Annotated in this window: 62 protein-coding genes and 1 riboswitch (1 of these 63 only partly in view); of the genes, 36 read left to right on the top strand and 26 right to left on the bottom strand. The window is 40.3% G+C overall.

All coding sequences use genetic code 11. From position 1 onward, the window contains the following. Window positions 1–359 carry the 5' end (the start) of a phospho-sugar mutase gene (locus tag ACLL8Z_RS10260; protein WP_411274686.1) on the bottom strand. 1,378 nt of this gene lie to the left of the window's left edge, so only the first 359 of its 1,737 coding nucleotides appear in the window; it begins with the start codon at window positions 357–359; its stop codon lies beyond the left edge, outside the window. Between the two features lie 162 nt (window positions 360–521). Between ACLL8Z_RS10260 and ACLL8Z_RS10255 the strand changes: the two genes are divergently transcribed. The 3 genes from ACLL8Z_RS10255 to ACLL8Z_RS10245 all read left to right on the top strand — a co-directional run bounded on the left by ACLL8Z_RS10255 (window position 522) and on the right by ACLL8Z_RS10245 (window position 3,671). Then, window positions 522–1,835 (top strand): aspartate kinase, encoded by a 1,314-nt coding sequence (locus ACLL8Z_RS10255; RefSeq protein WP_411274685.1) that lies wholly within the window; start codon window positions 522–524, stop codon window positions 1,833–1,835. Window positions 1,836–1,868: 33 nt separating this feature from the next. Next, window positions 1,869–3,026 carry a diaminopimelate decarboxylase gene (gene lysA / locus ACLL8Z_RS10250; RefSeq protein WP_411274684.1) on the top strand — a complete coding sequence of 386 codons (1,158 nt, stop codon included), beginning with the start codon at window positions 1,869–1,871 and terminating at the stop codon, window positions 3,024–3,026. 348 nt (window positions 3,027–3,374) lie between these two features. Further along, window positions 3,375–3,671 carry a hypothetical protein gene (locus ACLL8Z_RS10245; protein ID WP_411274683.1) on the top strand — a complete coding sequence of 99 codons (297 nt, stop codon included), beginning with the start codon at window positions 3,375–3,377 and terminating at the stop codon, window positions 3,669–3,671. 85 nt (window positions 3,672–3,756) lie between these two features. On the opposite strand, the gene ACLL8Z_RS10240 is transcribed toward ACLL8Z_RS10245, so the two are convergent. Continuing rightward, entirely contained in the window at window positions 3,757–4,977 is a 1,221-nt protein-coding gene (locus tag ACLL8Z_RS10240) for an acyl-CoA dehydrogenase family protein (RefSeq protein ID WP_411274700.1), read from the bottom strand. A 262-nt stretch (window positions 4,978–5,239) separates the two neighbouring features. On the opposite strand from ACLL8Z_RS10240, the gene ACLL8Z_RS10235 reads away from it, so the two are divergent. Continuing rightward, window positions 5,240–5,632: a hypothetical protein gene (locus tag ACLL8Z_RS10235; protein ID WP_411274682.1), complete on the top strand. Its 393-nt coding sequence runs from the start codon at window positions 5,240–5,242 to the stop codon at window positions 5,630–5,632. Between the two features lie 297 nt (window positions 5,633–5,929). Here ACLL8Z_RS10235 and ACLL8Z_RS10230 read toward each other — a convergent pair whose 3' ends face one another. Continuing rightward, the gene (locus ACLL8Z_RS10230; protein WP_411274681.1) at window positions 5,930–6,343 is read right to left on the bottom strand and encodes a hypothetical protein; all 414 of its coding nucleotides are present in this window, start codon (window positions 6,341–6,343) and stop codon (window positions 5,930–5,932) included. Window positions 6,344–6,529: 186 nt separating this feature from the next. On the opposite strand from ACLL8Z_RS10230, the gene ACLL8Z_RS10225 reads away from it, so the two are divergent. The 3 genes from ACLL8Z_RS10225 (at window position 6,530) to ACLL8Z_RS10215 (ending at window position 8,257) form a co-directional block, all read left to right on the top strand. After that, window positions 6,530–6,718: a DUF551 domain-containing protein gene (locus ACLL8Z_RS10225; RefSeq protein ID WP_411274680.1), complete on the top strand. Its 189-nt coding sequence runs from the start codon at window positions 6,530–6,532 to the stop codon at window positions 6,716–6,718. A gap of 139 nt (window positions 6,719–6,857) precedes the next feature. Beyond that, complete coding sequence (locus ACLL8Z_RS10220; protein ID WP_411274679.1) at window positions 6,858–7,298, top strand: DUF2147 domain-containing protein; 441 nt, start codon at window positions 6,858–6,860, stop codon at window positions 7,296–7,298. Window positions 7,299–7,345: 47 nt separating this feature from the next. Then, a complete protein-coding gene (locus tag ACLL8Z_RS10215; protein WP_411274678.1) occupies window positions 7,346–8,257 on the top strand; it encodes an SdiA-regulated domain-containing protein in 912 nt (303 codons plus the stop codon). Between the two features lie 59 nt (window positions 8,258–8,316). Here ACLL8Z_RS10215 and ACLL8Z_RS10210 read toward each other — a convergent pair whose 3' ends face one another. Further along, complete coding sequence (locus ACLL8Z_RS10210; protein WP_411274677.1) at window positions 8,317–9,600, bottom strand: sensor histidine kinase; 1,284 nt, start codon at window positions 9,598–9,600, stop codon at window positions 8,317–8,319. A 132-nt stretch (window positions 9,601–9,732) separates the two neighbouring features. Between ACLL8Z_RS10210 and ACLL8Z_RS10205 the strand changes: the two genes are divergently transcribed. Further along, entirely contained in the window at window positions 9,733–10,029 is a 297-nt protein-coding gene (locus tag ACLL8Z_RS10205; RefSeq protein ID WP_411274676.1) for a hypothetical protein, read from the top strand. 79 nt (window positions 10,030–10,108) lie between these two features. Here the strand turns inward: ACLL8Z_RS10205 and ACLL8Z_RS10200 are convergent, their stop codons facing one another. The 3 genes from ACLL8Z_RS10200 to ACLL8Z_RS10190 form a co-directional block, all read right to left on the bottom strand. Further along, a complete protein-coding gene (locus tag ACLL8Z_RS10200; protein WP_411274675.1) occupies window positions 10,109–11,560 on the bottom strand; it encodes a M48 family metalloprotease in 1,452 nt (483 codons plus the stop codon). A gap of 50 nt (window positions 11,561–11,610) precedes the next feature. After that, a complete protein-coding gene (locus ACLL8Z_RS10195; protein ID WP_411274674.1) occupies window positions 11,611–12,381 on the bottom strand; it encodes a Ku protein in 771 nt (256 codons plus the stop codon). Between the two features lie 209 nt (window positions 12,382–12,590). Next, window positions 12,591–13,355, bottom strand: coding sequence for a DUF1080 domain-containing protein (locus ACLL8Z_RS10190; RefSeq protein WP_411274673.1), 765 nt, complete (start codon window positions 13,353–13,355; stop codon window positions 12,591–12,593). Window positions 13,356–13,424: 69 nt separating this feature from the next. On the opposite strand from ACLL8Z_RS10190, the gene folB reads away from it, so the two are divergent. The 3 genes from folB to ACLL8Z_RS10175 are packed head-to-tail and all read left to right on the top strand — an operon-like array spanning window position 13,425 to window position 15,824. Further along, window positions 13,425–13,790 (top strand): dihydroneopterin aldolase, encoded by a 366-nt coding sequence (gene folB, locus ACLL8Z_RS10185; RefSeq protein ID WP_411274672.1) that lies wholly within the window; start codon window positions 13,425–13,427, stop codon window positions 13,788–13,790. A gap of 1 nt (window position 13,791) precedes the next feature. Next, window positions 13,792–15,189, top strand: a complete 1,398-nt coding sequence (locus tag ACLL8Z_RS10180; RefSeq protein ID WP_411274671.1) for an FAD-binding oxidoreductase — start codon at window positions 13,792–13,794, stop codon at window positions 15,187–15,189. Window positions 15,190–15,191: 2 nt separating this feature from the next. Then, window positions 15,192–15,824: an MgtC/SapB family protein gene (locus ACLL8Z_RS10175; protein ID WP_411274670.1), complete on the top strand. Its 633-nt coding sequence runs from the start codon at window positions 15,192–15,194 to the stop codon at window positions 15,822–15,824. Here the strand turns inward: ACLL8Z_RS10175 and ACLL8Z_RS10170 are convergent. After that, complete coding sequence (locus ACLL8Z_RS10170) at window positions 15,793–16,242, bottom strand: acyl-CoA thioesterase (protein ID WP_411274669.1); 450 nt, start codon at window positions 16,240–16,242, stop codon at window positions 15,793–15,795. The two genes, ACLL8Z_RS10175 and ACLL8Z_RS10170, sit on opposite strands and share 32 nt — an antisense overlap. A gap of 237 nt (window positions 16,243–16,479) precedes the next feature. Between ACLL8Z_RS10170 and ACLL8Z_RS10165 the strand changes: the two genes are divergently transcribed. After that, window positions 16,480–17,787, top strand: a complete 1,308-nt coding sequence (locus ACLL8Z_RS10165) for a nicotinamide mononucleotide adenylyltransferase (RefSeq protein ID WP_411274668.1) — start codon at window positions 16,480–16,482, stop codon at window positions 17,785–17,787. Between the two features lie 133 nt (window positions 17,788–17,920). On the opposite strand, the gene ACLL8Z_RS10160 is transcribed toward ACLL8Z_RS10165, so the two are convergent. Further along, entirely contained in the window at window positions 17,921–18,412 is a 492-nt protein-coding gene (locus tag ACLL8Z_RS10160) for a YajQ family cyclic di-GMP-binding protein (protein WP_411274667.1), read from the bottom strand. 85 nt (window positions 18,413–18,497) lie between these two features. On the opposite strand from ACLL8Z_RS10160, the gene ACLL8Z_RS10155 reads away from it, so the two are divergent. From ACLL8Z_RS10155 to ACLL8Z_RS10145, 3 genes are all read left to right on the top strand, one after another. After that, entirely contained in the window at window positions 18,498–19,187 is a 690-nt protein-coding gene (locus ACLL8Z_RS10155; RefSeq protein ID WP_411274666.1) for a hypothetical protein, read from the top strand. 112 nt (window positions 19,188–19,299) lie between these two features. After that, a complete protein-coding gene (gene ppk1 / locus ACLL8Z_RS10150) occupies window positions 19,300–21,354 on the top strand; it encodes a polyphosphate kinase 1 (protein ID WP_411274665.1) in 2,055 nt (684 codons plus the stop codon). Between the two features lie 4 nt (window positions 21,355–21,358). After that, complete coding sequence (locus ACLL8Z_RS10145) at window positions 21,359–22,240, top strand: exopolyphosphatase (protein ID WP_411274664.1); 882 nt, start codon at window positions 21,359–21,361, stop codon at window positions 22,238–22,240. 2 nt (window positions 22,241–22,242) lie between these two features. On the opposite strand, the gene ACLL8Z_RS10140 is transcribed toward ACLL8Z_RS10145, so the two are convergent. Together ACLL8Z_RS10140 and ACLL8Z_RS10135 are read right to left on the bottom strand one after the other, a co-directional pair. After that, window positions 22,243–22,881, bottom strand: a complete 639-nt coding sequence (locus ACLL8Z_RS10140; RefSeq protein WP_411274663.1) for a phosphatase PAP2-related protein — start codon at window positions 22,879–22,881, stop codon at window positions 22,243–22,245. A gap of 109 nt (window positions 22,882–22,990) precedes the next feature. Beyond that, window positions 22,991–24,301, bottom strand: coding sequence for a murein hydrolase activator EnvC family protein (locus ACLL8Z_RS10135; RefSeq protein ID WP_411274662.1), 1,311 nt, complete (start codon window positions 24,299–24,301; stop codon window positions 22,991–22,993). Between the two features lie 100 nt (window positions 24,302–24,401). Between ACLL8Z_RS10135 and ACLL8Z_RS10130 the strand changes: the two genes are divergently transcribed. The 4 genes from ACLL8Z_RS10130 (at window position 24,402) to ACLL8Z_RS10115 (ending at window position 27,686) form a co-directional block, all read left to right on the top strand. Next, complete coding sequence (locus ACLL8Z_RS10130; RefSeq protein ID WP_411274661.1) at window positions 24,402–25,592, top strand: MFS transporter; 1,191 nt, start codon at window positions 24,402–24,404, stop codon at window positions 25,590–25,592. Continuing rightward, complete coding sequence (locus ACLL8Z_RS10125; protein ID WP_411274660.1) at window positions 25,573–25,782, top strand: DUF3820 family protein; 210 nt, start codon at window positions 25,573–25,575, stop codon at window positions 25,780–25,782. The genes ACLL8Z_RS10130 and ACLL8Z_RS10125 overlap by 20 nt, the downstream gene beginning before the upstream one ends. Window positions 25,783–25,858: 76 nt before the next feature. Then, entirely contained in the window at window positions 25,859–27,253 is a 1,395-nt protein-coding gene (locus ACLL8Z_RS10120) for an exonuclease domain-containing protein (RefSeq protein ID WP_411274659.1), read from the top strand. Between the two features lie 124 nt (window positions 27,254–27,377). Continuing rightward, window positions 27,378–27,686 carry a hypothetical protein gene (locus ACLL8Z_RS10115; RefSeq protein ID WP_411274658.1) on the top strand — a complete coding sequence of 103 codons (309 nt, stop codon included), beginning with the start codon at window positions 27,378–27,380 and terminating at the stop codon, window positions 27,684–27,686. Window positions 27,687–27,811: 125 nt separating this feature from the next. Here the strand turns inward: ACLL8Z_RS10115 and ACLL8Z_RS10110 are convergent, their stop codons facing one another. Further along, window positions 27,812–28,513, bottom strand: coding sequence for a GAF domain-containing protein (locus tag ACLL8Z_RS10110; protein ID WP_411274657.1), 702 nt, complete (start codon window positions 28,511–28,513; stop codon window positions 27,812–27,814). 145 nt (window positions 28,514–28,658) lie between these two features. Between ACLL8Z_RS10110 and ACLL8Z_RS10105 the strand changes: the two genes are divergently transcribed. Further along, a complete protein-coding gene (locus ACLL8Z_RS10105; RefSeq protein ID WP_411274656.1) occupies window positions 28,659–28,853 on the top strand; it encodes a twin-arginine translocase TatA/TatE family subunit in 195 nt (64 codons plus the stop codon). Between the two features lie 99 nt (window positions 28,854–28,952). Then, window positions 28,953–29,975: a glycosyltransferase family protein gene (locus ACLL8Z_RS10100; protein WP_411274655.1), complete on the top strand. Its 1,023-nt coding sequence runs from the start codon at window positions 28,953–28,955 to the stop codon at window positions 29,973–29,975. Window positions 29,976–30,039: 64 nt separating this feature from the next. Here ACLL8Z_RS10100 and cysM read toward each other — a convergent pair whose 3' ends face one another. From cysM to trpS, 6 genes are all read right to left on the bottom strand, one after another. Next, window positions 30,040–30,912: a cysteine synthase CysM gene (gene cysM, locus ACLL8Z_RS10095; RefSeq protein ID WP_411274654.1), complete on the bottom strand. Its 873-nt coding sequence runs from the start codon at window positions 30,910–30,912 to the stop codon at window positions 30,040–30,042. 3 nt (window positions 30,913–30,915) lie between these two features. Next, window positions 30,916–31,731: a serine O-acetyltransferase EpsC gene (gene epsC, locus ACLL8Z_RS10090; protein ID WP_411274699.1), complete on the bottom strand. Its 816-nt coding sequence runs from the start codon at window positions 31,729–31,731 to the stop codon at window positions 30,916–30,918. 102 nt (window positions 31,732–31,833) lie between these two features. Beyond that, window positions 31,834–32,925: a serine hydrolase domain-containing protein gene (locus ACLL8Z_RS10085; protein ID WP_411274653.1), complete on the bottom strand. Its 1,092-nt coding sequence runs from the start codon at window positions 32,923–32,925 to the stop codon at window positions 31,834–31,836. A 25-nt stretch (window positions 32,926–32,950) separates the two neighbouring features. After that, entirely contained in the window at window positions 32,951–33,697 is a 747-nt protein-coding gene (gene kdsB / locus ACLL8Z_RS10080; protein ID WP_411274652.1) for a 3-deoxy-manno-octulosonate cytidylyltransferase, read from the bottom strand. A gap of 22 nt (window positions 33,698–33,719) precedes the next feature. Beyond that, the gene (locus tag ACLL8Z_RS10075; RefSeq protein ID WP_411274651.1) at window positions 33,720–34,334 is read right to left on the bottom strand and encodes a deoxynucleoside kinase; all 615 of its coding nucleotides are present in this window, start codon (window positions 34,332–34,334) and stop codon (window positions 33,720–33,722) included. Window positions 34,335–34,413: 79 nt separating this feature from the next. Further along, window positions 34,414–35,409: a tryptophan--tRNA ligase gene (trpS, locus tag ACLL8Z_RS10070; RefSeq protein ID WP_411274650.1), complete on the bottom strand. Its 996-nt coding sequence runs from the start codon at window positions 35,407–35,409 to the stop codon at window positions 34,414–34,416. Between the two features lie 221 nt (window positions 35,410–35,630). Between trpS and ACLL8Z_RS10065 the strand changes: the two genes are divergently transcribed. The 6 genes from ACLL8Z_RS10065 to ACLL8Z_RS10040 all read left to right on the top strand — a co-directional run bounded on the left by ACLL8Z_RS10065 (window position 35,631) and on the right by ACLL8Z_RS10040 (window position 38,656). Next, the gene (locus tag ACLL8Z_RS10065; protein ID WP_411274649.1) at window positions 35,631–36,260 is read left to right on the top strand and encodes a lysophospholipid acyltransferase family protein; all 630 of its coding nucleotides are present in this window, start codon (window positions 35,631–35,633) and stop codon (window positions 36,258–36,260) included. Between the two features lie 9 nt (window positions 36,261–36,269). Beyond that, entirely contained in the window at window positions 36,270–36,563 is a 294-nt protein-coding gene (gene gatC, locus ACLL8Z_RS10060) for an Asp-tRNA(Asn)/Glu-tRNA(Gln) amidotransferase subunit GatC (RefSeq protein ID WP_411274648.1), read from the top strand. A 57-nt stretch (window positions 36,564–36,620) separates the two neighbouring features. After that, window positions 36,621–37,355, top strand: a complete 735-nt coding sequence (locus ACLL8Z_RS10055) for an ABC transporter ATP-binding protein (RefSeq protein WP_411274647.1) — start codon at window positions 36,621–36,623, stop codon at window positions 37,353–37,355. A 158-nt stretch (window positions 37,356–37,513) separates the two neighbouring features. Further along, a complete protein-coding gene (locus ACLL8Z_RS10050; protein WP_411274646.1) occupies window positions 37,514–38,062 on the top strand; it encodes a cob(I)yrinic acid a,c-diamide adenosyltransferase in 549 nt (182 codons plus the stop codon). A gap of 81 nt (window positions 38,063–38,143) precedes the next feature. Continuing rightward, window positions 38,144–38,365: a DUF2795 domain-containing protein gene (locus ACLL8Z_RS10045; protein ID WP_002996718.1), complete on the top strand. Its 222-nt coding sequence runs from the start codon at window positions 38,144–38,146 to the stop codon at window positions 38,363–38,365. Window positions 38,366–38,500: 135 nt separating this feature from the next. Beyond that, on the top strand, window positions 38,501–38,656 hold the full coding sequence (locus ACLL8Z_RS10040) for a lmo0937 family membrane protein (RefSeq protein ID WP_340383059.1): 156 nt from the start codon (window positions 38,501–38,503) through the stop codon (window positions 38,654–38,656). Window positions 38,657–38,699: 43 nt separating this feature from the next. On the opposite strand, the gene ACLL8Z_RS10035 is transcribed toward ACLL8Z_RS10040, so the two are convergent. Beyond that, entirely contained in the window at window positions 38,700–39,371 is a 672-nt protein-coding gene (locus tag ACLL8Z_RS10035) for a 2-C-methyl-D-erythritol 4-phosphate cytidylyltransferase (RefSeq protein WP_411274645.1), read from the bottom strand. Between the two features lie 65 nt (window positions 39,372–39,436). Beyond that, window positions 39,437–40,486, bottom strand: coding sequence for a tRNA preQ1(34) S-adenosylmethionine ribosyltransferase-isomerase QueA (gene queA / locus ACLL8Z_RS10030; protein WP_411274644.1), 1,050 nt, complete (start codon window positions 40,484–40,486; stop codon window positions 39,437–39,439). A gap of 424 nt (window positions 40,487–40,910) precedes the next feature. Between queA and ACLL8Z_RS10025 the strand changes: the two genes are divergently transcribed. After that, window positions 40,911–41,078 (top strand): PepSY domain-containing protein, encoded by a 168-nt coding sequence (locus tag ACLL8Z_RS10025; RefSeq protein ID WP_411274698.1) that lies wholly within the window; start codon window positions 40,911–40,913, stop codon window positions 41,076–41,078. Between the two features lie 22 nt (window positions 41,079–41,100). Here the strand turns inward: ACLL8Z_RS10025 and ACLL8Z_RS10020 are convergent, their stop codons facing one another. The 4 genes from ACLL8Z_RS10020 to ACLL8Z_RS10005 all read right to left on the bottom strand — a co-directional run bounded on the left by ACLL8Z_RS10020 (window position 41,101) and on the right by ACLL8Z_RS10005 (window position 46,565). Next, window positions 41,101–43,479 (bottom strand): ribonucleoside-diphosphate reductase subunit alpha, encoded by a 2,379-nt coding sequence (locus ACLL8Z_RS10020; RefSeq protein ID WP_411274643.1) that lies wholly within the window; start codon window positions 43,477–43,479, stop codon window positions 41,101–41,103. A gap of 33 nt (window positions 43,480–43,512) precedes the next feature. Then, a complete protein-coding gene (locus ACLL8Z_RS10015; protein WP_411274642.1) occupies window positions 43,513–44,484 on the bottom strand; it encodes a ribonucleoside-diphosphate reductase small subunit in 972 nt (323 codons plus the stop codon). Window positions 44,485–44,593: 109 nt separating this feature from the next. After that, a riboswitch (cobalamin riboswitch) is annotated at window positions 44,594–44,733 on the bottom strand. 250 nt (window positions 44,734–44,983) lie between these two features. After that, window positions 44,984–46,075 carry an FAD-dependent oxidoreductase gene (locus ACLL8Z_RS10010; protein WP_411274641.1) on the bottom strand — a complete coding sequence of 364 codons (1,092 nt, stop codon included), beginning with the start codon at window positions 46,073–46,075 and terminating at the stop codon, window positions 44,984–44,986. A gap of 241 nt (window positions 46,076–46,316) precedes the next feature. Then, on the bottom strand, window positions 46,317–46,565 hold the full coding sequence (locus ACLL8Z_RS10005; protein ID WP_411274640.1) for an FAD-dependent oxidoreductase: 249 nt from the start codon (window positions 46,563–46,565) through the stop codon (window positions 46,317–46,319). Between the two features lie 337 nt (window positions 46,566–46,902). Here ACLL8Z_RS10005 and ACLL8Z_RS10000 point away from each other — a divergent pair, with 337 nt between their 5' ends. The 4 genes from ACLL8Z_RS10000 (at window position 46,903) to ACLL8Z_RS09985 (ending at window position 49,424) form a co-directional block, all read left to right on the top strand. Then, window positions 46,903–47,274 (top strand): metal-sensitive transcriptional regulator, encoded by a 372-nt coding sequence (locus tag ACLL8Z_RS10000; protein WP_411274639.1) that lies wholly within the window; start codon window positions 46,903–46,905, stop codon window positions 47,272–47,274. Window positions 47,275–47,332: 58 nt separating this feature from the next. Next, window positions 47,333–47,602: a thioredoxin family protein gene (locus ACLL8Z_RS09995; protein WP_411274638.1), complete on the top strand. Its 270-nt coding sequence runs from the start codon at window positions 47,333–47,335 to the stop codon at window positions 47,600–47,602. 11 nt (window positions 47,603–47,613) lie between these two features. Then, a complete protein-coding gene (locus ACLL8Z_RS09990; RefSeq protein WP_411274637.1) occupies window positions 47,614–47,859 on the top strand; it encodes a hypothetical protein in 246 nt (81 codons plus the stop codon). A gap of 317 nt (window positions 47,860–48,176) precedes the next feature. Beyond that, window positions 48,177–49,424 carry an ABC transporter permease gene (locus tag ACLL8Z_RS09985; RefSeq protein ID WP_411274636.1) on the top strand — a complete coding sequence of 416 codons (1,248 nt, stop codon included), beginning with the start codon at window positions 48,177–48,179 and terminating at the stop codon, window positions 49,422–49,424. A 275-nt stretch (window positions 49,425–49,699) separates the two neighbouring features. Here ACLL8Z_RS09985 and ACLL8Z_RS09980 read toward each other — a convergent pair whose 3' ends face one another. Together ACLL8Z_RS09980 and ACLL8Z_RS09975 are read right to left on the bottom strand one after the other, a co-directional pair. After that, entirely contained in the window at window positions 49,700–50,674 is a 975-nt protein-coding gene (locus tag ACLL8Z_RS09980; protein ID WP_411274635.1) for a bifunctional heptose 7-phosphate kinase/heptose 1-phosphate adenyltransferase, read from the bottom strand. Window positions 50,675–51,150: 476 nt separating this feature from the next. Next, on the bottom strand, window positions 51,151–52,347 hold the full coding sequence (locus tag ACLL8Z_RS09975; RefSeq protein ID WP_411274634.1) for a pyridoxal phosphate-dependent aminotransferase: 1,197 nt from the start codon (window positions 52,345–52,347) through the stop codon (window positions 51,151–51,153). A 125-nt stretch (window positions 52,348–52,472) separates the two neighbouring features. Between ACLL8Z_RS09975 and ACLL8Z_RS09970 the strand changes: the two genes are divergently transcribed. The 4 genes from ACLL8Z_RS09970 to ACLL8Z_RS09955 form a co-directional block, all read left to right on the top strand. Beyond that, window positions 52,473–53,456: a cation diffusion facilitator family transporter gene (locus ACLL8Z_RS09970; RefSeq protein ID WP_411274633.1), complete on the top strand. Its 984-nt coding sequence runs from the start codon at window positions 52,473–52,475 to the stop codon at window positions 53,454–53,456. Further along, window positions 53,446–53,901, top strand: a complete 456-nt coding sequence (locus tag ACLL8Z_RS09965) for an NUDIX domain-containing protein (protein ID WP_411274632.1) — start codon at window positions 53,446–53,448, stop codon at window positions 53,899–53,901. Before ACLL8Z_RS09970 ends, ACLL8Z_RS09965 begins: the two co-directional genes overlap by 11 nt. After that, window positions 53,883–55,157, top strand: coding sequence for an adenosylmethionine--8-amino-7-oxononanoate transaminase (gene bioA, locus ACLL8Z_RS09960; protein WP_411274631.1), 1,275 nt, complete (start codon window positions 53,883–53,885; stop codon window positions 55,155–55,157). Before ACLL8Z_RS09965 ends, bioA begins: the two co-directional genes overlap by 19 nt. 1 nt (window position 55,158) lies before the next feature. Next, window positions 55,159–55,761: hypothetical protein (locus ACLL8Z_RS09955; protein WP_411274630.1), on the top strand; the 603-nt coding region annotated here is incomplete at its 3' end.

Below are 55,761 nucleotides of genomic sequence, written 5' to 3'. Positions count from 1 at the left end.
TGTATCCCGTTGGCCGAAAAGACTTCAGCGGTGATGTTGGCAAAATAATCCGACTTATTCCTGCTATCGTGTGCAACAGCAACTTTGATCTTTTCTCCGGGATATTTTTTAATGAGATAATTACATAAGCCTTGGGTTGCAGAGCCGATTGTGTATTTATTTATTCGATTTGTTCCCGGTCCCATGGTTCCTCGCAAGCCGCCAGTACCGAATTCCAAATCCCTATAAAAGGAATCTGTAAGTTCGGTAAAAGACTTTGAATCCAGGAGGTTTTGTATTCCTGCTCTAGTCTGGGCGTCATAGTTGCCTTCGAGCCATTGATTTATCTTACTTGAAACTGATGGTTCTAAGTTTTCCATGGAATATTGTTTTTTGGTATAATGATAAACAACCCTAAACCAGACTATTTGTTGCTAATTAAATTACACTATTCGTGGAAATTTAGCGCCTTTTTTCTATTTTTAGCTGCACATTGCACAAGTATAAAAATCATTTGCTGCATTCTAAAATTCAACGATTAAATGAAGGTATTAAAGTTCGGAGGAACCTCAGTCGGCAGTCCCGATCGCATTAAAAAGTTATTAGACATTATTCAACCACAGAATAGGCAAATTGTTGTGCTTTCTGCAGTATCGGGTACTACAAATAGCCTATTGGAAATTGCCCAGGCTTACCTTTCGGGAGATAAAAATTTAGCTTCCGATCTTACCGTTGCGCTAAAAGACAAATATGAGATATTCGTTAAAGAGCTTTTTGCCACAGAAGAGGGGCTGGAGAATGGTAATGACCTGATAAATTACCACTTTAATCTGATTGCTTCGTTTGCCAATGAGCATTTTACCACTATTGAAGAAAAGATCATCCTCGCCCAGGGAGAATTGATTTCGACAACCTTATACCACATCTATCTTACAGAAATAGGAGTTAGATCGAAATTACTGCCTGCCCTTGATTTTATGAAAATCGATGAGGATAATGAACCCATAATTGAATATACCACTGAACATCTGCAGCCGCTGCTTGATGAAGATCCATCAGAAACATTATTCATCACTCAAGGCTATATATGCAGAAATGCTTTTGGTGAGGTCGACAATCTTCGCCGCGGAGGCAGTGATTATACAGCTTCACTCATTGGTGCAGCAATCCGCGCTGAAGAAGTGCAAATATGGACTGACATTGATGGCATGCATAATAACGATCCGCGCATTGTAAAAGGTACAAAACCTATTGCACAGCTTTCGTTTGACGAGGCGGCGGAACTTGCCTATTTCGGTGCAAAGATACTTCATCCCCAAAGTGTTTTCCCTGCTCAGAAATACAAAGTCCCGGTTCGCTTACTCAACACAATGGAACCGGAGGCCGGGGGCACACTAATAACTAATGAGAGCGAGCGTGGTAAAATAAAATCCATTGCTGCAAAGGATGGTATTACAGCAATTAAAATTCAGTCGAGCAGGATGCTTCTTGCTTACGGTTTTCTAAGAAGAGTATTCGAGATTTTTGAGCGCTATAAAACGCCGATCGATATGATCACAACTTCTGAAGTTGCAGTATCGGTAACAATTGACGACACCCGCAATCTTGATGAAATAATAAAAGAACTGAACAATTTTGGAACCGTTGAAATAGATAGTAACCAAACCATTGTGTGTGTAGTTGGTGATTTCGCCGCTGATAAGCATGGTTATGCCTCACGCGTTTTCGAAGCCCTTAAGCACATACCTATTCGAATGATATCTTACGGGGGAAGCAGCTATAATATATCCATGCTACTGGACGACAAGCACAAAGTTGAAGCCCTGCGTTCTCTGCACAACCGTTTATTTGAATAACTCAATCAGCCTCGCGCTGATTCAATTGACTATATGTTTGATCCCTCAATACTAAAACGTTTCCAAGGTCTTGATACGCCATTTTACTACTATGATATGGCATTACTTGATAAGACTTTAAACGTCTGTAAATCTGCAGCAGATAAATATGGCTTTCATGTCCATTATGCATTTAAGGCAAACTTCGATCAGAGGGTATTACAAGCCATTCAGACTGTGGGCTTTGGTGCAGATTGTGTCAGCGGCAACGAAGTTAGGAAAGCTATTGAGATTGGTTTCGACCCTGAAAAGGTAGTATTCGCTGGTGTCGGAAAATCTGACAAAGAGATAATTGAAGCATTAAATAAAAATATCTATTGCTTTAACGTTGAATCTGTTCAGGAACTTGGGGTGATAAATGCACTCGCAGCTAAACTTGGAAAAACTGCGCGGGTTGCCATCAGGATCAATCCTAATGTGGATGCCCATACGCATCATTACATAACTACCGGACTCGAAGAGAACAAATTTGGTGTAAACCAGTGGGAACTGAAAGCATGTATAGAGGAGTTGAAGAGATCAGAAAACCTTAAACTGATAGGAATCCATTTCCATATTGGTTCGCAGATTACAAAACTTGAAATATTTCGAAGTCTTTGTGTCAAGGCTAATGAATTAAGCCATTGGTTTGAAGACCACGGTTTTCAACTTCAGATCCTAAATGTGGGGGGTGGGTTAGGGGTAGATTATCATAACCCTGACGCCGCAGCTGTTAACGATTTCGCAAGTTATTTTGAAGTATTCGATAAATTTTTGGAACGGAAACCGGGCCAACAAGTTCATTTCGAACTCGGCAGGGCACTTGTCGCCCAATGCGGAAATCTAATCAGCAGGATACTCTACGTTAAGAACGGCTTAAAGAAGAACTTTATAATACTCGATGCGGGCATGACTGAATTGATGCGCCCCGCTCTTTATCAGGCTTACCATAAAATTGAAAATATGTCGGCAGGTACAAGCGCTGACAAACTCAAATATGACGTTGTGGGTCCTATTTGCGAAAGTACTGACTGGCTTGGAAAGGAAGTTGAACTTCCTGTTTCAAAGCGCGGCGACCTTGTCATACTAAGAACTGCGGGGGCTTATGGGCAGGTGATGGCTTCAGGGTATAATTTGAGGGATATTGTGAGGTCGGAATATTCTGAGGTCTGAGGTCTGAGGTCTGAGGTCTGAGGTCTGAGGTCTGAGGTCTGAGGTCTGAGGTCTGAGGTCTGAGGTCTGAGTAATTAGCCGGCCAATATAGCCTTACTAATAGTTTGTTGCTGCTAATCGGAGCATTTTTTTTAAAAATTCCTTGGTATTTTGCTTCCTTTTTCTTATATTGTTTATGTTAGCCTCTAACGGATAAAACTCCGGAACCAAACTATTTATATCACAAATCGAACAATATTATAAAGGCCGGTCGAACGTAGGATAAACGTAGGATAAACGTAGGATGGAGCTTCCTAAGCCCTGCCTTAGACGATATTTAGCTACACAAAAGATAACAGATTGTCAATTATGGCACGTTATAAGGATAACAAGATAATGGAAGGCACCAGCGGTCATTTTAATCAACAAATGGTGCTTAAAACTTACGGAAATAATACATTCTTATGTAAGTACCCCGATATGGGCAACGTTGAGTTTACTGATAGCCAGAAAGCAGAGCAAAGTTTGTTTGCTGATGCTATTGTCTACGCCCGATCCATCATTAATGATCCGGAAAAGAAAGCAACCTTTAAAGCCACCCTCGAACCAGGGCGTAGGGTTTATAATGCGGCAATATCTGCGTATTTGAAGGAACACAAAAAATAGAACATGGAACAAAGGAGCATATTATTCCACGACCTTGTTGTTTACTGCCTGCCGGTAGACAGGTTTTGTTCCTTATTCCAACTTTTTATACAAAAGCATTTATCCCCGTAACATCCATTCCCGTAATCAACAAGTGGATATCATGCGTTCCTTCATACGTAACAACAGACTCTAAATTCATCATATGACGCATTACCGGATATTCTCCGGTAATTCCCATTCCGCCAAGCATCTGGCGTGCTTCACGGGCAACGTTCATTGCAGTTTCCACACTATTGCGTTTGGCCATAGATATCTGGGCCGGGGTAGCCCGGTTTTCGTTTCTTAAGACACCGAGACGCCAAACCAGCAGCTGTCCTTTTGTGATCTCTGTAATCATTTCAGCTAGTTTCTTTTGTTGCAATTGGAATCCGCCGATTGGGCGGCCAAATTGTATGCGTTCCTTAGAATACCGTAGCGCTGTATCGTAACAATCCATGGCTGCACCAAGAGCACCCCATGCTATGCCATACCGAGCCTGGTTAAGGCAGCCCAGGGGCCCTTTCAGTCCGGATACGTTAGGTAAGAGGTTTTCCTTTGGTATCTTAACATTATCAAAAACCAGTTCGCCGCTGGCAGACGCACGCAGGCTCCACTTTCCGTGGATTTCCGGAGCAGAAAAACCTTCCATGCCTTTCTCCACGATAAGTCCTTTGATAATCCCTTCTTCATCTTTAGCCCAGACGATGGCGATATCCGAAAAAGGAGAATTGGAGATCCACATTTTGGCACCATTTAGCAAATAGTGATCGCCCTGATCTTTTATATTGGTAATCATACTGCCCGGGTCAGAACCATAATCCGGTTCGGTCAGGCCGAAACAGCCTATAAACTCACCGGAAGCTAGCTTGGGCAAGTATTTCTTTTTTTGTTCTTCAGACCCATAGGCATATATGGGATACATCACCAGCGAACCCTGAACAGATGCGGTCGAACGGATGCCGGAATCGCCGCGCTCGATCTCTTGCATAATTAAGCCATAAGAAATATAATCCAGTCCGGCACCACCGTACTCCACCGGAATAGTAGGACCGAAGGCGCCAATGTCAGCAAGCCCAGGAATCAAATGTTTAGGAAATTGCGCTTTTTGAGCGAAATCTTCAATTATCGGGCTGACTTCTTTCTTCACCCAGTTGCGCACACTATCACGGACGAGTTTATGCTCGTCATTTAATAACTCATCTATCAAATAGTAGTCAGGAGCTTCATATAGATCCTTTTTAGAGGATTTGTGTATCTGGTTAAGCTTTTCAGTTTCTGAGGGCATAAAGAATTCTTTTTTCAAAATTAATAAAAATTAAGTATCAAGTATCAGGTATCAAGTAGGCTCTCGAACTTGAGGGGTGGGTTATATGACCATTTGTACCGGCGAAAAGGCCAATACCTGATACCTCACACCTCTTCCACCGATTTTTCTCCTGCTTTCACCGAGTATTGACCTGTGCCTGCCAATTAGTGATAGGCCGCAGAGGAATACTGGGGTACATTTGATCAACAAAGCAAACAAGAAATATTAAAAACATAAAGTCATGAAAACATTATACACCCTTACAACAATCGCTCTAATCGCCTTATCTTTAAGCAGCAAGGCTGATGATAAAATCAAGAACAGAGAAAAAACTTCTGTAGTGCCGGTTGCGCCTTTCATCTGGGGAGACCCTGAGACTGCTGCACCGGACGGAATTAAATGTAAAGCAATAAACGCCCTGGTTCCAGTCGCACCATTTGTATGGGGATCTCCTGAAGATGCACACAACATTACTGAAATTAGACACCTGCTCGTTCCGAACGCTCAGTTCACTTTCGGCGAACCTGATGCTGATATCCCGGTTGACTTAAAGTTTATCAAAGCAAAAAACGCGATGGTTCCGGTTGCACCATTTGTTTGGGGTAATTCTGAAGAAGCTGCTCCTGAATTATAACAGAAGTTCTTACGAAAATTATATATTATAGTCCCCGCCAGTTTTAGCCCGTACTTCCAAAGATCATCTCACGATGTGTTTAACATTAAACATCGTAATAAACTCCGGATTTTTACAATACCAGTGTTTGATTTCAAGCGGAAAGAAACCTGGAAATTGCAATCATTCCAAGCGTCATATTTCTCGTCCATATCCAGAAGCCATTAGCCTTGGGAGTTATCGGCAAATATTATATAGACGAATAAAAAAGAGTGCCCAAACATCCTGGACACCCTTGTCTTATCAAAATTATTGATCTTAACTTTTCACCGGCCTCCCCAACATCCAGCCCGCAACCGCGCCACCAATTCCCATCATTACTGCACTGCAAAGTCCTTCGACGAAAATGGATTGAATGGTAGACAAATTCATTTGCCCATAAATAATAAAGCCAGTTGCTATTGCGTACAAAAAGAATGCAATCGCACCATAGGAAGCGCCCCGGGATGCTGATGATATACCTGCAGCATTCAGACTCCACGCCAATAAGATTCCATAGATCAAATTTCCAACCCCAATCGCCCAAATCTCCATCGGGTCTTTGACAAGCCCTTGATAAACCGGCATTGTTGACGCAAAATAATCCATCATTACAATTCCATAAATAAGGTACCCTACGAAGAAAATAACAATACCTGTTACAATCCCGCTAATAAGTGTTTTTGTGTTCATACTTATGTGATTTTAAGTTTAGGTATAAGAAAATTAATGTTTAACAATGAGAATTGCAAGGAAAAGTAATCTGAAATGCTGCTTAATTGTCTAATAGTCAATCCGTATTTCTGTTTTTGCAAGTCAAAAAGTGATGGGAATTTGTCGTAGCTAAACCTCTTTCGATAATAGTTTATATCTTTACTTATGGATTGGAAATTAGTAAAAGATGAATTGCCTGAGCAAGCAAAAGATGTACTCCTGTTCGATGGAGGTCAAATATATTTTGGATATTACAGTGAAAAATATCACAAGTTTGTAGTTGCTAACGACAAAGTCTCTCTCGAAGACTTTAGCCACTGGATGACTTTGCCACCATTCCCATCAAAAAGCTGATTGTCACAAGATTCCCAAAAATTAGAATCTTTATTGACAATTAGCCTCCCCGGCATTGTTTTTGCATAACAGGCGGAAATGCTAATGACTTGCTCTTAACCCGTTGATCGGGTCAAACATCTACCTAATTTTTTCTATTATGAAGTTGAGAATAATATTAGCCTTGTTGACACCTATCCTTTTTTCGATGCCGTGTATAGCGCAAAATGTAAATGCTGTGCTCGGAATGTGGCAAAGTGAGCACGGAAACGCGCAGGTTCAAATTTCTAAGAGTGGCGAAAATTATAACGGAAAGATCGTTTGGTTAAAAGAAGAAAATAGCGACTCAGGGAAGCCAAAAACTGATCAGAATAACCCTTCGGAATCATTAAGATCCCAGCCGATTTTAGGTCTGGAGGCTCTTAGTGATTTTACCTATAAAGGTGACGGAGTTTGGGATGGCGGAACCGTTTACGATCCACGATCTGGTAAAAAATATAGCTGTAAATTATCAATAGACGGAAATGGTAAATTGGAAATTAGAGCTTTCATGGGTATTAGCCTGATAGGTAAAACTCAATATTGGAGTAGAGTTAAATAGTATGAAAGCAGTTTAAATATTATGGCTTTTGACTTAAAATGAAATAAATGGTTGACAAAACACCTATTAAAATTATTGCTATAATCTTAATTCCCCTTGTTATAGCGGCAATAGTTCGGTTTACAACCTTGGATAGGAAGGACCAGTCGGATAAAAATCCTGACAAAAATGAGAATCCCGGTATTATAGACCCTGATAGAAAGGTGGGTGCAAATGTGATTATCTCATGGTTGCTTCCAAAAAGTTTGCTGGAAGTTTCTGGTATAGCATGGTTAGATGCAGATCATTTTGCATGTGTTCAGGATGAGCTTGGGAAAGTGTTTATTTTCAATGTTCGCCAGAACAAGATAGATCAGGAGATACCATTTGGTCCTAACGGTGATTATGAGGGAATAGCCGTTGTTGGGGAGACTATATACGTGTTGCGGGCTGACGGTGTATTATTCGGAATTGAAAATTATTCAGGCGATAAACGAAGCGTGAAAATGTATAAAACAAGGCTCTCTAAAAAGCAGGATAGCGAAAGTCTGGCCTATGATGAAAAGAATAAGAGGTTACTTATTGCCGCGAAAGAAGTTAGTTCTGAAAGTTCGGATTTCAAGGGCATTTATGCATTTGATTTGACGACTAAAACGATGCCTGAAGCTCCCGTATTCAAAATAGACCTGAAACACGAAATTTTCGGCGACATCAAAAAAGGCAAAGCGAAAAATTCAATAAGTCCGTCAGATATAGATATTCATCCCATTAATGGTAATCTTTACATTCTTGAAGGAACCAAACCAAAGCTACTAATTATGAGCCCGGAAGGCAAAATGCTTTCTTTATATGAGCTTGATGAAAAAGATTTTCCTCAGCCAGAGGGTATTTCTTTTGGTCCAGATGGAAAATTGTACATTTCTAATGAGGGCAATAAGAAAGAAGGAAATATACTTCAGGTGGAGCTTTTAAATAAGTAAATATTATATTTTGATCTGCCCTGTTCAACTTTCTACTATTTGCTATCGGGGTGAAATTCTTAACTTTTTGAAAGCGGAAGTGAAATGAAAAATGTAGTTCCAACTCCTGATTCACTTTCAAATTTCAAGGAGCCATTCTGAAGTTCAATGAACTCCTTGCTTAAACTAAGACCTAAACCCACGCCTTTTTCGTTTTTGGTGCCATAAGAAGATTCTGCTTTTATACTAAAAATACTTGCTTTTATTTGATCAGACATTCCGGTGCCAGTATCCTTTATAACTATTTGGCAATTCGAATTCTCGTATCCTGCTTCAAGAGTTACGCTTCCATGCGGATGGGTAAATTTGATCGCATTGCTCAGAATATTTCTGATCACCAGTTGTAACATGTTCTTATCACCGTAAACCTGAAGTTTCGGATCAATTGAATATGACAGGACAACTTCCTTCCGACTGGAAATAGTTTTGAAAACCTCGATTACCGGACCAATCGTTTCTTCCAGGTCTAATAGCTGCTTATCCAGGACAATACCCTCCATTTGAGACTTCGACCACATAAGGAGGTTTGTTAACATCATATCAGTATTTTGGGTCATTGTCATCAAATCACCCTTAATTTTCCTCCTGTCCTGATGATCAAGGTCCACTTCGGATAAGACTTCGAGATAGCTTTGTATTGATGCGATAGGAGCTTTAAGATCGTGAGATATAATAGAAAACATTTTATTTTTCGTTCGATTTATCCCTTCCAAGTCTTCGGCTTTAGCTTCTAAACGACGCTGCGCTTTGTAATAATTATTTTTGATAAAAAGGTGCCCTATAAGGATTGTAAGTGTGCATAAGCAATAGCTCGTCGCCACATCACCAAATTTGGTAAAGCGGCTTACGTACATGCTTTGAATGATGTTTGGATAAAAATATTCCATTAATGTCAGCCCTAGAGCAATGAAAACATTAAGTGATAACCAGTATTTGTATGCCTCGGGCTCAGAGACGGCGCTGACCATAAAAAATACTGCCAGCAACAGTAACAGGGTTGGACCACCGCTTCCGGAATTATGAATATAATTAAAGATAAGGACTACATGTATGATCACTATCGAAAGCACAATACTCAGTTTTGTTTTGTTCAGAAATCTTGACAAAAAAAAGAGAGTGAATTGAACCACCATTGCCGCCAATGATAACCAGGCGGAAATCGGCAGGTCTAGATAAAAATTAAGGGGAACACAGTAGGCCAGTGCGGCTATTGCAACGAGGCAAAACGTATGGAATATTCTGGTCTCGAGTGAAAACTTTGAATAATCACCAGTTAAATAAAGTAAAGGTTTCTTAAAAGGCATTCAAGTTTAAACATATTGTTAAAAACATATTTAACGGAATAAAAAAATCGTTTAGCAAGGTTAATGATACGGAAACTTTTTTGGAATATAAATGTTGAGATAATAATAAATTGTTAACTAAACGAAAATTCAATGGAAACTTTAAAATTAACTAAATTGAAGAGCTTGTACGCTATCCTTTTCCTTGCTTTCAACAGTGCTATAGTAAATGCGCAAGATAGCTCGAGCACATCAACATCAACCAGATCCAGCAGTACCGTTACAACGGAAACAACTACTGTTGAACCATGGGTCTGGATAGTTGGTGCGGCAGTTATTATTATAATAATTGTTGCCTTAACACGTAGCAGTAGCAGCAGTAAGAGTACTTCAGGAACTACTGATCGAGTTACTGTTACTAAAAAAGTTGAACGCGAGAATGATATTTAATTCTCTGGAAATTTGGCTTGTCAAATAGCCAATTGAAAAGCCCGGATATTATTATATCTGGGCTTTTTTTGTTCGGTGGTTATGGCTCTATCACTTTGATCAGAGAACCCTGCGAAACTCTTTCCGTCAAACTCATCCCGTTCAGAATGGAAATTTCTTCCAGCCGTTTCTGTGGGACATTATAACTGGTAAGTGCCTGCTGTAAGGTGCCTGTTTGTTTGACTGTCTTAATTCTAACTCTATCAGCGAGTTTATTAATCTTTTGAGGATCAGTCAGCTGTTTAAAGTTCCGCATTGTTTGTAAGAACGTCTGAGAATAATTATTAAAGTCGGCCGGTGAAGAGGCCCCAAGAAGCATATAGATGTTTCCTCCGTATTCAATCAGATAAGTTAGTGTTCTTGCCGTTGATGCCTGCCCTTGCTGCTGGGGTTTAACATCGGCGACTAGCGCAAGCGCATTTAAGCCGTTAACGGTTACTCTATTCGACTCTAAGACCTGCAAGTTATTTTGCTGAACTACAGCATTGGCGGCTTCATCCAGAGTTTTCCCTGGAGCAAATGTCATCATCATTAATGCCCGTCCGTCTTTGGGAGCCATTTGAACCCGTTGGGGTGTGTTTTCGTAGCTCCAGCCCTGCGGAACAGGGAATTGCAATTTTAACACTGGATGGTAGAATATATTGTTTTCTAAAAATCCTCCTTTCGGATCTTCACCATAGATAATCCCATCAATTTTTCTTAAGTATGAATCGCGGTTTACCTGGGGATTTGTCAAATTTAACTTGTTTTTCCATTCGACGGAAAGATTATTTACTGCTACGTTCCTGTCCTCCGGGTTTGGGTGCGTAGACAAAAAATCTGGAAGTTCCGCATTCTCAGATCCCGCACTTTTACGCTGTAGGGTGTTAAAAAACCCAGCCATTTCCCGGGCATCATAGCCTATCTTGGACGAATATTCTACTCCAAGATCATCAGATTGCCTTTCAGCATCCCTACCAAACTTCAAAAACAGAACTCCCAATCCTTGGGATAATGGTTCCGCTAATTGGCCGAGTTGGGGGACAAGTATCATACTTCCTATTAAACCCACTTGTCCTAGCATTGCTTTGGCTTGTTGGGACACCGTGTGTCGTGCTGTAATATGTCCGATTTCGTGTCCTAAAACTCCTGCAAATTCAGCTTCATTGTTAAAGTGAGCCATTATTCCACGCGTGAAATAAACGTATCCCCCCGGAACTGCAAAAGCATTTACTACCTCAGAATCGACTATTTTAAATTCGTACTGAAGATTTGGGCGGTGCGAAATTGCCGCCATAGCTATACCCTTTTGGGTTATAAAGTCCTGAAGGTTTTTATCTTCATAAAGACCGTATTGCGCTATTATCTGTGGGTCTGATTGTTTTCCCATAGCAATTTCCTGAGCTTCTGACATCAGTACAATTTGCTTTTTCCCGGTAACAGGATTTACAGCACAAGCATTTACAAGAAAAAGGGAACCGGTAAGAAAACCGAATAAAATATAATTTTTCATTTTTATAGCTAAACTTGGTTTATATTTATTATTCATCATTTATTATTTTGTTAAGCCCCTTTTCGGGAACTCAAGCTTTCCATTAATTGAGAGTATAGGTCATCACTAGTTGCTTTTTCCGGCTTAAGTTTTTTAATTGATGCCCTTTTACCTTTTGCCTTGGCCTTAATGATTTTTAAAAGGTCACTTGTATATTCATCTTTAAATTGGTCGATCTTAAATTTTGATGTGTATTGTCCGATCAAAGCGAGCCCAACATCAAGCTCTTTCTTGTTAATACTGATATCCGTTGGGCTAAGAATTTCTTCCATCGATCTGATTTCTTCTGCAAACCGGATTTTGCTGATCACAATTACTTTCTCAAGAGCATGTAAGACGCACAAATTTTCAGTATTTCTAAGTACAAACCGCCCTATTCCTGCTTTTTTGGATCTAAGCAGGGCCTGTAGGAGTAGGGCATAGGCTTTACGTCCCTGAGTTTCTGGTTCTGAATAATAGGAAGTTTCATAATAGATTGGATTGATTTCTGTCATATTGACGAAATTTTCCAATTCGATCATCTTCGTTTTTTTAGGACTGGCATCTTCAAAATCCTGATCTTCAATAATTACATAATTATCGTCTATGGCATACCCCTTAACGATCTTCTCAAAAGGGACTTCCTTTCGCGTGTTTTCATTAATCCTTTGAAACTTTATTCTCGAATGGTCTCTGCCATCAAGCATGTCCATGTCCAGGCTGCTTTTCTGAACGGCTGAGTATAATTTTACAGGGATGTTTACCAGGCCAAATCCAATCGAACCTTTCCAGATTGCTCTCATATTCCAACTGCTTTACCACTTAAACATTCTAATATTGAAATGGTTTGCATGGGGTAACAAGACATCGGCTTGCACCATTCGAATCAGGAAAGGAGAGGTAAATAACCGTTATAATAAAGTATAAGAAATCAGGCAATACAAGGCCACCTGTCGCACCCTTCGAAATGGGTCGGCCGGCCAAAGCGCTTTCGCTGGTCCTGCAGAAGACGTTATAATTCTCTAACCCAGATGTTTCTGAAGCTTATGGCAGGACTTGGATCACCATGATCCTGTAATTTAATGGGCGACGGTCCGTGCTTTTTATAAACTGGTGGTCCTATATAAGCAGTTTCTCCTGTAAGTTCAATATTATTCTGAATTAGAACTCCATTGTGCATAACAGTAACTCTTGCACCCGATTTAACTGATCCGTCTTCATTAAAAACTGGAGCGGTCCATATTATATCGTAAGATTGCCACTCTCCCGGCTTTCTGGAGGCATTTACTAATGGGATAAATTGCTTGTAAATACTTCCGGCTTGACCATTACTGTAAGTTACATTATTATAGGAGTCAAGAACTTGTAATTCATATCCACCATCGCCACCTCCGGTAGACGCGAGAAATACTCCGCTGTTTCCTCTGGCTTGGCCCTCACCAGTAATATTTACTGGAATTTTCCACTCAATATGAAGTTGATAATTCGTAAAAGCTTTTTTTGTCTGGATGTTTCCGGTACCCTTTTTAACGGTAAACGAATTATCAGAAACTGTCCATTTTGCCGCTGATTTGTCTTTAACTGTTATCCATTCATTAAGATTTTTGCCACCGAAAAGGATAATGGCATCGGCAGGGGCTACCTGAGAATCGACCGGAGCGGATACGATCTTTGGTACAGGAGTCCACACTTCTGTGTCTTTAGGATTTCTGCTCTGAGCGTTTGCTATAAGAGCTGTGAACATTAAACATGTGCTGATACAGGAGATTTTAAACATAGTTTACATTTTTATATGCCTAATATAAGGAAAAGGAACACTATGCTCAAAATACTTTATTTTTGTGTCATGGGTAAAATTTGGCAAAAGGTTAGTTTAGAAGGTGTTCGGGTTTTTGCATACCATGGTTATTATCCCGAAGAGCAAATACTGGGCACCGAATTCATTGTTGATGTTGATACGGAGCTCGAAGTTTTTACTGCCGGTGAAGATGAAATTTCAAATACGGTAAATTATGAAAAGTTGTTTCACATCATATCACACGAAATGCAAACCCCCAGAAAGCTGATAGAAACGGTGGCGCATGCCATACTTGACCAGATACGGCATGAGTTTCTGGCTGTGAAAAATATCCGCGTAGTTATTCGAAAGATGAATCCCCCATTGGGTGGTGTAGTTCATAATTCGGCGATCGAAGTTAATTATAATCGTTAAGATGACTTTTAATATAATATCAGATCAAATTCTCCTTCGTTTAACAGAGATTGTCGGGACAGGAAATGCTATTTCAAAACGTGAGCATCTAGAGAAATATGCTCATGACGAAACAGAAGATCTTCGCTTTTATCCACAGATCGTGGTCTGCCCAATAAATACAGATCAAGTCTCCCGCTTAATGCTATTATGTAATGAGAACATGATACCTGTTACTCCACGTGGTGCTGGAACAGGGCTTTCAGGTGGCGCGCTTGCGGTTCACGGAGGTTTAGTCATTTCGATGGAGAAATTTAACAAGTTCATTGAAATCGATGAGCGGAACCTTCAGGCTACAGTCGAACCCGGTGTTATAACTGAAGAACTGATGAATGCGGCGGCACAAAAAGGATTACTTTTTCCGGTTGATCCCTCAAGTAAAGGCTCTTGTTTCATTGGGGGTAATGTTGCCCACGGAAGCGGTGGGCCGCGTGTTGTGAAATATGGGACTATCCGAGAGTATGTTCTAAACCTGGAAGTTGTGCTTCCAACTGGCGAGGTTATTTGGACAGGAGCAAACACCCTTAAGTACGCTGCCGGATATAATCTTACTCAGCTAATGATAGGATCTGAGGGAACATTAGGTATAATAACTAAAATAGTGTTGAAATTAATACCGCGGGTTAAGGATAACCTAATTATGCTCGCATCGTTCTCTACTAATGAAGAAGCGTGTGCTGCGGTATCTTCGATATTTATGACCGGCGTTACTCCTTCTACTCTCGAGTTTATGGAAAGGAAAAGTGTGGAATGGGTTATTAAATACGACAATTTTCAATTCGACCTCAAACCTGGAGCTGGAGCGTTTTTAATGATTGAGTTGGATGGTAATGATTTAGATTTATTAATGACAGACGCAGAAAAGATCAATCTGGTTCTGGAATCCCATGGATGCATAGAAGTATTGCTGGCTGATACGACGGCTCAAAAGGATGCAATTTGGAGGATGAGACGGGCAATGCCGCTGTCAGTTAAATCGAATTCCATCTACAAAGAAGAGGATACAGTGGTTCCCAGGGCTGAGCTGCCCAAACTTATTCGTGGAATAAAGGAAATAGGATTACGCTTCGGATTTGACTCCATATGCTATGGTCATGCTGGAGACGGAAATTTGCATGTTAATATAATTAAAGGAAATATGAGCGATATTGACTGGAATACCCGGTTAAAAGATGGTATTCGTGAGATATTTGAACTTACTGTATCCCTCGGGGGAACGATCTCCGGGGAGCATGGAATTGGATTGGTGCAGCGCGAGTTTATGAGTATTAAATATAGTGATGTTCATTTGAATTTAATGCGAGGTATAAAAAGCGCCTTTGATCCAAAAGGAATACTTAATCCCGGCAAAATTTTTTAAATATGGTAATAGACTGGAATGATTTAACTACAATGCTAGTCTCAGTTCTTTGCGGAGGTTTGCTGGGCGTTGAAAGAGAATATCACAACAAATCAGCGGGCTTAAGAACAATCGTATTGATCTGCCTGGGATCTACCGTTTTTACGATGGTTTCCCAGCGCATTGGCGGTAGTGATGACCGGGTAGCAGCGAACATCATTACAGGCATCGGTTTTATAGGCGCCGGCGTTATCTTTAAAGAAAACCTCAATGTAAAAGGCCTTACAACAGCAGCTGTTATCTGGATATCAGCAGCTATTGGGATGGTAGTCGGTATTGGAGAATATAATATGGCCTATCTGCTTACCGTCATTATCCTGATAGTTCTCAGTGGGTTTGAACAGCTCGAATTTCAAATCGATTCAATAAACCATAAAAGCAACTATTACATTACCTTTAAAGACGATAAACTTTTTAATATAGACTTGATCCTGGAGATGGCAAAAGCTGAGAAACTTAAAGCATCTGTAATGCATTTTTCCAAAGCAGACGGTAAATTAACAGCGAATATTGAAGTGAGAGGGAATAAAAAACACTTTAGCAGGCTGACAGATAAATTTTTAGCTAAACCTGAAATTCTGGGCTTAGAGCATTAAGCGCTTCAAACTCTTTCATTTTATTTTTCTGGTAAACCGGTATAAGTGTTGACTTTCCATGACCGTAATCATAGGTTACACAGCTTGTAAGTCCAGTTGTGCAAATTTCTTCTTTTCCCAGGCTCTTTTTGACCAGAATATATTCGACATCAAAGCTGCTATTACCAATCCGCGAAGTTCGGACATAGGCGTAGATCTCATCATTGAGTAAAATCGGTTTCAAATATTCTATCTCCGACTTTCTGACAATTATTCCAATACTATTCCAATCCCACTTTATAATCTCCTTCCAATAAACCGAGCGGGCAATTTCGAAATAGGTCAAATATATAGCATTATTCACGTGACCGAATGCATCAATATCAGCAAATCTTATTGGGATTGATGTTTTATAATGATATCCTTCTATTGTGCACATGTCGTTAGGTCGTGTGTAATTCTACAGTCATAACACGCTGGTATTCCTATTGTTCTGTTCTCTTGAAAATTAATTACTAACAATAGGAGATACAGCAATGACTCAAGTAAAATTCAACAACGGACAACAATCTGATGCTTTGAAATCGCCGTATTCAGACATTTGTTGTTTTATTACTTAACCCGGCCTTTTCTTTTTTATTCATCCGGTCAGGATCAAAAATTGTAGATTTGCCCTATGCTGAGAGAAATTCTAGAAAATAAACGGAAAGCGCTTAAAATAAATCTCGATGAAGCAATTTATGGCACATTTGCTGAAATTGGAGCTGGTCAGGAGGTAGCCCGAAATTTTTTTACTGCGGGTGCAGCCTCAGGAACTATTGCTAAAACAATGTCGGCATACGATATGGTATTCAGTAACTCGATATATGGTGCAGAGGAATCAGGCAGATATGTATCGGAGTCTCGGCTTGACAAAATGATCCGGCACGAGTTTGGACTATTATCTGAACGACTTCACGGCCCTCAGTATGAAAACAAGACTTTTTTTGCTTTCGCTGACACAGTTAGTACCTTAAATTTTAATAAAACTAATGACCCGCATGGCTGGTTAGGTATCCGATTTCAGCTTACCCCGGGCGGTGAACCTAACGATATAGTTTTTCATGTCAGACTGCTTGATAGCGATTCTAATCTCCAGCAAAACGTTTTGGGCGTGTTGGGAGTTAATTTGGTTTACGCAGCATATTACTATACAGACGATTTGCAGGCAATGATTGAATCACTCGTCGATAATTTGTCTGTTGGGTCTGTAGAGATAGATCTAATTAGTATTAGCGGTCCGCAGTTCAAAAATGCCAATGATCGGCTAGTCAATTTATATTTGATTGCAAAGGGATTCTCCGGTGCGGCTATTTTCGACCCTCAGGGAGAAGCGCGGCAGTCTAAGGATGTACTTTACAAAAAAGATGTTATGATTCTTCGCACAAAATTTGGACAAAAATCTACCCCGAATTTTGATCTTTTTAACCGGGCGGTCGAACAGTTTAAGAGGTCGCAGAAGGTTGACGACAAAAATATTGTCGTATTGATTGAAGTCCTCATGACGAATTTCCTTGATGATTCCGAAGTAGGCACAGATGAGCTTGAAAAGTTTGCCCTACGGGCTGAAGAATTATGCGGGACAGGTAATCACGTAATCGTATCTGACTTTGCCCGAAACCACAAACTCGCCCAGTATCTTTCCCGATGCAACCCCAAAAGCGTTGGCATTTCAACAAACATCGCAAACCTGAAAAATATTTTTAATTCTGAAAATTATTCTGAAAATTACACAGATGAATTACTTGCATATATCAGCGACTTGTTCAGTAAAAAAGCAAAGTTATATGCTTATCCATATCTCGATAAAGCTAATAACCAAATTATAACTACGAAAAATATGCCTGTGTCAAAGGAAGCAAAACACTTGTTCGAATTCCTGGTTCAGAACGGCTATATAACTGATATCGATCACTATGATGCGAAGGACGTAAAAACGGTTTAATTGAAAGTTATAAGTTATACGTTTTAAGTTATACGTCAACACGGCCAAATCAATCACCAACCTGCCTACCGTCAGTCAGGCAACCACCACTTTCACTTCCTAAATAACTATACACCAACTAACACCCAAGCCCCTAATTCCTCATATTAATATACTGTAGGGGCTGTCCGAAATCTTCTTTCCGGCAAAGTGCAATTACAGACTGGAGGTCATCAATTTTTTTGGCCTGCACCCGAACCTGATCGTCCATTATAGATGCCTGTACTTTAAGTCCGCTATCTTTAATGCTTTTAACAATCTTTTTTGCGATCTCCTTGTCTATTCCTTCTCTGATCTTGATTTCTTTCCGAAGCATATTACCTGAAGCATATTCTGCCTTCCCAAGATCCATACTACCAGGATCTAGATTGTGTTTGACCATCCGTGAAATAATTGCATCCTGAATGGCTTTCAGACGCATATCGTTTTCCGTAACTATCGTAATTTCGTTAGTTTTTTTATCCAGCTCAACACTGCTTTTTGAGTCGTTAAAATCATACCGGTTGAGTATCTCTTTTTTTGCAGTATTTATTGCATTGTCGAGCGTTTGCCCATCAATTTTGCTTACAATATCAAATGTTGGCATAAATATTATTCTACTGGTAAAAAAACTTTTAATATATTTAACTTACACACTTAACTTAAGTAGTCTTTTAAAGAAACCTTATATCATGAAAGCAAATAAAGCAAAAACATCTAAGAAAACGGTAAAAAAAGTTTCTAAACGAAGTATTAAAAAGGAACTCGAGACTTCTATATCCGATAAATTTTTGGAAGCAATGAAAGGCCTGGGCCACGATGCCGGGAAATTAACGAAAGAGATAAAAAAGGCAAGCCGTGTTTTAGCCAATAAACTTGCAGATAAGTATCATGAAGTTAAGATTGCTGTAGAAGAGAAAATTGAAAGCAATAAAAAGGAGAAAGCTAAAAAGCAAAAAAAGCAACTTACTTCACCAAAAAAGACCGTGACTTCCGCAGTTGTAAAAGCTGAGAAAGTTGTTGCAAAAGCCGTTACAGCTGCGGCGGGGAAGGCTCAGGTATTAGGACGAAAGACAACTGGCAAGAGTGCAGCTATTAAATCGACAACAGCCAGGCCAACAGTAAAGTCGACTGCAGGCAAGTCTGCCCCGGCGAAACCAGCGTCGAAAACAGTCAAATCTTCAGGAAGCCAGTCCTCATCGGCAACTGCTGTAAAAGCTGCTGTGCCTCCCGCTAAAAAAGTAACTCCGGCAGCGAAAGCACCGACTAAAAAAGCGGTTCCGGTTCGGCGAAGAAGTGATAAAGTAATTACAGCTTCAACAACGACAAATGTAGTGGCCGCAAAAAATAATTCTGAAGAAGCGGATAAAACTAATCTGTAAACTGATTGTTTAATTAGCAAATAGAATTAATGTGATTTTAATATTAATTTAATATAAAATTGAGATTTTTACAGTCCCGTCCATCAGGTACGGGACTGTTTATTTATACTAAATGCCAAAAAATATTCCGCTTATCAATCGTGAGGTTAGCTGGTTATCGTTTAATGACCGGGTGTTGCAGGAGGCAGCAGATAAAACTGTCCCTCTCGTTGAACGCATTCGTTTCCTCGCCATATTTTCCTCCAACCTCGATGAATTTTACCGTGTTAGGGTTGCAACACTGAGCCGCCTTTCAAATCTAAATACTAAGTCGAAAGAAATTCTTGGATATAATCCCAGAAAGACTCTAAACCAAATCAAGACTATTGTCGTCCGTCAAGAGCGAAAGTTTAATCATTTGTACGAGGATGACATTGTAAAAGAGCTTGAACGTCAGAGAATATTCATTATCAGTGAGAAGCAGTTGAATGTGTCGAGGGGCCAATTTGTTAAAGAATATTTTAGGAATAAAGTATTATCTACGCTTGTTCCTTTAATAATTGACAAGGATAAGCCATTTCCGGAGCTTAAAGACAGAGCGATATATTTTTTTGTTAAACTTACTAAACACAAAAATAAAGACAAGTTTAAATTTGCATTAATCGAAATTCCAACTGACGGATCGAACAGGTTTATAGTGCTTCCGGAGACAAATAATCTAAAGTTTATTACGCTTATTGACGACATTGTAAGATACTGTCTGGACGATATATTTTTCATTTTTGACTATGATGCGATTGAGGCCTATTCCATACAGTTGACAAGGGATGCCGAACTTGATCTTGACAGACATGTGAGTGAGAAATTTATTGATGCACTTTCCAAAAGCCTCCAAAAGCGCGGTAAAGGTAAACCCATGCGGTTGCTATATGATTCTGACATGCCCCTGGATATGTTGACCCATTTAGTGGCAGAACTTGACCTTTCTGCAGATGGTCTTATTCCGGGTAACCGCTATCATAACTTCAAGGATTTTATAAGTTTTCCCAATGTTGGCGGTCCGGAATTGGAATATCCACGGATTTCTCCTTTGCCGGTAAGTAATTTTTCCAGTATTAGCAGCATTTTTGCCCAAATTGCAAAGCGCGATTTTTTGATCAACCTGCCTTATCAATCATTCGATTATATCATACATTTTCTGCGAGAGGCGGCCATCGACCCGAAGGTTAGGGAAATCAATATTACCCTTTACCGTCTCGCTGAAAATTCGCGGGTGATACATGCTTTAATTAATGCTGCCAAAAATGGAAAAAAAGTAAACTGCCTTCTCGAGTTAAAGGCGCGATTTGACGAACAGGCAAATATCTTTTGGACAAACCGGCTAGAAGATGAGGGAATAGAAGTAAATTATGGAATGCTGGATTATAAAGTCCATTCCAAGATATGCCTTGTAACCAGAGTAGAAAAGGGCAAGAAAGTTTATTACGCCAACCTTGCCACCGGAAATTTTAATGAGAAAACTGCTTCTCTCTACTGTGATCATAGTTTATTTACAGCAAATCCAAAAATTACTCAGGAATTAGTCAAGTTATTCGACGGTCTCCAGAAAAAAGTTTTTTACAGAGGGTTTGAAAACCTTATTGTTTCACCCCTTGAAAGCCGACAAAAGATATATAATCTTATAGACACAGAGATTAAAATAGCAAAATCGGGGAAAGCTGCCTACATCATCTTGAAGATGAACAGTCTTACTGACGAGGATATGATCGCAAAGCTTTATGATGCGAATAATGCAGGGGTAAAGATAAATCTTATACTCCGGGGAATGTGTTGTCTTATTCCTGGTGTTCCCGGCTTTAGCGAGCAAATCGAAGTGATCAGTATAATAGATCGGTTTCTTGAACACGCGAGAGTGTGGATATTTGGCAATAATGGGGATGAAAAAGTTTTTCTATCTTCAGCCGATTTAATGGCGCGTAATCTTGACCATCGTGTTGAAGTAGGGTTTCCTATTCTGGACCCTTTGGTGAAATCGGAGATCCGGGATATCATAGATATTCAGTTGAGGGATAATACAAAGGCCAGAGAAATAAATCAATTGAACAACAACCGATATAAACGAAATAGAAGTAAAATCCAGAATCGGGCACAGGTTGACATTTATTCATACTTGAAATATAAGAAATAGAACATTGAGATACGCTGCGATAGATATAGGATCAAATGCTGTAAGACTTCTTATTGCTGATATTATCCAAAACGATAAGGAAATTTCATTCAAAAAAAACACTTTGATTCGTGTACCTCTCCGGCTGGGAGATGATGCCTTTCTTGACAAGGAAATCTCTGTGAAGAAGACTGAAGAACTTATTAAAACAATGATCGCTTTTCGTAACCTGATGGATGTTTACAAGGTGAGTGATTACATGGCATGTGCAACATCAGCAATGAGGGAAGCGAAGAATGGCCAAAATATTGTCGGTCAAATAAGGCAGCAGGCAGCTATTGATCTGGAAATCGTGGAGGGTCAACGTGAAGCAAACATAATTTATGCGAGTCATATCGAATTAAGTCTCGAACGAAAAAAGAACTATTTGTACATCGATGTTGGAGGGGGCAGTACCGAGCTGTCTGTTTTTAGTGATGGTGAAATGATTGCATCCCGTTCCTTCAACCTTGGCGGGATACGTATTCTGGACAATCAGGATAAGGAAGAAACATGGTCAGAGATGAAGGAATGGGTACAGGATAAGGTGCAAAATTATAAAAATCTTTCCGGGATAGGTACTGGAGGCAATATCAACAAACTGTTTCGGATGGCAGACGGCAAGGATAGTGATCCGATCACTTTTGCAAAGCTCCAGTCATTATACACTTATCTCAACTCATTTTCACTAAAGGATAGGATCAACGTATTAGGCCTTAACCCAGACCGGGCCGACGTAATAATTCCTGCTGCCGAAATATACCTCACCGTAATGAAATGGGGAGGAGTAAAGCAAATTTATGTACCCCGGGTGGGCCTTGTAGACGGTGTAATCCAATTGCTAATAGACAAGAACTTCAAATCCTAATATTACGTCTTAACGATTTTCTTTGCCGCAATCCATAAAAAGTAGGTGATTATAGGTGCCATTAACACATCTATCGTGTAGTGAACATGCTGTACAAGCACTGCCAGACCTATAACAATTGTAGCAATAAATGTTAAGATCTTGTCCGACCTTTTCTTAAGGCATAAAAACATCAGGAACATCGCTGCAGTATGGCCCGAGAAGAAAAGATCTTTTGTAATTAGAGTAGGTCCGTAAAAGTAGTTGCTGATCGGATCATGAATAGACACAAAACTATCAGGTGCATTCAATGGAACCAAGCCGATTGAGACGAATCTCGAGAGATTGATTAGAATAAAGCCCCATAGGAAGGTTAAAAATATCTGAGGATCCTGTTTAAACCTGTGAAAAGATAGCAGGGCCATCGACCAGATAGTCACAAATATAAATAATGAAAGATCGTACGCTGGAAGCCATTGTAGTAGGTAGTCATTGAATTTAATACCATTTCGTTGTTCTATAGCCTGATAGAAAAATGGCATAGAAATAAGGATTAAAGAAATAATTATTAAGCCGGAAATTAGTTTCCTTCTATAATCAGTTGATTGCCAGTTATTTTTCCATAGTCTAACAACGGCACTTTGTTCTCGAATTGGCATCATGGTATTTTAAAAATCAGGCAAAAATAATATTATTAACCATAAACTTTAAATTAATTTAAAAGTTACGTTAATTTAACTTGAATTTTCAAGACGATGAATTATCATTAAACTATCGTACCCACCCCGAGGGATCTATTGGATTTCTACCTTTCCAAATTTGAAATTGCATTTCGCTTATACCTTCGGCGGGATCGTTAGCCACCGTTCCTATTGTTTGTCGGGTACTTACTTTCTGACCTGCAGAAACGTTGACGCTCTTTAGTTTTGAGTAGATAGTGAAATATTCACCATGCCTGATCATAACTGCGTAATTGTTCAGAACCATAAATACCTGACTTACCTGACCTTCGAACACGGCATATACAGGTGCTCCAGCTGCGGTCTTAATATTAATTCCGGAATTAAACAACGTCACATTTGACTTGTATTTGTACGAGCCAAACCCTTGTGTTATAATACCTTGAGCAGGTTTTTGCAGTCGTCCCCGGTTACCCATGAAGCTGGAGGATAACTTTGCATCTTCAGGGCTGGAAGCCAGAACTGATGATCCGCTGGTAGCCTTTGCAGCTGGCTTTATTGCGGTTCCTGGCGCTGGACTTTTTGCCGTGGGCTTTGCATTTGCTTTGGCTGCAGCAAGCTTAGCCAGCCTTGCTTTCTCTGCAAGGCGAGTTCTTTCTGCTGCTTTGCGTTGTTCAGCGAGGATCTCTTTTCGAATAGCTGTTTGAATGGCATTGCTAAGACTGGATGCTTCCGTTTGTTTTTTAGCTAGTTGTTGTTGTAAAGTTCGCTCCTGTTTCGTCAGGTTGCTAAGTATCTTGGACTGCTGATCTTTATCTTTTCCAAGCGTCTCTTTTTCAGTGAGCTGGTCAGAAAGGAGATCGCTTTTATTTTTTTTATTTTGATCCAAAAGTGAAATTTGCTTTTTCAAAGTAACCTGGGTAGTGACTATGTATTTTGCTTGTGATTTTCGAAATCTCCCAACTTGCTGGATATATTTCAACCTCATATAAGCCTGGTTGAAATTTTCTGCTGCAAAAATAAACATGAGCTTATTGTATGAGCCCTGGTTGCGAAAGGCAAACAATACCATTTTTGCGTACTCTTTTTTTAGTCGGCTTAAGTCTGATTGCAGGGATTCAACTTCTGAACTATTAGTAGAAATTTTGTTATTTAAGATCTTGATCTCGGAATTAATAGTTCCAATTTTTTCTTCCCTCAATTTTATTTGAGCGTTCAACAAATTTATCTGCGTAAGCGAAAGTTTTTTGTTCTTATCAACATTACTCCGGGTTTTTTTTAAAGACTCAATTTCGCGGTTAATGGCATCTTTTCGCTTTTTTAATTCAGAGCTGCTCTGTCCGTATGACGTTTGAAAGTTTAGGATTAATATTAAAAATATGATTAAACTGAATCTCTGCATAGATATTTATTGGGCGCGGCAAAACTACGTCTTTATTCCTTGCTCCTTGTTTCTAGCTCTGATCTTTTTTTTACTTTTGCTGCAACACCTCTCATTCGCTATGTCCGATCTTCGCCATCCTATTTATAATTTCCAGTTTGGGTTGCTGTGCATGAGTTCGTTCCTGTTTTCGGCCAGTTTTAATATGCTGATTCCGGAACTGCCTGCTTACCTGGCAAGTCTGGGAGGAGCAGAATATAAAGGTTACATCATTGCATTGTTTACACTCACTGCGGGAATTTCGAGACCGTTCAGCGGAAAGTTGACTGATAAAATTGGGAGAGTTCCAGTAATGGCTGTTGGATCTCTCGTATGTGTTATTTGTGGATTACTTTATCCTCTGTTAACTACCGTTGCCGGATTTCTGTGGTTAAGGCTTTTCCACGGTTTTTCAACAGGCTTTAAACCCACCGCGACAGCGGCCTACGTCGCCGATATCGTTCCGGGAAACCGCTGGGGTGAAGCCATGGGTATACACGGACTATGTTTTAGTACCGGCCTTGCTATCGGGCCGGCAATAGGTAGTGAACTGTCCCAAAGATTTTCCATTAATGCGCTTTTTTATTGCTCATCTGTTTTTGCTTTACTTTCAATAGTCATTTTAATGAATATGAAAGAAACACTCGTTAAAAAGGAGAGGTTCAAACTAGCCTTGCTTAGAATAAACAAGAGAGAAATTATTGAACAAAGAGTATTAGGTGGGGCCTTGGTAACATTTCTATCTTATCTTAGTTATGGGGCCATTTTAACTGTAATATCGGATTGGGGAACCCACTTGGGAGTTGCCAATAAAGGATTATTCTACATGGTTTTTACTGTTTCGTCCCTTATAATTAGATTTGCATCCGGACGCCTTTCTGACAGGATAGGCAGGATCAGCATAATTAAATTCTCTCTTCTTCTTCTCATGGTAGCCCTGGTGTTTATTGGAGGCTCTAGTTCCCCTTTACACCTCATGTCTGCCGCAGCTGTTTATGGCGTGGCTACTGGCATGCTTTCCCCTGCGCTAACAGCTTTTATTATCGACTTGAGCCATCCGGAACATCGGGGCAAAGCTGTTGCTACAATGTACATCGCTTTGGAAGCAGGTATTGGAATAGGCGCTTTTATGGCGGGAGCATTTTATATTAGTGATATAGAAATGATCCCACTTACTTTCTATATCATTGCTGGACTAACTTTAATCGCATACCTTTATCTTCAGTTTCTATTCAAACGCATAACATTAATTAGTGAATCCGCAAACCCTTAAAGATCTTGTTAGTGTTTACATGCCTTATGGTAAGTATAAAGGAAAACTGATTTGTGATATTCCTGAATATTACCTTGTTTGGTATGAGAACAATGGCTTTCCGGATGGGAAGATAGGTATACTGCTTTCAACGATGTATGAAATTAAATTGAATGGTTTAGAGTATCTTCTTAAGCCATTGAAAAGATAAGATAGAACAATCTTGCTAAAATTATTAGTTTTTAAAGAGCTTTGCATTATATTTGTTAAATCAGCTCAAATAAGATATGTATGCTATCGTCGATATTGAAACTACAGGAGGTCACGCAAGTGCAAACGGCATTACTGAAGTAGCGATTTTAGTTCATGATGGCAAAGAGATAATTCACCATTTCAGTACTCTTATAAATCCGTTAATACCTATTCCCATTTACATACAAGCGCTAACAGGGATAAGTGATGAAATGGTAAGGTCAGCGCCAACTTTCCAGGAAGTAGCAGCTGAAATATTCAATCTGCTTCATGATAAGATATTTGTTGCTCATAATGTAAACTTCGATTTTTCTTTTCTAAGGTACCATCTTTCTTCATCTGGGTTTTCTTTGCAAACAAAGAAACTTTGCACGGTGAGATTAAGCCGAAAAATTTTGCCAGGCTATAGCTCATACAGTTTGGGAAAACTTTGCAAGCAAGTGGGAATAGAGCTTATTGACCGCCATAGGGCTATCGGAGATGCATCAGCAACAGCTCGCTTATTTTCGTTGCTTCTCGAGCGGGATGCTGAAGGATATATTGCAAAGTCCCTGAACCAGCGATCAAAAGAGCAATCACTTCCACCTCATTTGCCTAAAGAAGATATTGATAAATTACCATCAGTTCCGGGTATATATTACTTCCATAACAACAAGGCAAAGGTAGTTTATGTGGGAAAGGCAATTGATATAAGAAAAAGAGTAAATAGCCATTTTGCTAATAACAAGCCGGGAAGGCAGAAACAAGAGTTTTTACGTGATATATATCATATAAGTTATGTTGAGTGTGCCACCGAATTATTTTCATTTATTATGGAGGCGGTGGAAATTAAGCGCTTATGGCCTGAACATAACCGGGCTCTTAAACGATTTGAACATGCGTATGGACTTTATCTTTTTGAAGATCAAAATGAATATTTAAGGTTAGCAGTTGATAGAAGAAAGAAATTTTCCAGACCTGTTCATACGTTCAAAACTTTAACCGAAGGATTTACATTAATTAAGTATTTAGTTAATGAATTTAAACTGTGTCCTAAATTGTGTTTCATACAACGTAATAATGACCAGTGTTTAGGATATGATGGTCAATCTTGCTCCGGTGCTTGTGAGCAAAAAGAATCAAAGCAGGAATATAATTCGAGGGTTATCAGTTCAACCAGCCATCTGAATACCATTCTGCCTAGTTATGCGATAATTGACAAAGGAAGGTCATTATCAGAAAAGAGTTGTATTTTAATGGAAAAAGGTTTTTTTTATGGTATGGGATTCATTCCTGCTGATCAGGAGATCTGCGATATTTCTAAGCTTAAGGGCCTCCTGACAGTTCACCCTTCAAATGATTATATAAAAAACATGGTCAAGAACCATGCTGTTAAATTCCCGGAACGGGTAATTTCTTTTGATTCTCTTTCTGCAGAAAGAGAATTATAAGTCGCATTCGTTTGAAATATTTCTTTTTGGTTTAACTGTGTGTGGAATGATATTTGTGTTAGAGTTAATAATTAATTCCTAAACATTTTATAAACTAAAGTTTAAAACACCTAAAAAAAGTACGATGAAAAAGAAAGTTTACTTCCTGGCTACAGCATTAATGTTAATGTTTTCAGCCCCATCTGTAATGGCAAATGATGCTAAGTCTAAACCTGAGATGACTGATAATCAAAAGGTTCGTTTTGCAGAGATCACTAGAAGAATTGAAGAAATCAAAAGCATGGACAAATCTGAATTAAGCCGCGAAGACCGCAAGTCACTTCGTAACGAGCTTCAGGGAATGAAAAAAGAGGCGAAAGCTATGAACGGAGGAATCTATCTTTCTGTTGGAGCGATTATCATCGTCATCTTATTATTGATTCTGCTTTTATAAGATTTCACTTTAGGAAAAAAAGGTCATCTTTTTCGGATGGCCTTTTTTTATGGAATTTCCAATTATCTTCTATCGATTAATATGGAAAGCTGCTATGCGAAAAAGTTTACTTTCGAAGAGCCGTCTTATTCGGGGTATTCGTTTATATGACTTACGATCATTCGGATTCTCTCGTCCAATTGATTAACTGATTTATCCAGTAATTCTAAATATTCAGGCTCTTCTGTATAAGGATTCTCTTTGAGAAGCATCATTATTCCCATAATTGACGCCACTGGTTGTCTGAGTTCATGCGATTCAATCCAGGCAATTTTTCTGAGTACGCTGTTCTGCTTTTTTAATTGATTTAAGCTCCTGTCCAGTTCCATGATATGACTTACCTGATTAGCCAGCGCTGCAAGACATTCCAGTTGTTGTTGGGTTAAATCTTTAGGCGTTGTGTCGTAAACACAGAGTGTACCCACATTGTATCCATCATAAGATTTAAGGTTTGCACTTGCATAAAACCGTATATGAGGATCATTGGCAACAACAGGTGCAGCAGCAAATCGTTCATCTTTACTGGCATCTTTTACAACCATAATTTCCTCCTCTTCGATTGCATGGGTACAGAAAGAGGTACTGCGGGGCATAACTGTTGCTTCAATTCCTACTTTGGCTTTGATTAGCTGAACGTCGTGATCCATAAGAGTTATTAATGCAATTGGGCTATTGCAGATAACTGAGGCCAGCATAACAATTTCCTGAAGGTCTTTCTGTCTATCAACATTAAACTCCAGATACCTTTGAACTGCACTAACTCTATTACTTTCAGTTACAACATCCATGTTCTCCAATTTTGCAAACTAATATACGCGTAACACTGAACAAAGGATTCAAATGGTGCAGATTTTTAATTCCATATATTTTTGTATTTACAAAACCCGGAAGAACTTTTCAGCGTATATACAAAGACAAATAAATTTAAACATTATGGGATTAGGTGCTCCGGAATTGATAATGATAGCAGTAGTTGTACTACTTCTTTTTGGAGGCAAGAAATTGCCAGAACTTATGCGCGGTCTTGGTAAGGGCATTAATGAATTTAAAAACGCAAAAGACGGTGATATAAAAGATGAGGAACAACCTCAGGCTATCACCGTTCCCGTTGAGAAAAAATCTTTGTAATTCCTGGGGTATTCTTGTTGAGTGACACTTTAAGTTGTAAATAGCCACTCTCGACAGTGGTTATTAACTAATGTTATTTATCTTAGCGAGGAATATACGATGAGGATTCTATACGCTATTCAAGGAACAGGCAATGGCCATTTGAGCCGTGCAATGGACGTTATTCCATGCCTTATGAAGCACGGTGATGTTGACATTTTGGTCAGCGGCATACAAAGTGATTTGACAATTCCCTTTTCAATAAAATATAAGTTACGTGGCCTCAGTTTTATATTCGGGAAGAGCGGGGGGGTGGACCTCTGGAAAACCATGGTCAGGTCGAATGTTAGAAAGTTGGTTAAGGAAATAAGGGAACTGCCTGTAGAAAATTATGATTTGGTCATCAATGATTTTGAACCGGTTTCGGCATGGGCTTGCTATATTAAAAATCTTCCTTGTATAGGACTTAGTCATCAATCAGCTGTGCTGGCGGATGAAACGCCTGCTCCCGATGTTACAGATATGATGGGCAAGTTTATCCTTAGTAACTATGCACCAAACACAGCGAAGTATGGCTTCCACTTCCAGCCGTATGCGAAAGACATATATACACCCGTAATTCGAAGACAGGTGAGGGAGCAGATACTTGAAAACGGCGAATATTACACGGTTTACCTGCCATCTTATGATGATAAAAGGCTAATTGGGAAGCTTTGCCAGTTTAAAAATGTAAAATGGGATGTGTTCTCTAAACACAACAGAAAAGCTTTTACCAGCAAAAATGTCTCTATACAGCCTATACACAATGATAAATTCGTCAAAAGCATGGCCCGGAGCGCTGGAGTGTTATGTGGTGCGGGTTTCGAAACCCCTGCAGAAGCATTGTATATGAAAAAGAAATTATTGGTTATCCCGATGAGGAATCAATATGAGCAGCAGTTAAATGCTGCTGCACTTAAAAGTATGGGCGTTCCGGTGATAAAAAATCTTAAATCGAGGAATGATATGGTTATCGCGAGCTGGCTTGAAAATAATAGTACAGTTGATGTTAATTATCCCGATATCACAGGCGAGATTATAGGTCGGATTATTCGCAATCATGTCACTAATCCCCATTTTTTAGAAATTAAAAATATCAGCTAACATATTCATTCACAGAGCATCATATACGCTCCTGTCTGAGGTCTGAGGTCTAAAACTTATTTTTCTAACCAAATAACGCACTTGATAAATATCTATCTCCGCGGTCGCAAACAATAAATACAATCACACCGCTATCAAGTTCCTGTGCCAGTCTTATAGCAGCTGATGCAGCTCCACCACTACTCATTCCTGCGAATATTGCTTCAGTTCTGGCAAGTTCTCTTGTCATCGCAACTGCTTCTTTTTCTGAGATATCCATAATCCGGTCGACCCGGCTTGGGTCGAATATTTTCGGAAGATATGCTGCCGGCCATCTGCGTATTCCGGGAATTGATGAATCTTCTGTAGGCTGACATCCAACAATAGTAATCCCGGGATTTTTCTCTTTGAAAAACATAGAACTTCCCATAATAGTGCCTGTGGTGCCCATTGAGCTTACGAAATGGGTAATCTTCCCATCGGTATCATTCCAAATCTCGGGGCCTGTAGTTTTGTAGTGAGCAAGGTAATTATCAGGATTGGCGAACTGGTTTAGCATAAAGTTTTGTCCTGAAGCCGCTTTTTCATCAGCGTAATCGCGGCATGCTTCGATTCCCTCCAACAACGTTACTTTCGCGCCATACGCTTCCATAGTCAGCAAACGTTCTTTTGTGGAATTAGACGGCATTACCAGCTCAATTTCCAGGTCGTATAATCTTGCCATCATGGCAAGCGCTATCCCTGTATTCCCACTGGTAGCTTCGATAAGCGGCACTGTTTTATTTATATCCCCGCGTTCAATAGCACTGCGTATCATGTTGAGCGCAGCGCGATCTTTTACACTTCCGCCAGGATTATTTCCCTCTAGTTTCGCGAAAATTTTGACTTTTGGATTCGGATTCAGCCTTTTGATCTCAACCTGGGGAGTGTTACCTACGAAATCAATTACGCCAGCCATTTTTTAGATATTAATTTTCTTGCCTGTAGAGATAACAACATCAGCAGTATTGTAAACTGATGAGCCAGGGGGGACGCTTTTGGTGAGCCAGACATTTCCACCAATTATGCTGTGATGTCCGATAATTGTTTCACCTCCAAGTATAGTGGCTCCAGAATAGATTACAACAAAGTCTTCAATAGTAGGATGGCGCTTGGTATTAGCCATGCTTTTATCAACACTTAAGGCTCCCATAGTAACCCCCTGGTAAAGCTTCACATGTTTTCCAATATTGCAAGTTTCTCCTATAACAACACCGGTGCCGTGATCGATATGGAAATATTCATCGATTTCTGCGCCAGGATGAATATCAATTCCTGTTTTGGAGTGAGCATATTCCGTCAGGATTCTGGGTAGAAGTGGAACATCAAACGAGTACAAGGCGTGCGCCAGACGGTAAAACGAGATTGCGTAAAAGCCCGGGTAAGCTCTGATTACCTCAAATTCACTTTTCGCAGCCGGGTCGCCATTAAATATAGCCTGGATATCTGTATTTAGCACACGGTATAATTCCGGGATCTGGGCAAAGAATTTTTTTGACAATTTTTTGTGATCACAGCGATCGCAGGCCTTGGTGGAAACCATGATTTTTGTAAGTTCATCCTCCAGTTGTTCAAAATGGCTTTTTAGATCGTCGATTGAAATCAAAGAACGTTTGGATTGCTCAGGGAAAAGCAGCCGAATCAGATCGGTAGCCCACCTGGCTATTTCCTTGTTAGAAGGAACCTCATCAGCATCTTGCTGCTTTTGAAAAATATGCCTGTAAAAATCCTCGTTCATTTTAAAATCCAGATCAAAGAGTTCTTTATTAATTCTATACTGCAAGTTTAACGAAAAGAATGTTTGTGATTTGTAAAAAGGTAATTCACTAAAGCGGTCAACTCATCTGGTCAGGTCATGCAGCTGGAATACGGGTGCCGGATTTCCTATCCCTTCATCCGACAGTAAATCTAAAATAATCCTGAAGGTTGCAGGGTTGTTTGCAATGTTGGAAAAATAGACTATCGAAGTCTTTTGCCCGGGAATATTTATTGAAAATGTGCTAAAACCGCACGTGCTTCCTGAATGAAAGAGGTATGGGTGGTCGATATCGAAATAAAACCAGCCGGGTCCGTAATAACTCCCCGTTACCTTTTTAATGGAGAAATTTAAGCGCGTCGACACAGCCAGAAGATCGACTAATGTGCCCTGCCATAAGGCATGTGTCCATTTTCTATAATCATTTAACGATGTATAAACTCCCCCGTCCCCTTTAACTGCACTTGTTGGGCTTTGATCATTTGCATAAAGCTTTTTGTTAATATCTTTTGCGAAACCCAACGCGCGGTTAGGAATAGGCCTGGATGCCTCATATATTCGTGAGTTCTTCATTTTCAGGGGCTTGAAGATCCGTTGTTCTACAAACTGCGCGAAGGTCTGTTGTGTAATGCGTTCTGTTATGAGCGCAAGTAACGCATATGCCGAATTGCTGTACTGGAATTTGCTTCCGGGTGCAAAATAAGTTGTATCCTGTTTTGAAAGTAATGTAAGTACATCATGATCCAGGAGCTGGTTCGTTTGTGAATCATTCATTATTGCTTCATAATCAATAATTCCTGAAGAGTGGGTGAGCAGGTGCTTCAGCTTGATCTTATTTCCTATAACAATAGGTATTTCAGGGAAGAAACGGGAAATGGGATCATCTAAGGAAACCTTGCCTTCTTTTTCAAGAAGCAGGATACACATCGCAGTGAATTGTTTAGATACAGAGGCCATCCTAAAGTTAGTACTCGAACTTATTTTTTCCCCGTTTGTATTAACCAGGCCGAAACCCTTCTTATATACTAATTTTCCTTTATGCTCTATATAAAGCGCAATTCCCGGCTCTCCCGGGTTGATGCTATTGGCGATGGCAGAATCAATTCGTTTTTCGAGTTGAGCAAAGGAGGTTTGCATGATCATGCTGCATAAGCCGATAAAAAAAGACAGTCTCATTTCAGTTATATTGAAGCGCGAGGCATCAGGAACCAGAGTTAATGTGAGTCAGCAGCTTTTGAAGGTCCTCTGGTGTATCAATAGCGAGGCTTTCTTTGTCTGTTATGGCTACTTTTATCTTATAGCCATTCTCCAACCAACGCAGTTGTTCGAGTGATTCAGCTTTCTCCAAAGGTGATAATGGCAGTCGGGTGATCGATGAAAGCGTGGAAGTTCTGTACCCATATATCCCAATATGTTTGTAATGCATCTGGCCGTCTAACCATATATCCGGATCTAAATTCCTTAAAAAAGGAATTGTGCTTCGGCTGAAGTAAATGGCTTCCATATCCTTATTGAAGGTAACTTTTGGAGAATTGGGATTGAAAAGTTCATCTCTTGTAGTGATTTGCTTAATTAATGTGGCTAGTCCTGTGATTCCGTCATCAAAGCAGCTACATAGAAGGTCGATTTGAAGAGGGTCAATCATTGGCTCATCGCCCTGAATATTAATGCAGATGTCGAATTCCGGGAAAAACGTAGCTACCTCATTGCATCTGTCTGTTCCACTTGGATGGTGTTTGGAAGTCATAACAGCATCGCCTCCGAAATTTTTTACATGTTTTAATATACGCAGGTCATCAGTGGCAACAATAAGTTTGTTAAGACTTGAAGATTTAAGGCATTGCTCATACACTCTTTGGATCATGCTCTTCCCGGCAATATCTGCCAATGGCTTTCCGGGGAAACGGCTGGATGCGAAACGGGCTGGTATGATTCCAAGTATTTTCATCCGGTATAAAATTGAGGCTTGCCTAAAATAGCCCGTTGATTTCCCGTTCTATGCTATTTATAACAAAGCCAAGGTCTTCAGGATTATTTGCAAAGTCGAGTTTGTCTTTGTCCAGGATCAACAACTTTCCCTGGGTGTAAGAATCTATCCACTTCTTATATTTTTCATTCAGTTTGGATAGATAATCGAGGCGTATTCCGGCTTCATATTCACGCCCCCTTCTTTGAATATTGTTAACCAGGGTCGGCACGGACGCTCTAAGAAAGATTAGTAGGTCGGGAGGTTTGATAAACGAAGTGATATTCTCAAATATGGATGAATAATTATCGTAATCGCGGGAGGTCATTAAACCCATATCATGCAAATTCTCAGCAAAAATATAAGCATCTTCGTAGATTGTTCTGTCCTGAATTATATTTCTATTGGTCTGTTGGAGTTCGAGGATTTGCTGGAACCGACTATTCAGGAAGTAAATCTGAAGATTAAAACTCCATCGTTTCATATCACTGTAGAAGTCCTCCAAATAAGGGTTGTTATCAACAGCTTCATACTGAGCTTCATAACCTAAATGCTTTGCAAGCAATTCTGTAAGGGTAGTTTTGCCGGCCCCAATGTTTCCAACGATAGCAATGTGCATGGTAATTTACGGTAAGTGCAAAGCGGCAGGCGCAAAGCGTGTTTGAAAATACAAATACTTTTTTTAATCCGGCAAAATCCTAAAAACTTTTGAATCCTATAATTTCCCGGACGTCCCTGATTGTTCTCGACGCACTTTCCCTGGCCTTAATTGCTCCAAAACGGGCTACTTCTCTGAGGTAAGTATCATCGGCAGCAATTTCCCGTATCCTTTCACGAATAGGCGTAGTTGCAATTATCATATCTTCTGCCAGCTGTTTTTTAAAGTCGCCGTATCGAATCTGGCAGGAATTATACAGGTTGTCAAAGTGCAGATAAGTATCGGGTGCCGAAACGATTTTTAACAGATCGAAAAGATTTTGTATAGACTCTGCTTTGGGCTGGTTTTCTTCGGTTGGGCCGCTGTCAGTTACTGCACGCATTACCTTTTTGCGAATTATGTCAGCTTCATCAGACAAATATACGGCATTGCCCTCACCCTCAGATTTGCCCATTTTTCCTTTGCCATCGAGACCCGGCACTTTGACAAGTTTCTCGGTAAAATTAAAAGCAAATGGTTCAGGGAAATACTCATTGTTATATAGTCTGTTGAAACGGTTTCCAAACGTTCTTGCCATTTCCAAATGCTGTTCCTGATCTTTGCCGACAGGTACTTTTGTTGCTTTGTGGATAAGGATATCGGCAGCCATAAGTACCGGATAAGTTAATAATCCGGCATTTACATTGTCAGGGTTTGCACGTACTTTATCCTTAAATGAGGTGCTTCGTTCCAATTCACCCAAGTATGCGTTCATATTTAAGTATAGATACAGTTCGGCGATCTCAGGAACGTTTGATTGGATATAGATGGTTGCTTTCTCAGGGTCAATGCCCGCAGCAAGATATTCTACCAAAACCTGTTTTACATTGCCATGGAGGTCTCGGGGGGTGGGATGTGTGGTTAGCGAATGATAATCGGCGATGAAAAAAAAGCAGTTATACTCGTGCTGCATCTGCACGAAGTTTTTTACAGCTCCAAAAAAGTTTCCTAAATGCAGTTTCCCGGTACTTCGGATTCCACTAACGACAGTTTCCATAATACGGGCGAAAGTAAGTAATTTTTCTCTAACAGCTCAATGCGAGTCTCCATTTAAACCCTGTCTAGTTTTCAAATGGAAATTTCTATTTTTGACACTGGATGAAAAATTTCTTAAAGAAACTGCACCTTTATTATTTTCTGATTGTCCTCGCCATATCTTTCATCCTGCTTTATCCTTTTATATATTTATACTCCCGTTCTCCTGTTAATTTTAAAGGCATGAACAGCCTCAGGTGGGCCTTCAGTTTCGCTAGTACAACCCTTTCTGGAATTTTTTATAAATTCTCTTACGAACAAGAGATCGATTGGAAAAAAACCTATATTATTTGTGGTAATCATACTTCCAATTTAGACATCACAGCTGTTATTTTATTGGTAAAAAAAAATATGGTATTTATGGGAAAGGAAGAACTCCTGAAAAATTTCATAACTGCGATTTATTTTCGAACAATAGATATTCCGCTTAACCGGGATAGTAAAATGTCAGCTTTTCGAGCATTTAAAAAAGCCGAAGAAAGTATACTAGCAGGAAAAAATGTAGTAATCTTTCCTGAGGGCATGATCAGCGGACATTATCCACCCGTGTTGCAGCCATTTAAAAATGGGCCATTTAAACTTGCTATAGAGCACGGAATTCCCATATTGCCGATAACTATTTTTGATAATTGGAAATTAATGTGGGATGATGGCGTAAGATATGGAAGTAAGCCAGGGATTTGCGATATTTACGTGCACGCTCCCATTAAAACTGAAGACCTGCTTCCCTCGGATTCAGAATACCTCAGAGATAAAGTTTATGAAATGATACAGGAACGGTTTGAAAACCATAAAAGTAGCTTTACGGAATAATCGTCAACAATGAAAATAGATCTGGATACAATTGAAAAGGTGGCTCATCTTGCCCGGCTGGAAGTAAAAGAAGAGGAGAAGCAAGGCTTACTGGATGATATGAACAGAATCCTCACTTTTATGGATAAGCTTAACGAGGTAAATACCGAAAACGTTGAACCTTTGGTTTACATGAATGAGGAAGTCAATATATTCAGGGATGACGAAGTGAAACCGACAATTAGCAGGACAGAAGGACTTCGAAATGCGCCAAGTCAGGATGGTAAGTATTTCCGCGTAGCTAAAGTGATCAATAAAAAGTAAATTAAGCAGGCTCTGTAACAAGCGGGACTACCGACTGTCTTAAAACAAAACTAAAATATGGCGCAAGATTCTCTAATTTCTTTGACAGACATCGGAAGGAAATATGTTATCGGGGCGGAAACGATCCATGCTTTAAAATCAGTTACATTATCAATAAATAAAGGAGAGTTCGTAGCGCTTATGGGCCCGTCAGGGTCCGGAAAGTCTACGCTGATGAATATTTTAGGCTGTCTTGATACGCCCACAAAAGGGGTATATATTTTAAATGGGAACCGTGTCAGCGAGATGTCGGACAGTGAACTTGCTGAAATAAGAAACAAAGAGATTGGATTTGTTTTCCAGACTTTTAACCTGCTTCCCCGTTCATCTTCACTGGAAAATGTTGCACTGCCGCTTGTTTATGCAGGGATTGGACGCCGGGAAAGGGAAAGCAGGGCTCAGCAAACTCTTGAAAATGTTGGGCTTGGAAACAGGGTACATCATAAACCTAATGAGCTTTCCGGAGGCCAACGTCAGCGGGTTGCAATTGCTCGCGCACTTGTAAATAATCCTTCAATTATCCTTGCCGATGAACCCACCGGAAACCTTGACACAAAGACATCTGTGGAGATAATGGGCTTGCTGGAAGAAATCCATTCCAAAGGTAATACGATAATTCTTGTTACACACGAAGAAGATATTGCCCAACATGCTCACCGAATAGTCCGGATGCGCGATGGCTTGATTGAAAATGATTACCTAAACGAAAACATTAAAACAGTCACTCCAAGAAGTCGGAAGTCGGAGGTCTGAAGTCGGAAGTCGGAGGTCGGAGGTCGGAGGTCTGAAGTCTGTAGTCTGAAGTCTGAAGTCGGAAGTCGGAAGTCTGAGGGACCATTAAAATTAATTTAAATGTTATTTTTACCAAAGAATCTCAGACATCTGACCTCTGACTTCAGACCTCAGTTTACATGAAAATCTACACTAAAACCGGCGATAAAGGTCTAACTTCATTAATAGGAGGTACCCGGGTGCCAAAGTATAATCTAAGAATTGAAAGTTACGGAACGGTAGATGAACTAAATTCATTTATCGGGATGATCCGGGACCAGGACATTTCCACAAGCCACAAAGAAGTTTTAAAAGAAATTCAGGACCGCTTGTTTACGATAGGAGCAACGCTTGCTTCTGATCCGGAAAAATCGCGGATGAAAATTCCTGATCTTCATCAAAGCGATGTCGAACTGCTCGAAGTGAAAATGGATCAGATGAATGAATTTTTGCCCGATCTTAAACACTTTATCCTACCTGGCGGAGATCAGGCAGTTTCATTCTGCCATATATGCAGATGTGTCTGCAGGCGTGCTGAACGAATTACTGTACACCTAAGTGAAGAAAGTTATGTTGACGAGAAGGTGATCATCTACTTAAACCGGCTGAGTGACTTCCTATTCGTCCTCGCCAGAAAACTAGGCCAGGAGAGGAATTTGCCGGAAAATAAATGGTTTCCGAGGGTTTAAGTAACTTGTTAAAAATTAATTAATAATCTTATATAAATTATTATACTTTTGCACAAAAAGTATAAATCAAATTCTAAGAATATGTATTGGACATTAGAATTAGCGTCGCATTTAGAGGACGCGCCATGGCCGGCTACAAAGGATGAACTTATAGATTACGCTATCCGTTCTGGTGCCCCTGTTGAAGTTATTGAAAACCTCCAGGCATTGGAGGATGATGGTGAGCCGTATGAAAACATCGAAGAAATATGGCCTGATTACCCAACAAAGGACGATTTCTTCTTTAATGAAGACGAGTATTAAACCTTTATCCCGCTCATGCGGGATTTTTTATTAATTAACGATACTATTTTTTTGCTTAGGTCAAACAAACGGTACGATTTTAGCATTAATGATATGAAACTTAATCAGCTATTAATTAACTAAACACTAAAAACTATGGGTAATCTACTTTATTTGATCGCAGTTATTTTGATTATATTCTGGATCTTTGGAGCGTTCATTTCACCAATGGGTGGCAATTTAATCCACATTCTACTTGTAATTGCGATTATCGCGATCTTGCTTCGTGTAATCCGCGGAGGTACGATTTAAGAAATAAATTTAACTGCACTCATTTAATTTTAAATGGGTGTAGTTATTTTTTTGAAACTAAATAATTCTCTGCCACAAGAATATCTTGGGGGTAAGTAATTTTCAGATTTCGTATATCTCCTTCAATCATATTAATACGCACTCCCGACATTTCGACTACTGAAGCATCGTCCGTAAAGTTCTGTCGGTAATCCTGCTCGTAAGCCTTTTTAAGAATTTCACTGCTAAAAACTTGTGGTGTTTGGATTAAATAGATATTTTCCCTATCAAGACTCACACTTCCGCTCTGAGTTTTCTGCCTGACTGAATCGCTGCTTTTAACAGCAGCCACAGCGTTTCCCATTACTTCTGCCTGCTCATATGCGGATTCAATAAGTTCCCTGCTTACACAGGGTCTAACGGCATCATGAACAGCTACTATAGCAGGGTCTTCAACGTATTCAAGTCCATTTTTAACAGAATGAAAACGTTGTTCGCCACCATCTATCAGTTGATGGGGAATCATGAAATTGTACTTTGTACAAAGTGTTCGCCAATATTCGTGAAAATCGGCGCCTAATACCACATTAATTATGGGAGTAACACACGAATTATAAAACGCCTCGATGGTATGCATTATAATAGGTCTGCCGTTCAAAAGCATGAATTGCTTAGGAAATTCGGACTGCATTCGGCTTCCAGCACCCCCAGCTACAATGATGGCATAATACTTCATAGCCGAACTTTTTTCAATCATTTGGCTGTAAATATATCAAAAACCGGGTATAAGAAAATCTGATCTTAAATGATAAGCATAGCGTCGCCATAGCTAAAAAAGCGGTATTTTTCCTTTACAGCAACCTCATAAGCTTTCATTACATGATCATAACCACCAAATGCCGCGACCATCATTAGCAGCGTTGACTCAGGTGTGTGAAAGTTAGTGATCATCGAATTAGCAATACTAAATTCGTATGGAGGGAAAATGAACTTACTCGTCCAGTCGTTTGCAGGCTTTAATTCTCTGCCTGCCGAAACAGCAGATTCAATAGCACGCATTGAAGTGGTACCCACAGCGCATACTTTTTGCTTATTATCTATTGCGTTGTTTACCAGATTAACTGCTTTTTGGTTAATAATATATTGCTCCGAATCCATTTTATGTTTCGTTAGATCTTCAACTTCAACCGCGCGGAATGTTCCCAGCCCAACATGAAGTGTAACCTCTGCAAACTCGACGCCTTTTAACTCCAGGCGCTTCATCAATTCACGGCTAAAGTGTAAACCTGCTGTTGGCGCAGCGACTGCTCCTTCTTCCTTAGCAAAAATAGTTTGATACCGTTCCTTATCTTCAGCAGTAGCTTTACGCTTGATATATTTTGGAAGTGGAGTTTCCCCTAAAATTTCAATATTACGGCGAAATTCGTCATCAGTGCCGTCAAAAAGAAAACGGATAGTACGACCCCGGGATGTAGTATTATCAACTACTTCCGCAACAAGAAGATCGTTGTCGCCAAAATACAATTTGTTTCCAACACGAATCTTACGGGCAGGATCAACCAGGACATCCCAAAGACGAAGTTCTCTGTTCAATTCACGCAGCAAAAAAACTTCTATTGTAGCTCCTGTTTTTTCTTTATTCCCGTATAAGCGAGCAGGGAATACCTTCGTATTATTGAGGATCATCACATCTTTATCTCCGAAATACCCCAAAACATCCTTAAATATCTTGTGTTCAATAGCACCAGTCTTCCTGTTTAACACCATCAAACGGGCTTCGTCGCGTTGTTCTGAAGGGTTATGAGCGATTAACGAATCGGGTAAATCAAATTTGAACTGGGATAATTTCATATGTTTTGTTGAGTGAATTTCAGGGCGCAAATTTAGGAAATAAAATGGGAAATGAGAAATGGAATTAGGTGTCCGGCAGATGCAACAGGTATTAGGTTGTGCGAATAAGCCGGACACTAGTGATTTGTAAATAGCAAACGGCGGGAGATCCTACGTTTTGGTAACAAGACGAAATTTCTATGAAGAATGTCGCGGGGAGAATATTTTAATTAAGAATTAATCGCTTAGAATTAAAAGTCTGGCATCTAAAGTTTCTACCCACCGATACTTTTTATTACCATCAAAGAATCGGAATGGTGGGATTTTGACGCTTGTACCCGGGCTAGCCATTGCTAATTGGGCAGCTACCCACTGTCTGTCATCCTCATGGATAAATTCAAACGCGTTTTACAATACAGTCAATGTTAATCCGGCTTCCGGTGAAGTGAGTGCACTGCTGATAACCAAATCATTATCCAGCCTGGTGCGGGGTATCCATTTTATCGAATATGGAAACTTTTGGATAAAACTCTTCTTCTGTCTTATTGGACTTTCAGGCCCAGTACTTTCTATCACTGGTTTTTTGTTATGGAAATGGAAGAAGAAAGCATGAGATGTGGTCAGCGATCTTAATTTTATCCTGAACAACTCTCACAACCTTCTTCCATAGAACAGACCGGCCCTTCAACGATTTCGTCAAACATCGGAGGTACATCTTCTGGAATCAAAGGTTCCATATTTTTCCCGGCTTGATTCTCCACAGTAAACTTCACAGCCTGTGAAGCTGCCTGAGTTCTCAGGTAATACATTCCGGTTTTGAGGCCTTTTTTCCAGGCATAGAAATGCATAGAGGTAAGCTTGGATGTATTAGGCGAATTAATAAACAGGTTAAGCGATTGCGACTGGCAAATATAGGCCCCACGGTCTGCAGCCATATCTATAATGGTACGCATCTTGATCTCCCAAACCGTTTTATAAAGAGCTTTTATTTCAGATGGAATCTCTGGGATGTCCTGAATCGAACCATTAGCCATTATGATCTTATTCTTAATATCCTTGTTCCACAAACCAAGGTTAACTAAATCTTTAAGCAGATGTTTATTTACCACGATAAACTCACCACTGAGCACACGCCGGGTATAAATATTTGAGGTATAAGGCTCAAAACATTCGTTGTTGCCAAGTATTTGCGAAGTGGAGGCAGTTGGCATCGGAGCTAACAATAGCGAGTTGCGCACTCCGTGATTCATCACGTCGAGGCGGAGATTTTCCCAATCCCAGCGTTCGCTTTCCGGCTTAATATTCCAAAGATCGAACTGAAACTTCCCTTCCGAAAGCGGGGAGCCTTTGAAGGTTTCGTAAGCACCCTCTTTTAAGGCGAGGTCTTTCGAAGCGGTCATCGCTGCAAAGTAGATGGTTTCGAAAATCTCCTTATTTAATTGCTGCGCTTCATCGCTCTCAAAAGGCATCCTGAGCAATATAAATGCATCGGCCAAACCCTGAACACCTATGCCGATGGGCCTGTGACGTAAGTTGGAATGCCGGGCCTCTTCTACAGGGTAGTAATTGTGGTCAATGATCTTGTTGAGATTTAATGTTACCTGATAGGTGACTTCATAGAGCTTCTGATGATCGAATGCATCATTAATGATAAATCGCGGCAGTGCTAATGAAGCAAGGTTACATACCGCTACCTCATCGGAAGAAGTGTATTCTAATATTTCTGTACATAGATTTGAGCATTTAATCGTGCCCAGATTCTGCTGGTTTGATTTAGAGTTCGCGGCATCTTTGTAGAGTAGATATGGAGTACCTGTTTCTACCTGAGCATCCAAAATGGCGAACCAGAGATCCTGGGCTTTTACAGTTCTTCTTGCTCTTCCTTCCTGTTCATATTTGGTATAGAGACGATTGAATTCTTCTCCGTGACACTCATGCAGCCCCGGCGCCTCATGCGGACAGAACAAGCTCCACTCTTCATCTGCTTCCACGCGATGCATAAATAAATCGCAAATCCATAAAGCCAGAAATAAATCGCGGGCACGCATTTCCTCTTTACCGTGATTTTTTCTCAATTCAAGAAATTCAAAAACATCAGCGTGCCATGGCTCCAGATAAATGGCAAATGCGCCCTTGCGTTTCCCGCCGCCCTGGTCAACGTAACGGGCAGTATCGTTAAACACGCGAAGCATGGGAACAATACCGTTACTGGTTCCATTCGTTCCGCTTATGTACGATCCCGTTGCACGTATATTGTGTATACTTATACCAATACCACCAGCACTTTGGGAGATCTTAGCCGTCTGTTTTAGGGTATCATAGATTCCGTCGATGCTGTCATCTTTCATCGTTAAGAGAAAGCAGGATGACATCTGCGGCTTTGGTGTGCCCGCATTAAAAAGCGTCGGTGTAGCATGTGTAAACCAGCGCTCACTAATCAAATTATATGTTTTTATCACGCTATCAATATCTGTTTTGTGGATACCAACTGCAACCCGCATAAACATATGCTGCGGACGCTCAGCAATTCCACCATCCAGCTTCAGCAGGTAAGATTTTTCAAGGGTTTTGAAACCGAAATAATCGAAACTAAAATCCCTGTCGTAAATAATTGTACTATCAAGCAGACTAGCGTTGGACTCGACGATTTCCATAACATCATCGGCAATCAGCGAGGCAGGCTTACCGATTTTCGGGTCAACGTACTGATGTAGTTTTCGCATCGTATCTGTAAATGATTTAGTGGTATTCTTGTGCAGATTGGATACCGCTATACGCGATGCAAGTAAGGCATAGTCTGGATGTTTGGTGGTAAGCGATGCTGCTGTCTCAGCTGCAAGAGTGTCGAGCTCTGATGTTGTTACCCCATCAAATAATCCTTCAATTACTTTTTTGGCAATATCTATTGGATCTACCAGGGCTGGGTTTAAGCCGTAACACAATTTCTCAATCCTGGCAGTTATTTTATCGAATTTTACGGTTTCTTTTCTGCCGTTTCTTTTTATTACAAACATATCGGGTGGATTAACAGGTGAGAAATTGAATTACTAAAAATCTTCGTCCAGCGAAAATGCCTGACTTGTTTCGTTGGTTGAACGCACGCCGCTTTTCTGGTAATCGCCGACTCTTTTTTCGAAGAAATTAGTTTTTCCCTGAAGCGATATCATTTCCATAAAGTCAAAGGGATTGCTGGCTCCAAACATCTTTTCATAGCCTAGTTCAAATAGCCATCTGTCGGCCACAAACTCAATGTACTGACTCATAAGCCCGGCGTTCATTCCGATAAGAGCCACAGGAAGTGCATCAGTTATAAACTCTTTTTCTATTTCAACAGCATCGGCGATTATGTGGAATACCTCTTCCTGAGAAAGCTTATTGTTCAGCATACTGTACAGGAGGCAGGCAAATTCGCAATGCAGCCCTTCATCGCGGGAAATCAGCTCATTACTGAATGTTAATCCAGGCATAAGCCCGCGTTTTTTAAGCCAGAAAATTGAGCAGAAACTTCCGCTAAAGAAAATTCCCTCGACAGCAGCGAATGCCACAAGGCGCTGAGCAAAAGTGCCATTGTCAATCCATCGCAATGCCCATTCTGCTTTCTTCTTTACACAAGGAACGGTTTCGATCGCGTGAAATAAGCGGTCCTTTTCTCCAGCGTCCTTGATGTAAGTATCGATAAGCAATGCATAGGTTTCTGAATGAATATTTTCCATAGCGATCTGAAAACCGTAAAAGCAGCGAGCTTCGGGGACCTGAACTTCGTTCATAAAGTTGACTGCAAGATTTTCATTGACGATTCCATCGCTGGCTGCGAAGAATGCGAGGATGTGGGACACAAAATGTTTCTCACCCGAATTCAGGTTTTCCCAGTCTTTTAAGTCGCCAGAAAGATCAATCTCTTCCGCTGTCCAGAAACTAGCTTCATGATTCTTGTACATTTCCCAAATAGCGGGGTGTTTGATGGGCAGGATCACGAAACGATCCTTGTTTTCTTTTAATAGTACTTCATCCTGTTGCATAACAAATTGGTTTTAATGATGCGAAACAGGAATTGACAAAAGACGGGTATTCCAATGGCAGGAGTGCCTTATGGAGACGAGCTTCCGCCAAAACCTTATGCGTGAAAGTTTTGACAAAAATCATTCTGGCAGGTGTCTGGCTTGGATTTGTATCCTTACAGTTGCACGTCAGCCCGGGCATTTAACCCGGTTCCCTTTTAATCTTAGTCCGGCACTGCCTGACTAAGAACCTTTATGATATAATGTGAAAGAACTTGTTGAGACAAATATAGATTAGTAGACTGTACTTAGATGATCAATTTTTGAACAAGGGGAAAGTTGTTAACAAAATCGGAAAACGTAAGATACATTTTGGTTTAGTGGTATTTCGGCGCCAGAATCTTCTTGCTTATTCTTTCCTTTAACACTTCTCCCACAAACCAGAATTGAGTTAAGAAAATTCATGTTGTATTGAGCAAGTCATTCCTGACTTGTGGAAAAGCGTAAGCGACTTTTTAGGTCATGATTGATCCTGCTTCAAACTGATTTTTTCAAGGCCACTAACCGCTGGGCCGTTAACAACTTCGCCCGTATAGGTAAAACGTGAGCCGTGACAAGGGCAGTCAAATGTTTTTTCGTTAGCGTTCCAGTGTACTACACAGCCCAGATGCGGACATATAGCGGAATAGGAATGTATAACTCCGGTTTCATCTTTATATACGGCAACCTTTTTCAATCCCTTGGTAATAATGGCGCCTTCTCCAGAGGGAATCTCGTTTACAGATTCTACATCTCCTTTAGCGATCAGATCGGTGTATTGAGCAGCCATATTTCCCGCTTCCTTTAAGTAGTCTCCTGCAACCTTAAGTGTAATACGGGAAGGATCGTAAAGTTTAGCCCAGGGATTTTCTTTTCCCAATACCAGATCTTTTAAAAGCATTCCTGCGATGGTGCCATGTGTCATCCCATTACCCGAATCTCCGGTTACAATATAGATAGAGTCATTACCCGGGTTTTTCCCTATATATGCCATGCAATCTAAAGGTTCGAGCACCTGGCCAGACCATTTATAGATTATTTCACCGGCAGAAGTAAAGTTTTGGCGAACAAATTCAATCAATACATCATAACGGTTCTCTTCTGGTATCCCTTCGTCATCCGCCTGGCCGGTTTTATGATCTTCTCCTCCACAGATGATAAGGTCATTTTGATCGTCCAGACTTTGTAACCGGGTGTATTTATATGGTTCTGTAACCCATTTTGAATCTTTATCACCGGTATCCCACCATAAAGAATGTTTTACGGCCCCTTTGGCAACTTTTATTCCAACAACATAGGTACGATAGGGCCACTGTTTGGTATGCATGGTAACCAAATCATTAATTGGCGAATTAGTTGCAACAACAATGATATCAGCCTTAACAACATGTCCGTTCGCTATCAGTTCATGTTCCTTAATGGCTTCAACATGTGTTTCTGTATAAATTTCTCCACCCATCCTAATTATCGCGTCGGTAAGGCCCTTTAAGTATTTCATTATGTGAAACTGCCCTTGGTTTGGATAGTGAAGGGAGGGGCCTGTTTCTTTTGCTAATCCTGGAGTTTGATCCAATAGACTGGTTTGATACCGGCTCTATTTGTTGCGTCGTGTTCTTTTTCCAGAGTTTCCTTCTTGTCCGTTGGGTGAAGGAACAGATAGCCGTCTACTCGCTCAAAATCACAGTTTATTCCCTCTTCTTTAATCGTTCTTTCAATGAAATTTATTGCCCCTGTATAGCTTTCGGTGGCTATTCTTGCTCCCTCTTCTCCGTGGTAATTCTCTATATAAGTATAAAAATCATCAAGCGCATTTACTAGATGCGCCGTTGTTCTCCCGTTTCACCGCTTCCTACATACCCGTCTTCAAAGGCCTTTACTTTTTTTCCTGCTTTGAGCAAATTATACGCAACCGACAATCCGGAAATGCCTGCGCCTACTACTGCAATGTCGGTTGTGCAGGGATGCATAAGTGCTTGGAATTTTATCGGTTCAACAGAATCTATCCAATAGCTTAAATTTCTGCCGGACGTTACCAGGGGGTTTATAGGATCTTCTTTTTTCATAATGTAGATGTACAATGTGTTAATTAGGCATTAATCTTTTCATCACAAATTCTGTTTTTCTATCACATCCAACAAGATTGAAGTCTAAAAGTTGATTCGGTTTGTAATATTTGTTTAATTCATCACGCAACATCTCTTTAGCCCGTGTTAGTCTAATCTTTATGTTACTGGCCTATGAAATGAAAAACTTACGGGTAAAATTGACCAGCCTGGTTGCCAGACAAACCGCATAAAAAAAACAGGGTTTTCCTGCTGTTAATCTTGTTTAGCATGGTTTCTGTACTTATTTCAACTAATATTTGTCTACCTCCCCCAACTACCATTATAATTGCTTTCTATGAAGATGCTACCCAAAGATTTAACCCGTGATGTAAAGAGCAGACTAAACACCATAAAAGGCCAGGTCGAAGGTATTGTTAGAATGCTCGATGACGACAAAGACCCCGGGCAAATCCTTCACCAGTTTAAGGCGATAAGTAAGGCACTGGAAGCAGCTCAGACCCTACTAATTGATGAAACCTTTAGAAAGTCATTAGCGGCAAAAATTTCCGAAGCTGTAGAAGCTTGCCCTGGAAATTGCGGACAAGAAGAAACAATTGAATCATTACGAGTAAAGTTTGCTGCTTTAACAGAAGAAGAGCTTACGCAAAAGATGAAGGAAATCCAGGCCGCTTACCAGTTGATGATTAAATTTAAAAATGAAAAGTAAAAAAATTTGCATACCTCCCCTGAACGAACCGAACTTTGATTAAATTAATAAAAGTATTATGAAAAGAAAGATCGAAGTTTTCACGGCAGGATGCGCGGTATGCACCCCTATAGTAGAACTGGTGCAGTCAATGAGCTGCGGCAGTTGCGAGATTAAAATCTATGATTTATCAAGACAGGAGGACTCTGAGTTTTTTACAGAGAAATTAAAGCAATATAACGTAATGTCTGTTCCCACTGTAGTTGTAAATGGAAAGAAGTTGATTTTGACCGACGGAGGCATAACCAGAGAGCAATTAAGCCAGGCAGGTTTAGGGCAATTAAACTAAATAACATAAATATGAAAAAGAAACTTTTCGGATTATTAACCGCGGTGATGATTTTTACAGCCGGTTCAAATTACGCTTTTAACGGACTTCAGCAGGAATGCCCGGACAAAGGGACGAAAGAATGCAAGCTGATAAAAAATTGCCCAGACAGGGGCACGCCAAAATGCAAGCTCGTTGAGAAACAAGCTAGTAAACCATCTTGCTGCCAAAAAGGACAGACAACAGCGTCCGTAAAAAAGGTTACTCCAAAGCAGTAAAATAAAAAAGCCGGCTCCAAAAACCGGCTTTGAGTACTATTTTAGGAAGTCGCAATTCTTCTAACATGTGGCAAGGCTGTATTATACTTGAATATCAAGGGAGTTAGCCATTTTCTTTGCTAGAGCAGACGTATTCTTACAGCGCTCTGCTTTGAGATGTGTATCAATGCCGGCTAAGCATATGGATTTTCATGCCCGTTCTGCGTAAGATCTTTTCATGTGAACTTTCATGGAAACTTCCAGATCGGCGAAAATATAAATCATCAAATCTTAATACTGATGTAACGTTTTTAATTAAATTTGGTCTAAATGGCAATATGATATTTCTTAAACTTTTTAAAGAGAGCTTTCTATTTGCTTTTGAAGCTCTTAGGCAAAATAAGCTTAGGACCATCTTATCATTGTTAGGCATAACAATCGGTATTATGACCATTATCAGCGTATTTTCAGCTGTTGATACACTTCGTAACAATATTCAGAGCAGCGTTGAAAAACTGGGAAGCAATACCATTTACATACAAAAATGGCCCTGGACTGGTGGTCCGGATTTCCCCTGGTGGAAATATATCAGCCGGCCGCAGCCTACCCTGAGAGATTATGCCAAGCTAAGCGATCGTTTGCAAGGTGCTGAAGGTATATCTTTTGAAATTGGAATGGGTAACCGAACCATCAAATATAAGAACAATAGTATCGAAGGGGCGCGGATATCCGCCCCTGCTCACGATTATTATAAGGTGTGGAAATTTGATTTCGAGGGCGGCAGGTATTTTACCGACAGTGAATCGAAAGCTGGAAGGCCACTGGCAATTATCGGTTTTCAAATTGCTGAGGGCTTATTTCCTAATATCGACCCCATCGGAAAAGTAATAACCGTTTTGGGAAGAAAAGTTACAATCGTCGGCGTATTCAAAGAAGAAGGTGAAGATATGCTTGGTGTTTCAGCAGATAAGACAGTCCTTGTCCCCTTGAATTTTGCAAAAGGTGTGATAAAAGTCGAAGATGAACGATACGGACCGCAGATAATCGTAAAGGGGCGCGAAAATGTTAGTATAGAGGAATTGGAGGCGGAATTAAAAGGTACATTAAGGTCTATCCACCGCCTTAGTCCGAGCGACGATGATGATTTCTCTCTTAATAAAACAACCATTCTAACTGCTCAGCTCGACCAGCTTTTTGGTATAATTGACTTCGCCGGCGCATTCATCGGCGGGTTTTCGATTCTGGTGGGGGGCTTTGGAATTGCAAATATTATGTTTGTTTCTGTGAAAGAACGGACTAACATCATTGGTATTCAGAAGTCATTAGGAGCCAAAAATTATTTTATAATGCTTCAATTCCTCATCGAATCGGTCACGTTATGTTTAATGGGTGGTGTCATAGGTCTAGGCATTGTATTTATTCTCGCATTTGTATCTAAGACGTTCTTCGATCTCAACATCGTTGTCGATATAAGTAAAGTTATTCTAACCATAATTTTATCTACCGCTATTGGCCTGATATCAGGTTTCATACCTGCTTTTATGGCTTCAAGGCTGGATCCGGTTGAGGCAATACGGAGTAAATAGGGTTTTTTAAATTGAGAGTTGAGATGTTCCCCGACGGGTTCGGGGATCTCGTCCTGACACGCGGCTACAGCCGCTAGTGTCGACCAGGAAATTAATTCTGCACACTCGATTTGCATAGTTAATTTTACAGCTGCGCTGGAGGTTTTTTAACTTTCTTACATTGAAAATGGTGGGGGACGCGAGCTTCGCCGCCTCTATGAGGAGATCCCCGATCCAGTCGGGGAGCAATCCCGACCGTGACATTCAGTCTTCAGGTCAACTTTGACAGGCTAACCTTATAGAAGCTGGACTTCTTTCAATAACTGTTCCTTATCAACCGGCACCACGCCGACATGTTCACATACTAATCCACCGGCCAGGTTTGCTATTGCAGCTGATTCAAATTCATCAAGGCCTGAGGCAAGACATACAGCAACGGTTGCAACCACAGTATCGCCTGCACCGGATACGTCGGCAATACTTCTAACATGTGCCGGAATTAGCTTATGCTCCTTAGAGTTGCTAATAAAGACCCCGTGGTCAGAAAGGGTAAGCATGATGCTCCTTGCATTTAGCTTTTCGCGAAGAAGGTTTACAGTATTTTCAATTTGAGTAATGCTGGATGGATCGACCTCGGTTTTCAGTCCTTCCCGTAATTCCTTTAGATTTGGCTTAAATAAGCTGACGTCTTTATAAAAAAGGAAATTCCTTTTTTTAGGATCTACTACAGTAATAATGTTTTTTTGGAGGGCTAATTGAACAACAAAAGTAATAAGTTCTTCCGAAATCAGGCCCTTATCATAATCTTCAAAAATGATCGCGTCAATTTTATGACTCCTGATTACCTCTGCTATCCGCTCCTGCACCATGCGACTTGATTCTACTGGAATCGTTGTATCAGTTTCGGCATCAACCCGTACGATATGCTGGTTATGGGCTATGATCCTGGTTTTAACAGTAGTCTGGCGGCCATTAACAGTAATAATTCCTTCTTTAGGCAGGCTGGCGTCATCCATCAACCTGATTAGATCAATCCCTTCCTGATCATCACCAATTATGGCACAAATAATTGGTCTGGCACCTAAAGATTGAACATTTAATGCTACGTTAGCAGCACCTCCGAGGCGGTTTTCTTTTTTAGTCACCTGTACTACAGGAACAGGTGCTTCTGGAGATACTCTTTCGATCTTACCCCAGACGTAACTGTCCATCATAACATCTCCGATAATAAGGATATTCAACGAGTTGAACTTTTCGAAAATGCTGGTCATGGTAGGCTGCATATTTATTTAAATTTTCTTTATCCATTCCGACAACAGACGGACAAGCCGCTGCGCAAACGCCTTAAATTGAAGCGCTTTATAAGGCAATTAAACCCATTGGAGTAATTAGCCATTGCCTGATTTATTCTTTAATTAAAAAATTTTGCTGCCCGACCCTGAAGGGGTTGCATGTTTATAGAACATGAATATCCTTGCAGGACCGACCCCTAAGGTGGTCGTATGTGGTCTGAAAATATCACATGCGACCACCTTAGGGGTCGGGAATACGTCTAATATGAACTTTTTATAAACATATGACCTCCTTCGGGGTCAGTCTTAAACTTTGTTTTAAAATTAGGGCCTACTTTTGGAATTTGTTCAAAAGTGAACAATAAAAAACATATAGACATATTTTGCTTCAAAATGATTTGAACCGGATTATAGTGCTTCGCCTAAAACTGCCCTGCATTCCGGCAGGCAACCAATCACTTCAACGCTCCCAGGGCTTCCTTAATACGTTTCATAGCCTCGATCAGTTTCAAGTTAGCTGCAGCATAGGAGAGGCGAATTGAATTAGGGTCGCCAAATGAGTCACCGCTAACAGTAGCCACATGGCCTGTATTTAGAAGGTAAAGGGAGAGATCTTCTGCGTTCTTAATTGTTGAGCCATCGGGTGCGGTTTTCCCAAAGAATGAACTCACATCAGGGAAAAAATAAAATGCTCCGCCAGGTAAGTTAACCTTCAATCCGGGGATATCTCTTAATAAGCCATAAACAAGATCGCGCCGTTCTTTGAAAACCCTCTTCATTTCTTTAACAGTATCCAAACCCCCTTCATATGCAGCGATCCCTGCCTTTTGTGTAATTGAACAAGTGCCCGAGGTGATCTGGCTCTGTAACTTATCGCAGGCTGCGGCAAGTTCTTTATTAGTCACCGAATAACCAATCCTCCAGCCCGTCATCGCATAAGCTTTTGAAAGTCCGTTGATAATGATGACGCGGTCTTTAATGCTATCGAACTGCGCAATAGACTCATGCTCGTTCAGGAAATTTATGTGCTCGTATATTTCGTCTGAGATAATATAAATTTCAGGGTACTTTTCGAATACTTTGACAAGTGATGAAAGCTCATCACGTGTATAAACACTTCCTGTCGGATTGTTTGGAGAAGAGAACATGAACAATTTTGTCTTCGGCGTTATTGCCGCCTCAAGATCTTCTGCCGTAATCTTGAAATCACTTTCTAAGCTGGTATTTATGAAAACCGACTCTCCTTCGGCTAATTTTACAAGCTCAGAATAAGAAACCCAGTACGGCGTCGGTATAATCACCTCATCTCCAGGATTAACCACACAAAGAATAGCATTTGCCAATGATTGTTTTGCACCCGTAGATACGACAATCTGATCGAAGTCGTAGTCAAGGTTGTTCTCCCGTTTTAGCTTTGCTGCAATTGCCTTTCTTAGTTCAGGGTATCCCGGCACCGGGGTGTAGTATGAAAAATTCTGGTCGATTGCATCTTTCGCAGCCTGTTTGACGAAGTCGGGAGTAAAAAAATCCGTTTCTCCCAAGCTAAGACTGATAACATCAACGCCTTTTGCAGCCAATTCCCTGCCCATCTTTGCCATTTTAATAGTGGCAGATTCTGATAAATTGTTAATTCTCTTTGATAATGTATTCATAATTAAGGCAAATATAGAAACCTGCCCAGCGAATGCAAAAATTAAACATAAATGAGCCAAAAATTTCCAATTTTATAAAATTCACAGTGTTGTATTACCTAAATTCGCCTCATTAAGCTCCCGGTTTGCAAAGTAAAAAAAAAGTAATTCTTATTTCCCTTGGTGTTAGCATCTTGCTGATGCTGGCTAAATTTATTGCCTATTTTATCACCTCCTCAAACTCAATCCTTACAGATGCTGCAGAAAGCATAGTTAATGTTCTTGCCAGTGCGTTTGCCTTTTACAGCATCTATATCGCTGCCCAGCCGAAGGATACTAACCATCCGTATGGGCATGGAAAGGTTGAGTTCTTTTCGGTTTTCGTTGAAGGCACACTAATAGTAATTGCTGGCATACTCATCATTTTCAAATCGGCATATAACCTGGTTTATCCCCATAAAATCGATGAACTTATCGCCGGTACAATAATCATAGCTGGAACGGGATTTATAAATTTTGTGCTTGGCTATTACCTTTTAGGCCAGAGCAAAAAGCTCAACTCGATAACTCTTTTTGCCGATGGTAAACATCTTCAAACCGATGCTTATACCAGCGCAGGCCTGGTTCTAGGACTTTTGCTTATCTACCTTACGGGATTGAATTATCTGGATAGCGTACTTTCTATTGCTCTGGGGCTGTTTATTATTTACAGTGGCTATAAATTGGTCAGACGATCAGTTTCAGGATTGATGGATGAATCTGATTTTGAAACCGCAGATGAGGTAATTTCCATCCTGAAATTAAATCGTAAAGACAGCTGGATTGACATGCATAATCTCAGGACCCAGCGTTACGGCCCGGATATTCACATTGATTGCCACTTAACCCTGCCATATTATTTTGATCTGAATAAAGTTCATGAGGAGGTATCGGGAGTCGATGCCATGATGAACAGTAAAGTGAATTCTTCGATCGAATTTTTCATTCATGCCGATCCTTGTGTTCCAGAATGCTGTCATTACTGCCGAATGGAAAATTGTCCGGTCAGGTCAGCTCCCAAGACTCGCGACATAGAGTGGTCAATTGAAAATGTAACGCGGAATAAAAAGCATTTTTCGGATGGTCTATAATTTCAATGTGCGTGTTTACGGTTTGCTTATCAATGAGAAAGGCCAGATCCTTTTGAGCGATGAGGAGGAATACGGATTCCGTTTCAGCAAGTTCCCGGGAGGCGGATTAGAGTATGGTGAAGGACTGATTGATGCGCTAAAGCGGGAGTTTGTCGAAGAATGCAATGCAGAAGTCGAGATTGTCGGGCATTTTTACACTACAGATTTTTTTATAAAGTCTGTTTTTAACGACAGTCAGGTTATCAGCGTTTATTATATCGTGAAACCTGTTGCGGAGCTGATACTAAATTTTAAAGAAAAGATCTTTGATTTTGATTCAGAAGGAGATCTTTTGCAGGCTTTCAGATGGAAAGATGTTTCAGCTCTGGACATTGAAGATGTCACATTTCCAACTGATCAGAAAGTTATAGAACTAATAAAAGAGAAATGGCAGAAAAATCATTAGTTGAACGCGACCAGGCTGTGATCTGGCATCCTTACACCCAGATGCATAAGGCAGCGCCTCCCATCCCAATAGTCAGAGGTGAAGGGGTTTATCTGATTGCAGAAGATGGCACAAAGTTTATTGATGCTATATCTTCATGGTGGGTAAATATTCATGGCCACTCCCATCCATATATAGCTGAAAAAGTTGCAGAGCAGCTCCGTACACTCGAACATGTGATCTTTGCTGGTTTTACACATCCATCAGCTGTGGAGTTAGCCGAAAGATTGATTGCTATACTCCCAAACAACCAAAAGAGGGTTTTTTACTCAGATAATGGCTCTACCGCAGTGGAAGTCGCTCTGAAAATGTGCTTACAATACTGGAGCAATGTAGAACAGCCACGAACTAAAGTGCTCGCCTTTCATGGTTCTTATCATGGCGATACATTTGGTGCAATGGCAGTAAGTGCCAGAAGCTCTTTTACCAGGCCCTTCGAAAAGCTGCTTTTTGAAGTAGAATTTATTGATCTTCCAAACGCGACAAATATTTCCGCTCTGAAAGAACAACTTAGCGATCTTGCGCCTGAACTAGCTGCATTTATTTTTGAACCCCTGGTGCAGGGTGCAAGCGGAATGAACATGTACGAGGCAAAATACCTTGACGAGCTACTCGAACATTGTAAAAAGGAGGGCGTACTCACAATCGCAGATGAAGTGATGACTGGATTTGGTAGGACAGGCAAGCTGTTCGCTTCGAACCATTTATATGAACAACCTGATGTAATGTGTTTTTCTAAGGGGATAACAGGCGGAACTATGGCACTAGGCTTAACCACATGCACCAGTAGAATATACGATGCTTTTTTATCGGAAGATAAAATGAAAACACTTTTTCATGGTCATTCTTTCACGGCCAATCCCGTCACCTGTTCGGCAGCTCTGGCCAGCCTGGACCTGCTTCTAAAACCCGAAACGCTAAACGATATAGAGCGGATAGCAGATCAGCACAGGCAATTTGCCTTGAGTATTTCCGGACACCAGAAAATAAGAAACTTACGCCAGACAGGGACTATCCTTGCTGTAGAATGGGAAACCGGGAATAACACTTCCTATTTTAACAGTCTGCGCGATGACCTTTATAATTTCTTTCTGGGAGAGGGGATTATTCTTCGTCCGCTTGGGAACATCGTTTACATCATGCCGCCCTATTGTATTACGAATGCGCAGCTGGGGTGTATCTACAAACAAATTATAAAAGCTCTCGAAAAATTTTAAAATGGATTTTAAGCAATTACTTAAGGGCATAGTAGCCGATACAGAAAAACATGCCAAATGGCTGAATACCTTATCGCTGATGGAGAACACGGGTGCCCGAAAGATTTCTGCCAGCGAGCATAAAACCGAGGTCACCCTGATCATATTAAAGCATGCGGCCGAGGAGCATCGCCATGCATTTTATCTGAAAAAACAGATCTCTAAGCTTGGCTCCGGATTTTGCCCTAACTATTCTGACGAATACCTATTAGCCACAAAGGATAGCCGGTATTATCTAAATATGCTTGATGTACAGGTGTGTAAATACTTGAAGTCCGAATTAATGTTATCAGGAAACGACCTGAAATTCGCGGCATACCTGTTAGTGACTTATGCTATTGAGGTGCGGGCAGATGAATTATATCCTGTTTACCAGGACGTGCTCGATTCTGCCGGCAGCAAAGTAAATGTCAAATCAATTATTCTTGAGGAAGAGGGCCATTTGGAAGAAATGCTGGTTCAGCTGAAGAATTTTTCTCCTGAATGGGAGAGGCATGCGGATAAAGCGGTGGAGTTTGAGAGTGAATTGTTTGGGAAGTGGTTGGTAGGGTTGGAGAGGGAGATT

The sequence above is a fragment of the Daejeonella sp. genome (assembly GCF_046590655.1).
Taxonomy (GTDB): Bacteria; Bacteroidota; Bacteroidia; order Sphingobacteriales; family Sphingobacteriaceae; genus Daejeonella.
The sequence above is the reverse complement of the archived record's forward strand: the minus strand, read 5'-3'. Positions and strand labels throughout refer to the sequence as shown.

Bases quoted from the DNA above. Each gene is read 5' to 3' on its own strand.
- ACLL8Z_RS10115 (WP_411274658.1), top strand. From the start codon at position 27,378: ATGAAAAAGAAAGTTTACTTCCTGGCTACAGCATTAATGTTAATGTTT.
- ACLL8Z_RS10055 (WP_411274647.1), top strand. From the start codon at position 36,621: ATGGCGCAAGATTCTCTAATTTCTTTGACAGACATCGGAAGGAAATAT.
- ACLL8Z_RS10190 (WP_411274673.1), bottom strand. From the start codon at position 13,355: ATGTTTAAAATCTCCTGTATCAGCACATGTTTAATGTTCACAGCTCTT.
- ACLL8Z_RS10035 (WP_411274645.1), bottom strand. From the start codon at position 39,371: ATGAAGTATTATGCCATCATTGTAGCTGGGGGTGCTGGAAGCCGAATG.
- ACLL8Z_RS09980 (WP_411274635.1), bottom strand. From the start codon at position 50,674: ATGACCAGCATTTTCGAAAAGTTCAACTCGTTGAATATCCTTATTATC.
- ACLL8Z_RS09990 (WP_411274637.1), top strand. From the start codon at position 47,614: ATGAAAAAGAAACTTTTCGGATTATTAACCGCGGTGATGATTTTTACA.
- ACLL8Z_RS10215 (WP_411274678.1), top strand. From the start codon at position 7,346: ATGGTTGACAAAACACCTATTAAAATTATTGCTATAATCTTAATTCCC.
- ACLL8Z_RS10230 (WP_411274681.1), bottom strand. From the start codon at position 6,343: ATGAACACAAAAACACTTATTAGCGGGATTGTAACAGGTATTGTTATT.
- epsC (WP_411274699.1), bottom strand. From the start codon at position 31,731: ATGAACGAGGATTTTTACAGGCATATTTTTCAAAAGCAGCAAGATGCT.
- ACLL8Z_RS10020 (WP_411274643.1), bottom strand. From the start codon at position 43,479: ATGTTTGTAATAAAAAGAAACGGCAGAAAAGAAACCGTAAAATTCGAT.
- ACLL8Z_RS10110 (WP_411274657.1), bottom strand. From the start codon at position 28,513: ATGGATGTTGTAACTGAAAGTAATAGAGTTAGTGCAGTTCAAAGGTAT.
- ACLL8Z_RS10005 (WP_411274640.1), bottom strand. From the start codon at position 46,565: ATGAAAAAAGAAGATCCTATAAACCCCCTGGTAACGTCCGGCAGAAAT.
- ACLL8Z_RS10165 (WP_411274668.1), top strand. From the start codon at position 16,480: ATGCTGAGAGAAATTCTAGAAAATAAACGGAAAGCGCTTAAAATAAAT.
- ACLL8Z_RS10160 (WP_411274667.1), bottom strand. From the start codon at position 18,412: ATGCCAACATTTGATATTGTAAGCAAAATTGATGGGCAAACGCTCGAC.
- ACLL8Z_RS10170 (WP_411274669.1), bottom strand. From the start codon at position 16,242: ATGTGCACAATAGAAGGATATCATTATAAAACATCAATCCCAATAAGA.
- ACLL8Z_RS10220 (WP_411274679.1), top strand. From the start codon at position 6,858: ATGAAGTTGAGAATAATATTAGCCTTGTTGACACCTATCCTTTTTTCG.
- ACLL8Z_RS10180 (WP_411274671.1), top strand. From the start codon at position 13,792: ATGACTTTTAATATAATATCAGATCAAATTCTCCTTCGTTTAACAGAG.
- ACLL8Z_RS10045 (WP_002996718.1), top strand. From the start codon at position 38,144: ATGTATTGGACATTAGAATTAGCGTCGCATTTAGAGGACGCGCCATGG.
- cysM (WP_411274654.1), bottom strand. From the start codon at position 30,912: ATGGCTGGCGTAATTGATTTCGTAGGTAACACTCCCCAGGTTGAGATC.
- ACLL8Z_RS10040 (WP_340383059.1), top strand. From the start codon at position 38,501: ATGGGTAATCTACTTTATTTGATCGCAGTTATTTTGATTATATTCTGG.
- ACLL8Z_RS10205 (WP_411274676.1), top strand. From the start codon at position 9,733: ATGGAAACTTTAAAATTAACTAAATTGAAGAGCTTGTACGCTATCCTT.
- ACLL8Z_RS10000 (WP_411274639.1), top strand. From the start codon at position 46,903: ATGAAGATGCTACCCAAAGATTTAACCCGTGATGTAAAGAGCAGACTA.
- ACLL8Z_RS10050 (WP_411274646.1), top strand. From the start codon at position 37,514: ATGAAAATCTACACTAAAACCGGCGATAAAGGTCTAACTTCATTAATA.
- folB (WP_411274672.1), top strand. From the start codon at position 13,425: ATGGGTAAAATTTGGCAAAAGGTTAGTTTAGAAGGTGTTCGGGTTTTT.
- ACLL8Z_RS10240 (WP_411274700.1), bottom strand. From the start codon at position 4,977: ATGCCCTCAGAAACTGAAAAGCTTAACCAGATACACAAATCCTCTAAA.
- ACLL8Z_RS10065 (WP_411274649.1), top strand. From the start codon at position 35,631: ATGAACAGCCTCAGGTGGGCCTTCAGTTTCGCTAGTACAACCCTTTCT.
- ACLL8Z_RS10245 (WP_411274683.1), top strand. From the start codon at position 3,375: ATGGCACGTTATAAGGATAACAAGATAATGGAAGGCACCAGCGGTCAT.
- ACLL8Z_RS10140 (WP_411274663.1), bottom strand. From the start codon at position 22,881: ATGATGCCAATTCGAGAACAAAGTGCCGTTGTTAGACTATGGAAAAAT.
- bioA (WP_411274631.1), top strand. From the start codon at position 53,883: ATGGCAGAAAAATCATTAGTTGAACGCGACCAGGCTGTGATCTGGCAT.
- ACLL8Z_RS10100 (WP_411274655.1), top strand. From the start codon at position 28,953: ATGAGGATTCTATACGCTATTCAAGGAACAGGCAATGGCCATTTGAGC.
- queA (WP_411274644.1), bottom strand. From the start codon at position 40,486: ATGAAATTATCCCAGTTCAAATTTGATTTACCCGATTCGTTAATCGCT.
- trpS (WP_411274650.1), bottom strand. From the start codon at position 35,409: ATGGAAACTGTCGTTAGTGGAATCCGAAGTACCGGGAAACTGCATTTA.
- ACLL8Z_RS09985 (WP_411274636.1), top strand. From the start codon at position 48,177: ATGATATTTCTTAAACTTTTTAAAGAGAGCTTTCTATTTGCTTTTGAA.
- ACLL8Z_RS10085 (WP_411274653.1), bottom strand. From the start codon at position 32,925: ATGAGACTGTCTTTTTTTATCGGCTTATGCAGCATGATCATGCAAACC.
- ACLL8Z_RS10015 (WP_411274642.1), bottom strand. From the start codon at position 44,484: ATGCAACAGGATGAAGTACTATTAAAAGAAAACAAGGATCGTTTCGTG.
- ACLL8Z_RS10235 (WP_411274682.1), top strand. From the start codon at position 5,240: ATGAAAACATTATACACCCTTACAACAATCGCTCTAATCGCCTTATCT.
- ACLL8Z_RS09975 (WP_411274634.1), bottom strand. From the start codon at position 52,347: ATGAATACATTATCAAAGAGAATTAACAATTTATCAGAATCTGCCACT.
- gatC (WP_411274648.1), top strand. From the start codon at position 36,270: ATGAAAATAGATCTGGATACAATTGAAAAGGTGGCTCATCTTGCCCGG.
- ACLL8Z_RS10120 (WP_411274659.1), top strand. From the start codon at position 25,859: ATGTATGCTATCGTCGATATTGAAACTACAGGAGGTCACGCAAGTGCA.
- ACLL8Z_RS10210 (WP_411274677.1), bottom strand. From the start codon at position 9,600: ATGCCTTTTAAGAAACCTTTACTTTATTTAACTGGTGATTATTCAAAG.
- ACLL8Z_RS10225 (WP_411274680.1), top strand. From the start codon at position 6,530: ATGGATTGGAAATTAGTAAAAGATGAATTGCCTGAGCAAGCAAAAGAT.
- ACLL8Z_RS10075 (WP_411274651.1), bottom strand. From the start codon at position 34,334: ATGCACATTGCTATCGTTGGAAACATTGGGGCCGGCAAAACTACCCTT.
- ACLL8Z_RS10200 (WP_411274675.1), bottom strand. From the start codon at position 11,560: ATGAAAAATTATATTTTATTCGGTTTTCTTACCGGTTCCCTTTTTCTT.
- ACLL8Z_RS10105 (WP_411274656.1), top strand. From the start codon at position 28,659: ATGGGATTAGGTGCTCCGGAATTGATAATGATAGCAGTAGTTGTACTA.
- ACLL8Z_RS09965 (WP_411274632.1), top strand. From the start codon at position 53,446: ATGGTCTATAATTTCAATGTGCGTGTTTACGGTTTGCTTATCAATGAG.
- lysA (WP_411274684.1), top strand. From the start codon at position 1,869: ATGTTTGATCCCTCAATACTAAAACGTTTCCAAGGTCTTGATACGCCA.
- ACLL8Z_RS10135 (WP_411274662.1), bottom strand. From the start codon at position 24,301: ATGCAGAGATTCAGTTTAATCATATTTTTAATATTAATCCTAAACTTT.
- ACLL8Z_RS10195 (WP_411274674.1), bottom strand. From the start codon at position 12,381: ATGAGAGCAATCTGGAAAGGTTCGATTGGATTTGGCCTGGTAAACATC.
- kdsB (WP_411274652.1), bottom strand. From the start codon at position 33,697: ATGAAAATACTTGGAATCATACCAGCCCGTTTCGCATCCAGCCGTTTC.
- ACLL8Z_RS09995 (WP_411274638.1), top strand. From the start codon at position 47,333: ATGAAAAGAAAGATCGAAGTTTTCACGGCAGGATGCGCGGTATGCACC.
- ACLL8Z_RS10155 (WP_411274666.1), top strand. From the start codon at position 18,498: ATGAAAGCAAATAAAGCAAAAACATCTAAGAAAACGGTAAAAAAAGTT.
- ACLL8Z_RS10130 (WP_411274661.1), top strand. From the start codon at position 24,402: ATGTCCGATCTTCGCCATCCTATTTATAATTTCCAGTTTGGGTTGCTG.
- ACLL8Z_RS10255 (WP_411274685.1), top strand. From the start codon at position 522: ATGAAGGTATTAAAGTTCGGAGGAACCTCAGTCGGCAGTCCCGATCGC.
- ppk1 (WP_411274665.1), top strand. From the start codon at position 19,300: ATGCCAAAAAATATTCCGCTTATCAATCGTGAGGTTAGCTGGTTATCG.
- ACLL8Z_RS10175 (WP_411274670.1), top strand. From the start codon at position 15,192: ATGGTAATAGACTGGAATGATTTAACTACAATGCTAGTCTCAGTTCTT.